Annotated in this window: 56 protein-coding genes and 1 tRNA gene (2 of these 57 running past the window's edge); 14 read left to right on the top strand and 43 right to left on the bottom strand. The window is 66.5% G+C overall.

All coding sequences use genetic code 11. The features are described from left to right. From nuoL to GR303_RS02795, 20 genes are all read right to left on the bottom strand, one after another. On the bottom strand, window positions 1-168 hold the 5' portion of the coding sequence (nuoL, locus tag GR303_RS02890; protein ID WP_161724466.1) for an NADH-quinone oxidoreductase subunit L. The gene continues 1,875 nt to the left of window position 1, outside the view; the window shows 168 of its 2,043 coding nt (coding positions 1-168); the start codon lies at window positions 166-168; its stop codon lies off the left edge, out of view. Window positions 169-198: 30 nt separating this feature from the next. Next, entirely contained in the window at window positions 199-507 is a 309-nt protein-coding gene (nuoK, locus tag GR303_RS02885) for an NADH-quinone oxidoreductase subunit NuoK (protein ID WP_036353841.1), read from the bottom strand. An 11-nt stretch (window positions 508-518) separates the two neighbouring features. Beyond that, complete coding sequence (locus tag GR303_RS02880; protein ID WP_161724463.1) at window positions 519-1,133, bottom strand: NADH-quinone oxidoreductase subunit J; 615 nt, start codon at window positions 1,131-1,133, stop codon at window positions 519-521. Between the two features lie 137 nt (window positions 1,134-1,270). Next, window positions 1,271-1,759, bottom strand: a complete 489-nt coding sequence (gene nuoI / locus GR303_RS02875) for an NADH-quinone oxidoreductase subunit NuoI (protein ID WP_161724460.1) — start codon at window positions 1,757-1,759, stop codon at window positions 1,271-1,273. Between the two features lie 14 nt (window positions 1,760-1,773). Then, window positions 1,774-2,799 carry an NADH-quinone oxidoreductase subunit NuoH gene (gene nuoH, locus GR303_RS02870; protein ID WP_161724458.1) on the bottom strand — a complete coding sequence of 342 codons (1,026 nt, stop codon included), beginning with the start codon at window positions 2,797-2,799 and terminating at the stop codon, window positions 1,774-1,776. Between the two features lie 12 nt (window positions 2,800-2,811). Beyond that, a complete protein-coding gene (nuoG, locus tag GR303_RS02865) occupies window positions 2,812-4,890 on the bottom strand; it encodes an NADH-quinone oxidoreductase subunit NuoG (protein ID WP_161724455.1) in 2,079 nt (692 codons plus the stop codon). Between the two features lie 8 nt (window positions 4,891-4,898). Beyond that, a complete protein-coding gene (gene nuoF, locus GR303_RS02860) occupies window positions 4,899-6,200 on the bottom strand; it encodes an NADH-quinone oxidoreductase subunit NuoF (protein ID WP_161724453.1) in 1,302 nt (433 codons plus the stop codon). A 14-nt stretch (window positions 6,201-6,214) separates the two neighbouring features. Continuing rightward, complete coding sequence (gene nuoE, locus GR303_RS02855; RefSeq protein WP_161724451.1) at window positions 6,215-7,273, bottom strand: NADH-quinone oxidoreductase subunit NuoE; 1,059 nt, start codon at window positions 7,271-7,273, stop codon at window positions 6,215-6,217. A gap of 117 nt (window positions 7,274-7,390) precedes the next feature. After that, window positions 7,391-8,581: an NADH-quinone oxidoreductase subunit D gene (locus GR303_RS02850; protein WP_161724449.1), complete on the bottom strand. Its 1,191-nt coding sequence runs from the start codon at window positions 8,579-8,581 to the stop codon at window positions 7,391-7,393. A 20-nt stretch (window positions 8,582-8,601) separates the two neighbouring features. Then, complete coding sequence (locus GR303_RS02845; RefSeq protein ID WP_161724447.1) at window positions 8,602-9,204, bottom strand: NADH-quinone oxidoreductase subunit C; 603 nt, start codon at window positions 9,202-9,204, stop codon at window positions 8,602-8,604. A gap of 14 nt (window positions 9,205-9,218) precedes the next feature. After that, window positions 9,219-9,803, bottom strand: a complete 585-nt coding sequence (locus tag GR303_RS02840; RefSeq protein WP_116529811.1) for a NuoB/complex I 20 kDa subunit family protein — start codon at window positions 9,801-9,803, stop codon at window positions 9,219-9,221. Next, window positions 9,794-10,159 (bottom strand): NADH-quinone oxidoreductase subunit A, encoded by a 366-nt coding sequence (locus GR303_RS02835; RefSeq protein ID WP_161724445.1) that lies wholly within the window; start codon window positions 10,157-10,159, stop codon window positions 9,794-9,796. Before GR303_RS02835 ends, GR303_RS02840 begins: the two co-directional genes overlap by 10 nt. Before the next feature lie 173 nt (window positions 10,160-10,332). After that, window positions 10,333-10,761, bottom strand: a complete 429-nt coding sequence (locus tag GR303_RS02830) for a low affinity iron permease family protein (protein ID WP_161724443.1) — start codon at window positions 10,759-10,761, stop codon at window positions 10,333-10,335. A 182-nt stretch (window positions 10,762-10,943) separates the two neighbouring features. Beyond that, a tRNA-Asp gene (locus GR303_RS02825) sits at window positions 10,944-11,020 on the bottom strand. Between the two features lie 155 nt (window positions 11,021-11,175). Continuing rightward, entirely contained in the window at window positions 11,176-11,676 is a 501-nt protein-coding gene (locus GR303_RS02820) for a MerR family transcriptional regulator (protein WP_161724628.1), read from the bottom strand. A 23-nt stretch (window positions 11,677-11,699) separates the two neighbouring features. Further along, window positions 11,700-12,011 (bottom strand): integration host factor subunit alpha, encoded by a 312-nt coding sequence (locus GR303_RS02815; protein WP_027316584.1) that lies wholly within the window; start codon window positions 12,009-12,011, stop codon window positions 11,700-11,702. A gap of 126 nt (window positions 12,012-12,137) precedes the next feature. Then, window positions 12,138-13,115 (bottom strand): beta-ketoacyl-ACP synthase III, encoded by a 978-nt coding sequence (locus GR303_RS02810; protein WP_161724441.1) that lies wholly within the window; start codon window positions 13,113-13,115, stop codon window positions 12,138-12,140. 12 nt (window positions 13,116-13,127) lie between these two features. Next, window positions 13,128-14,162 (bottom strand): phosphate acyltransferase PlsX, encoded by a 1,035-nt coding sequence (gene plsX, locus GR303_RS02805; RefSeq protein ID WP_161724440.1) that lies wholly within the window; start codon window positions 14,160-14,162, stop codon window positions 13,128-13,130. A 126-nt stretch (window positions 14,163-14,288) separates the two neighbouring features. Beyond that, window positions 14,289-14,804, bottom strand: coding sequence for a YceD family protein (locus GR303_RS02800; protein WP_161724439.1), 516 nt, complete (start codon window positions 14,802-14,804; stop codon window positions 14,289-14,291). Next, a complete protein-coding gene (locus tag GR303_RS02795) occupies window positions 14,801-15,346 on the bottom strand; it encodes a ubiquinol-cytochrome C chaperone family protein (RefSeq protein ID WP_161724438.1) in 546 nt (181 codons plus the stop codon). The genes GR303_RS02800 and GR303_RS02795 overlap by 4 nt, the downstream gene beginning before the upstream one ends. Before the next feature lie 102 nt (window positions 15,347-15,448). On the opposite strand from GR303_RS02795, the gene GR303_RS02790 reads away from it, so the two are divergent. Beyond that, window positions 15,449-15,901, top strand: a complete 453-nt coding sequence (locus GR303_RS02790) for an outer membrane protein assembly factor BamE (RefSeq protein ID WP_161724437.1) — start codon at window positions 15,449-15,451, stop codon at window positions 15,899-15,901. A 119-nt stretch (window positions 15,902-16,020) separates the two neighbouring features. On the opposite strand, the gene GR303_RS02785 is transcribed toward GR303_RS02790, so the two are convergent. From GR303_RS02785 to GR303_RS02720, 14 genes are all read right to left on the bottom strand, one after another. Continuing rightward, window positions 16,021-18,147, bottom strand: coding sequence for a sodium-translocating pyrophosphatase (locus tag GR303_RS02785; RefSeq protein WP_161724436.1), 2,127 nt, complete (start codon window positions 18,145-18,147; stop codon window positions 16,021-16,023). A gap of 156 nt (window positions 18,148-18,303) precedes the next feature. Beyond that, window positions 18,304-19,539, bottom strand: a complete 1,236-nt coding sequence (locus tag GR303_RS02780; RefSeq protein WP_161724435.1) for an MFS transporter — start codon at window positions 19,537-19,539, stop codon at window positions 18,304-18,306. Next, complete coding sequence (gene thiL, locus GR303_RS02775; RefSeq protein WP_161724433.1) at window positions 19,514-20,503, bottom strand: thiamine-phosphate kinase; 990 nt, start codon at window positions 20,501-20,503, stop codon at window positions 19,514-19,516. The genes GR303_RS02780 and thiL overlap by 26 nt, the downstream gene beginning before the upstream one ends. Before the next feature lie 28 nt (window positions 20,504-20,531). After that, complete coding sequence (nusB, locus tag GR303_RS02770) at window positions 20,532-21,014, bottom strand: transcription antitermination factor NusB (RefSeq protein WP_161724431.1); 483 nt, start codon at window positions 21,012-21,014, stop codon at window positions 20,532-20,534. A gap of 2 nt (window positions 21,015-21,016) precedes the next feature. Next, window positions 21,017-21,505 carry a 6,7-dimethyl-8-ribityllumazine synthase gene (ribH, locus tag GR303_RS02765; RefSeq protein WP_161724429.1) on the bottom strand — a complete coding sequence of 163 codons (489 nt, stop codon included), beginning with the start codon at window positions 21,503-21,505 and terminating at the stop codon, window positions 21,017-21,019. Window positions 21,506-21,673: 168 nt separating this feature from the next. Next, window positions 21,674-22,309, bottom strand: coding sequence for a riboflavin synthase (locus tag GR303_RS02760; RefSeq protein WP_161724427.1), 636 nt, complete (start codon window positions 22,307-22,309; stop codon window positions 21,674-21,676). Beyond that, the gene (gene ribD, locus GR303_RS02755) at window positions 22,309-23,454 is read right to left on the bottom strand and encodes a bifunctional diaminohydroxyphosphoribosylaminopyrimidine deaminase/5-amino-6-(5-phosphoribosylamino)uracil reductase RibD (RefSeq protein WP_161724425.1); all 1,146 of its coding nucleotides are present in this window, start codon (window positions 23,452-23,454) and stop codon (window positions 22,309-22,311) included. Before ribD ends, GR303_RS02760 begins: the two co-directional genes overlap by 1 nt. After that, window positions 23,451-23,960, bottom strand: a complete 510-nt coding sequence (nrdR, locus tag GR303_RS02750) for a transcriptional regulator NrdR (RefSeq protein WP_161724423.1) — start codon at window positions 23,958-23,960, stop codon at window positions 23,451-23,453. The genes ribD and nrdR overlap by 4 nt, the downstream gene beginning before the upstream one ends. Then, entirely contained in the window at window positions 23,960-24,439 is a 480-nt protein-coding gene (locus GR303_RS02745; protein ID WP_161724422.1) for a hypothetical protein, read from the bottom strand. Before GR303_RS02745 ends, nrdR begins: the two co-directional genes overlap by 1 nt. Window positions 24,440-24,458: 19 nt before the next feature. Continuing rightward, window positions 24,459-25,763, bottom strand: a complete 1,305-nt coding sequence (gene glyA, locus GR303_RS02740; RefSeq protein WP_161724420.1) for a serine hydroxymethyltransferase — start codon at window positions 25,761-25,763, stop codon at window positions 24,459-24,461. 180 nt (window positions 25,764-25,943) lie between these two features. Next, a complete protein-coding gene (locus tag GR303_RS02735) occupies window positions 25,944-27,215 on the bottom strand; it encodes a L,D-transpeptidase family protein (protein ID WP_161724625.1) in 1,272 nt (423 codons plus the stop codon). Window positions 27,216-27,509: 294 nt separating this feature from the next. Beyond that, window positions 27,510-28,994, bottom strand: coding sequence for an adenine nucleotide alpha hydrolase family protein (locus GR303_RS02730; protein WP_161724418.1), 1,485 nt, complete (start codon window positions 28,992-28,994; stop codon window positions 27,510-27,512). Between the two features lie 228 nt (window positions 28,995-29,222). Continuing rightward, the gene (locus GR303_RS02725; RefSeq protein ID WP_161724416.1) at window positions 29,223-29,681 is read right to left on the bottom strand and encodes a DUF6163 family protein; all 459 of its coding nucleotides are present in this window, start codon (window positions 29,679-29,681) and stop codon (window positions 29,223-29,225) included. Next, entirely contained in the window at window positions 29,681-30,733 is a 1,053-nt protein-coding gene (locus GR303_RS02720; RefSeq protein ID WP_161724414.1) for an enoyl-CoA hydratase/isomerase family protein, read from the bottom strand. Before GR303_RS02720 ends, GR303_RS02725 begins: the two co-directional genes overlap by 1 nt. A gap of 263 nt (window positions 30,734-30,996) precedes the next feature. Between GR303_RS02720 and hemB the strand changes: the two genes are divergently transcribed. From hemB to GR303_RS02695, 5 genes are all read left to right on the top strand, one after another. Then, entirely contained in the window at window positions 30,997-32,037 is a 1,041-nt protein-coding gene (hemB, locus tag GR303_RS02715) for a porphobilinogen synthase (RefSeq protein ID WP_161724412.1), read from the top strand. A 259-nt stretch (window positions 32,038-32,296) separates the two neighbouring features. Beyond that, window positions 32,297-33,646 (top strand): branched-chain amino acid ABC transporter permease, encoded by a 1,350-nt coding sequence (locus GR303_RS02710; protein WP_161724410.1) that lies wholly within the window; start codon window positions 32,297-32,299, stop codon window positions 33,644-33,646. Window positions 33,647-33,672: 26 nt separating this feature from the next. Continuing rightward, complete coding sequence (locus tag GR303_RS02705; RefSeq protein ID WP_161724623.1) at window positions 33,673-34,917, top strand: threonine ammonia-lyase; 1,245 nt, start codon at window positions 33,673-33,675, stop codon at window positions 34,915-34,917. Between the two features lie 10 nt (window positions 34,918-34,927). Beyond that, window positions 34,928-35,407 (top strand): RDD family protein, encoded by a 480-nt coding sequence (locus GR303_RS02700; RefSeq protein WP_161724408.1) that lies wholly within the window; start codon window positions 34,928-34,930, stop codon window positions 35,405-35,407. Between the two features lie 203 nt (window positions 35,408-35,610). Further along, a complete protein-coding gene (locus GR303_RS02695) occupies window positions 35,611-36,357 on the top strand; it encodes an arginyltransferase (RefSeq protein WP_161724406.1) in 747 nt (248 codons plus the stop codon). 311 nt (window positions 36,358-36,668) lie between these two features. Here GR303_RS02695 and parC read toward each other — a convergent pair whose 3' ends face one another. The 3 genes from parC to GR303_RS02680 form a co-directional block, all read right to left on the bottom strand. Further along, complete coding sequence (gene parC / locus GR303_RS02690; RefSeq protein WP_161724404.1) at window positions 36,669-38,915, bottom strand: DNA topoisomerase IV subunit A; 2,247 nt, start codon at window positions 38,913-38,915, stop codon at window positions 36,669-36,671. A 66-nt stretch (window positions 38,916-38,981) separates the two neighbouring features. Next, window positions 38,982-39,713 carry a DNA repair protein RecO gene (recO, locus tag GR303_RS02685; RefSeq protein ID WP_161724403.1) on the bottom strand — a complete coding sequence of 244 codons (732 nt, stop codon included), beginning with the start codon at window positions 39,711-39,713 and terminating at the stop codon, window positions 38,982-38,984. Then, the gene (locus tag GR303_RS02680) at window positions 39,700-39,909 is read right to left on the bottom strand and encodes a hypothetical protein (RefSeq protein ID WP_161724401.1); all 210 of its coding nucleotides are present in this window, start codon (window positions 39,907-39,909) and stop codon (window positions 39,700-39,702) included. Before GR303_RS02680 ends, recO begins: the two co-directional genes overlap by 14 nt. Here GR303_RS02680 and GR303_RS24540 point away from each other — a divergent pair. Beyond that, entirely contained in the window at window positions 39,908-41,863 is a 1,956-nt protein-coding gene (locus GR303_RS24540; RefSeq protein WP_246726414.1) for an OmpA family protein, read from the top strand. The genes GR303_RS02680 and GR303_RS24540 overlap by 2 nt on opposite strands. Before the next feature lie 54 nt (window positions 41,864-41,917). Here the strand turns inward: GR303_RS24540 and GR303_RS02670 are convergent, their stop codons facing one another. Next, complete coding sequence (locus GR303_RS02670; RefSeq protein ID WP_161721852.1) at window positions 41,918-43,687, bottom strand: adenylate/guanylate cyclase domain-containing protein; 1,770 nt, start codon at window positions 43,685-43,687, stop codon at window positions 41,918-41,920. A gap of 310 nt (window positions 43,688-43,997) precedes the next feature. Between GR303_RS02670 and GR303_RS02665 the strand changes: the two genes are divergently transcribed. Next, window positions 43,998-45,746 (top strand): methyl-accepting chemotaxis protein, encoded by a 1,749-nt coding sequence (locus GR303_RS02665; RefSeq protein WP_161721851.1) that lies wholly within the window; start codon window positions 43,998-44,000, stop codon window positions 45,744-45,746. Here GR303_RS02665 and era read toward each other — a convergent pair. The 5 genes from era to GR303_RS02640 form a co-directional block, all read right to left on the bottom strand. Then, window positions 45,743-46,657 carry a GTPase Era gene (gene era / locus GR303_RS02660; protein ID WP_161721850.1) on the bottom strand — a complete coding sequence of 305 codons (915 nt, stop codon included), beginning with the start codon at window positions 46,655-46,657 and terminating at the stop codon, window positions 45,743-45,745. The two genes, GR303_RS02665 and era, sit on opposite strands and share 4 nt — an antisense overlap. Continuing rightward, window positions 46,644-47,354, bottom strand: coding sequence for a ribonuclease III (gene rnc, locus GR303_RS02655; protein ID WP_161721849.1), 711 nt, complete (start codon window positions 47,352-47,354; stop codon window positions 46,644-46,646). The genes era and rnc overlap by 14 nt, the downstream gene beginning before the upstream one ends. A gap of 3 nt (window positions 47,355-47,357) precedes the next feature. After that, window positions 47,358-48,134 (bottom strand): signal peptidase I, encoded by a 777-nt coding sequence (gene lepB, locus GR303_RS02650; RefSeq protein WP_161721848.1) that lies wholly within the window; start codon window positions 48,132-48,134, stop codon window positions 47,358-47,360. Window positions 48,135-48,310: 176 nt separating this feature from the next. Continuing rightward, on the bottom strand, window positions 48,311-48,709 hold the full coding sequence (acpS, locus tag GR303_RS02645; RefSeq protein ID WP_161721847.1) for a holo-ACP synthase: 399 nt from the start codon (window positions 48,707-48,709) through the stop codon (window positions 48,311-48,313). Further along, window positions 48,706-49,464, bottom strand: a complete 759-nt coding sequence (locus GR303_RS02640) for a pyridoxine 5'-phosphate synthase (protein WP_161721846.1) — start codon at window positions 49,462-49,464, stop codon at window positions 48,706-48,708. The genes acpS and GR303_RS02640 overlap by 4 nt, the downstream gene beginning before the upstream one ends. Before the next feature lie 756 nt (window positions 49,465-50,220). On the opposite strand from GR303_RS02640, the gene rpsF reads away from it, so the two are divergent. The 6 genes from rpsF to alr all read left to right on the top strand — a co-directional run. Beyond that, window positions 50,221-50,619: a 30S ribosomal protein S6 gene (gene rpsF, locus GR303_RS02635; RefSeq protein ID WP_161721845.1), complete on the top strand. Its 399-nt coding sequence runs from the start codon at window positions 50,221-50,223 to the stop codon at window positions 50,617-50,619. Window positions 50,620-50,621: 2 nt separating this feature from the next. Further along, window positions 50,622-50,882 carry a 30S ribosomal protein S18 gene (gene rpsR / locus GR303_RS02630; RefSeq protein WP_036353512.1) on the top strand — a complete coding sequence of 87 codons (261 nt, stop codon included), beginning with the start codon at window positions 50,622-50,624 and terminating at the stop codon, window positions 50,880-50,882. 263 nt (window positions 50,883-51,145) lie between these two features. Further along, on the top strand, window positions 51,146-52,108 hold the full coding sequence (locus GR303_RS02625; protein ID WP_161721844.1) for a DUF2232 domain-containing protein: 963 nt from the start codon (window positions 51,146-51,148) through the stop codon (window positions 52,106-52,108). Window positions 52,109-52,131: 23 nt separating this feature from the next. Next, a complete protein-coding gene (rplI, locus tag GR303_RS02620) occupies window positions 52,132-52,698 on the top strand; it encodes a 50S ribosomal protein L9 (protein WP_161721843.1) in 567 nt (188 codons plus the stop codon). Window positions 52,699-53,101: 403 nt separating this feature from the next. Continuing rightward, a complete protein-coding gene (locus GR303_RS02615; RefSeq protein WP_161721842.1) occupies window positions 53,102-54,595 on the top strand; it encodes a replicative DNA helicase in 1,494 nt (497 codons plus the stop codon). Further along, on the top strand, window positions 54,592-55,732 hold the 5' portion of the coding sequence (alr, locus tag GR303_RS02610; RefSeq protein ID WP_161721841.1) for an alanine racemase. It continues 26 nt past the right edge of the window; the window shows 1,141 of its 1,167 coding nt (coding positions 1-1,141); the start codon lies at window positions 54,592-54,594; its stop codon lies beyond the right edge, outside the window. Before GR303_RS02615 ends, alr begins: the two co-directional genes overlap by 4 nt.

Raw genomic sequence — 55,732 nt, 5'->3', positions numbered from 1 at the left:
GGCGCCGTCTCCGAAGCCGACCTGGATGAAGGACACCCAGGAAAGGACCGCCGCCACGAAGAGGAGCGCCGTGGTGACGATCTCGCTCGGACGGGCGCCGAGCACGCGGCCGAAGAGGCCTGCGATGAGGAAGCCGACGAGCGGCAGGAAGACGATTGCGTGATACATTGTCGTTTACTTCGCCAATCCGTTCGGGCGTTAGCCCCTCATCATGTTGACGTCCTCAACCGCGATGGAGCCGCGGTTGCGGAAGAAGACCACCAGAATGGCCAGGCCGATGGCCGCCTCCGCCGCTGCGACCGTGAGGATCAGCATGGCGAAGACCTGGCCGACGATGTCGTTCAGGTGGGTGGAGAAAGCCACCATGTTGATGTTCACGGCGAGCAGGATCAGCTCGATCGACATCAGGATGACGATGACGTTCTTCCGGTTGATGAAGATACCGAACACGCCGAGCGTGAAGAGCACGGCGGCGACGGTGAGATAGTGACCCAGTCCGATGACCATGGCGTGCCTCCTTAGATGCCCTGACGGAAGGGAACCTTCCGGACCTCGACGGCCGTGTCCTGCGTCCGGGCGTTCTGCTTGGAAATATCCTGGCGGCGCACGCCGACCCGCTCGCGCAGGGTCAGAATGATGGCCCCGATCATGGCGACCAGGAGGATCAGGCCGGCGGCCTGGAAGAAGTAGAAGTAGCGGGTGTAGAGCACCTGGCCGAGCGCCTCGGTGTTGGTCATCACGTCGGCTGCCGGGATCGGAACGGAGGGAGCGCGGACCAGACCCGGGTCGATGGCATAGGCGCCGACCACCAGGATCAGTTCCAGCAGGAAGATCACACCGATCAGGCCGCCGACCGGCAGGTAATGCAGGAAGCCCTGGCGGAGCGCGGCGAAGTCCACGTCGAGCATCATCACCACGAAGAGGAAGAGCACCGCGACCGCGCCCACATAGACGATGACCAGGATCATCGCCAGGAACTCGGCCCCCATCATCAGGAACAGGCCCGCCGCGTTGACGAAGGCCAGGATGAGGAACAGCACCGACTGCACCGGATTGCGGGAGGCAATCACCATGAAGCCGGACGCAACCGTGATGGTGGCGAACAGATAGAAGAAGGCGGCGGTAACCGTCATGCTCAGCTCAAGCCGCTCGAGGCGACCCCTTCCGACGTGACCCCGGGGAATCCGGCGGCCTGTCTATAAATTCCGAATCCGGCGGGAACAACCCGCCGGAACTTCTTGCCCCCTGCCCTTTCCGGGCGGGCAGGCTCCTAGCGATAGGGTGCGTTCTTCGCGATGTTTCTCGCGATCTCGCGCTCCCAGCGCTCCCCGTTCTCGAGGAGCTTGGCCTTGTCGTAGTAGAGCTCCTCGCGGGTCTCCACGGAGAACTCGAAGTTCGGCCCCTCCACGATGGCGTCCACCGGGCAGGCCTCCTGGCACATGCCGCAATAGATGCATTTCACCATGTCGATGTCGTAGCGCGTCGTGCGGCGGGTGCCGTCGTTGCGGCGCGGACCGGCCTCGATGGTGATGGCCTGGGCCGGGCAGATGGCCTCGCACAGCTTGCAGGCGATGCAGCGCTCCTCCCCGTTGGGATAGCGCCGCAGGGCGTGCTCGCCGCGGAACCGGGGTCCGCGATGGCCCATTTCGAAGGGGTAGTTGATCGTCTTCTTCGGCTTGAAGAAGTATTTTACGGTCAGAATGAACCCGGCCACAAACTCCTTCAGGAGCAGGGACTGGGCGATGCGATCGAGCTGCATGGGGCCGATCTCCTTTAGCGGACGCCCGGCGCGTTGCCGGTTGCCATCAGCACGGCCGCCACGATGACGACCATGGCGAGCGACAGCGGCAGAAACACCTTCCAGCCGAGACGCATGAGCTGATCGTAGCGGTAGCGGGGCACCAGGGCCTTCACCATGGCGATGAGGATGAAGAGGAAGCTGGCCTTCAGCACGAACCAGATCACGCCGGGCACCCAGGTGAAGGGCGCAAACGGGATCGGCGAGAGCCAGCCGCCGAGGAACAGGATCGTGCCCAGGGCGCACATGGTCATGATGGCCACGTACTCGCCGAGCATGAAGAGCAGGTACGGCGTGGAGGAATATTCCACCATGTAGCCGGCCACGAGCTCCGATTCCGCCTCCGGCAGGTCGAAGGGCGGGCGGTTCGTCTCGGCCATGGCCGAGATGAAGAACACCACGAACATCGGGAAGAGCGGCAGCCAGTACCAGCCGAGGATGCCCAGCCGCGTGTTCTGCGACTCCACGATGGCCGACAGGTTCAGGGTGCCGGCGCACATGAGCACCGTCACGATCACGAACCCGATGGAGACCTCGTAGGACACCATCTGGGCCGCCGAACGGAGCGCACCGAGGAACGGGTACTTCGAGTTCGAGGCCCAGCCGCCCATGATCACGCCGTAGACGCCGAGCGACGAGATCGCGAAGATATAGAGGATGCCCACATTGATGTCGGCGATGGCCCATCCGGCATTGAGCGGAATCACCGCCCAGGCCGCAAGCGACAGGGTGCACATCACCAGCGGCGCCAGCAGGAACATGCCCTTGTTGGCCGGGGCCGGGATCACCGGCTCCTTGAGCACGAACTTGAGCAGGTCGGCGAAGGACTGGAGCAGGCCCCAGGGACCGACCACGTTCGGGCCGCGACGGAGCTGAACCGCCGCCCAGACCTTCCGGTCCGCATAGAGTGCGTAGGCGATGAACACGAGGAGAGCCACGAGCAGGAGCAGGCTCTTGCCCAGCATGATCGCGACTGCGAGGAGGATGTCTCCAAATTCCATGATCCGGTCCTCTTACTCGGCCGCCTCGAGCTTCAGCTCACGGGCGAGCGCGGAGCACTCGGCCATGACGCCGGAGGCGCGGGCAATCGGGTTCGTCAGGTAGAAGTCCTTGATCGGGCTCGCGAAGGGTTCGCGTCCCAGAGTGCCGCCGATGCCGGCAAGCGTCTGGACGGCCGCGAAACCGTCGGCCGGCTGGACCGTCTCGATCGCCGCCAGGTGAGGGTAGCTGGCATAGAGCTTCGCCCGCAGGGCGTTGAGCGAGTCGAACGGCAGGCGGTGGCCGAGCACGTCGGAGAGCGCGCGCAGGATCGCCCAGTCCTCACGGGCCTCGCCCGGGGCGAACGCCGCGCGATTGGCGAGCTGCACCCGGCCTTCCGTGTTCACATAGGTGCCGGACTTCTCCGTGTAGGTCGCCGCCGGCAGGATCACGTCGGCCCGGTGGGCGCCGCGGTCGCCATGGGTGCCCTGGTAGATCACGAAGGCTCCGGGCGCGATCTCGATCTCGTCGGCGCCGAGGTTGAACAGGACGTCGACGCCGCCCTGCGCCATCGAGCGGGCGTCGAGACCCCAATCGCCCGGCACCAGGCCGAGGTCGAGGGCACCGACGCGGGAGGCCGCCGTGTGCAGGACCGAAAAGCCGTTCCAGCCGTCCTTCACCGCACCCACGTCGCGGGCGAGCTGGGCTACGGTGGACAGAACCGCCAGGCCGTCAGGGCGGGACAGAGCGCCCTGCCCCACGATGATCAGCGGACGCTCGGCGCCGCGCAGCTTCTCGATGAAGCTGTGGCGGCCGGCGGCGAGATCGGCCAGGGTCTCCGGACCGGCCCCGAGATAGTCGTAGGGATAGGTGAGGTCCGCATTCTCGCCGATCAGGGCGATCGGCGGCGGGGCCATGCGCCAGCGCTTGCGGATGCGCACGTTGACGAGCGAGGCCTCGATGCGCGGGTTGGAGCCCACGATCAGGATCGCATCCGCATCCTCGATGCCGGAGATGGTGGTGTTGAAGAGGTAGGAGCCGCGGCCATAGGCGGGCGACAGCACCGTGCCGTCCTGGCGGGCATCGATATTGGTGACGCCGAGGCTCTCCATGAGGAGCTTCAGGGCGTACATCTCCTCGACCGCGGCAAGATCGCCGACGATGGCGCCGATGCGCTTCGGATCGGTGCCCTTCATCCGGGCGGCGATGGCTGCGAAGGCTTCCTGCCAGGATGCCGGGCGAAGGCGGCCGTTCTCGCGCACGAAGGGGCGGTCGAGGCGCTGCAGGCGCAGACCGTCCACGATCTGGCGGGTCTTGTCGGTGATCCACTCCTCGTTCACCGCCTCGTTCACGCGCGGCAGGATGCGCATGACCTCGCGGCCGCGGGAATCGACGCGGATCGAGGAGCCGACCGCATCCATCACATCGACGGAATCGGTCTTGGTGAGCTCCCAGGGACGGTAGTGATAGGCTTCCGGCTTGTGGGTGAGAGCGCCGACGGGGCACAGATCCGCCACGTTGGCCTGCAGTTCCGAGCCGAGCGCCTTCTCGAGATAGCTCGTGATCTCCATGTCCTCGCCGCGCCAGAGGGCGCCGAGATCCGGCACGCCGGCCACCTCGGCGGTGAAGCGCACGCAGCGGGTGCAGTGGATGCACCGGTTCATGGAGGTGCGCACCAGCGGGCCGAGATACTTGTCGGTGACCGCGCGCTTGTTCTCGTGGAAGCGGCTGGTGTCGACGCCGTAGGCCATGGCCTGGTCCTGCAGGTCGCACTGGCCGCCCTGGTCGCAGATCGGGCAGTCGAGCGGGTGATTGATGAGGAGGAACTCCATCACCCCTTCCCGCGCCTTCTTCACCGTCGGCGACTTGGTGGAGATCTCCGGCGGCTCGCCGTTGGGGCCCGGGCGGCAGTCGCGCACGCCCCAGGCGCAGGAGGCCACCGGCTTCGGGGCGCCCTTCACCTCGACGAGGCACATGCGGCAATTGCCGGCAATCGAGAGCCGCTCGTGGTAGCAGAAGCGCGGAATTTCCGCTCCGGCCGCTTCGGCGGCCTGGAGCAGGGTGTATTCGGCGGGGACGTCGACCTCGACGCCGTCAACGATGATTTTCGCCATCTTCAATCTCACTCCGCCGCGATCATGACGGATTCGGAATGCGGGTTCGCCGCGTAATCGTCGATCCGCTTCTCGATCTCATGACGGAAGTGGCGGATCAGACCCTGGACCGGCCAAGCCGCCGCGTCGCCGAGCGCGCAGATGGTGTGGCCTTCGATCTGGGTCGAGACTTCGAGGAGCATGTCGATCTCGCGCTTCTGGGCGCGGCCCTCGGCCATGCGGTTGAGCACGCGCCACATCCAGCCCGTGCCTTCGCGGCAAGGCGTGCACTGGCCGCAGCTCTCGTGCTTGTAGAAGTACGAGATGCGGGCGATGGCGCGGACGATATCGGTGGACTTGTCCATCACGATCACGGCGGCGGTGCCGAGACCCGACTTGAGATTCCGCAGGGTGTCGAAATCCATGTGGGCGTCGATGATCTGCTCGGCAGGAACGATCGGCACCGAGGAACCGCCGGGAATGACGCCGAGCAGGTTGTCCCAGCCGCCGCGGATGCCGCCGCAATGGCGGTCGATCAACTCGCGGAAGGTGAGGCCCATGGCCTCCTCCACGTTGCAGGGCTTGTTCACGTGGCCCGAGACGCAGAAGAGCTTGGTGCCCACATTGTTCGGGCGCCCGATCCCGGAGAACCAGGAGGCGCCGCGGCGCAGGATCGTGCCGGCAACCGCGATGGACTCGACATTGTTCACGGTGGTCGGGCAGCCGTAGAGGCCCATATTGGCCGGGAACGGCGGCTTCAGGCGCGGCATGCCCTTCTTGCCTTCCATGCTCTCGATGAGCGCCGTCTCCTCGCCGCAGATATAGGCGCCTGCGCCGTGGTGGACGTAGAGGTCGAAGGGGTAGCCGTGGATGTTGTCCTTGCCGATGAGCTTGGCCTCATAGGCCTCGTCCACGGCCCGCTGGAGCGCATGGCGCTCGGCCACGTACTCGCCGCGGATGTAGATGTAGGCGGCATGAGCGCCCATGGCGAAGGAGGCGATGAGGCAGCCCTCGACGAGAAGATGCGGATCGTTCCGCATGATCTCGCGGTCCTTGCAGGTGCCGGGCTCGGACTCGTCGGCGTTCACAACCAGGTAGTGCGGACGGCCGTCCGACTGCTTGGGCATGAAGGACCATTTCAGGCCCGTCGGGAAGCCTGCGCCGCCGCGGCCGCGCAGGCCCGACGCCTTCATCTCGTTGATGATCCAGTCGCGACCCTGCTCCAGGAGGAACTTGGTTCCGTCCCAGGCGCCGCGCATCATCGCGGCCTTGAGGTCCGGCGAGTGGAAGCCGTAGAGGTTGGTGAAGATGCGATCTCTGTCCTGAAGCATTCCCGATCACTCCATCAGGACGTCTTGTTGTCTTTGTCGACGACCACGCCCGGCTTGCTCTCGCTGCCGTCGCGGCGGGTTTCGGCCTGGGCCGGAGGCGTTCCAGCGACCGGCGTGGTCGGACTGGACGGCACCGCCTCGCCGTCTTTGGTCGGCGATGCCACATAGGACTTGCTGCTTTGCGGCGCAGGCCTCGGCTCGGCTTCCGTATGCGAGGGACCCTTGGTTGCCGTCGAAGGATCGGCAGCCTCCTTGCGGTCGACCGGATTGATGGGCGTCTCGCCTTCCTTGGCCCGTTTCGCGGGCGTATCGGCAGCTTCGCTCTCGATGGCTCGGCCTGCGCCGGGCTTTGCAGCCCTCGCCTCCTGCGGAACGCTGGCCATGGCGGCCGCGGTCTCACCGGTTTCGGCAACCTTCGCCTGCTCGTCGAAGCGCTTGCGCCAGGCGCCCACCAGCGACCCGTCATAGAGCGCCGGGTCCTGCAAGGTGTTCACGGCTTCGAACGGCTCGGAGCGGTTGCGGCCGATCTGGGAGCCCTTCTTCACAGGACGCCCCGCGGCGAGGTCGTCGAGAAGCTTCTCGAAGTTCTCGGTGGTGAGATCCTCGTAATAATCGTCGTTGATCTGCACCATGGGCGCGTTGGAGCAGGCCCCGAGGCACTCCACCTCCAGCCAGGAGAACAGGCCGTCCGGGGTGATATGGTTCTGGTCGCCGATGCGGCGCTCCAGCACCTTCTTGATGTCGCCGGCGCCGCGCAGAACGCAGGGCGTCGTGCCGCAGAACTGGATGAAGTACTTTCCGACGGGTTCCAGGTTGAACATCGTGTAGAAGGTCGCCACCTCCATGACACGGATGACCGGCATGTCGAGCTTGGCGGCCACGGCCTCGATCGCCTTGCGCGGCAGCCAGCCGCCGGCCTGCTCCTGGGCCTTGCCCAGAAGAGCGATGACCGCCGATGCCTGGCGGCCCGGCGGATACTTGGCGATTTCCTTGTCCGCAAAAGCTTCCGTCTCCGGGGAGAGCACGAAGCTCTGGGGCTGCAATTCCTCAGGCGCGAGCTTACGAACGGCCATACACTCTTCTCCTCATCGCCATGGCCGGGCATGGAGCCCGGCCATTCACGACTTGAACTTGTCCAGCACGCCTCAAAGAGCGTGGAACCGGGCTCGAAGGCGAGTCCGGTTTGTTACTTAGCGGTCGACCTCGCCGAACACGATGTCGAGCGAACCCAGAACGCCGGCCACGTCGGCCAGCATGTGGCCGCGGCACATGAAATCCATGCCCTGAAGGTGGGCGAAGCCCGGGGCGCGGATCCTGCAGCGATAGGCCTTGTTGGTGCCGTCGGAGACCAGATAGACGCCGAACTCGCCTTTCGGAGCTTCCACCGCGGCATAGACCTCGCCCGCCGGGACGTGGAAGCCTTCCGTGTAGAGCTTGAAATGATGGATCAGCGCTTCCATGGAGCGCTTCATGTCCTTGCGCGAGGGCGGCGACACCTTGCCGTCCAGCGTCGTCACGGGGCCCTGCCCGTCCGGAGCCCGCAGCTTGTCGATGCACTGGCGCATGATGCGCACGCTCTGGCGCATCTCCTCCATGCGGATGACCTGGCGGTCGTAGTTGTCGCCGTTCCTGCCCACGGGGATGTCGAATTCCATCTCCTCGTAGCACTCGTAGGGCTGCGCCTTGCGCAGGTCCCAGGCGACGCCGCAGCTGCGGATGATCGGTCCGGAGAAGCCCCAGCGGAAGCAGTCGTCCAGGGTGATCGTGCCGATATCGACGTTGCGCTGCTTGAAGATGCGGTTGCCGATCACAAGGGTGTCGAGATCGTCCAGCACCTGCAGGAACGGGTCGCAGAAGGCCTCGATGTCGTCGATGAGCTCCGGCTGGATGTCCATGTTCACGCCGCCGGGGCGGAAGTAGTTGGCGTGCATCCGCGAGCCGGAAACGCGCTCGTAGAAGATCATCAGCTTCTCGCGCTCTTCGAATCCCCAGAGGGGCGGCGTGAGCGCGCCGACGTCCATGGCCTGCGTGGTCACGTTGAGCAGATGCGAGAGCAGGCGCCCGATCTCGGAGAAGAGGACGCGGATCAGCTGGGCGCGCCGGGGCACCTCGATGCCGAGGAGCTTCTCGATGGCCAGGCAGTAGGCATGCTCCTGGTTCATGGGCGCGACGTAGTCGAGCCGGTCGAAATAGGGATTGGCCTGAACGTAGGTCTTGTACTCGATCAGCTTCTCGGTGCCGCGGTGGAGCAGGCCGATATGCGGATCGACGCGCTCGACCACCTCGCCGTCGAGTTCCAGGACAAGGCGCAGCACGCCGTGCGCCGCCGGGTGCTGGGGACCGAAATTGATGGTGAAGTTGCGGATGTTATGCTCGCCCATGGGTCGCCCTCTCCGCTCCTTTATGCCTTGGCCTTCTCGTCGCCGGGCAGCACGTAGTCCGTGCCCTCCCATGGCGAGAGGAAGTCGAAGTTGCGGAACTCCTGGCTCAGCTTGACGGGCTCGTAGACCACGCGGCCCTGGCCGTCGTCGTAGCGGACCTCGACATAGCCCGTGAGCGGGAAGTCCTTGCGCAGGGGATGCCCCTCGAAGCCGTAATCGGTGAGTATGCGGCGCAGGTCGGGGTGGCCGGAGAACAGGATCCCGTAGAGGTCGTAGGCCTCGCGCTCGTACCAGTTCGCCGCCGGGAAGAGCTCCACGAGCGACGGAACCGGAGTGGCCTCGTCCGTGCGGACCTTCACGCGGATGCGGCGGTTATGGTGCGGCGCCAGGAAGTGGTAGACCACATCGAAACGCTCCTCGCGGGCCGGGTAGTCCGCTCCGCAGATATCGACGAAACAGACGAACCGGCACTGGGGATCGTCGCGCAGGAACGTCGCCACCCGCACGATGTCCTCGCGGCGGGCGACGATCGTCAACTCGCCATAGGCGATGGCCCGGTCCTCGATTGCCTCGCCGAGGGACGAGGCGATGTGGTCGCTCAGGGCTTGGAGCTCAGCACTCATGCAATGACCTTTGCTCAGCGCTCGATGGTACCGGTGCGGCGGATCTTCTTCTGCAGAAGGAGCACCCCGTACAGGAGCGCCTCAGCCGTGGGCGGGCAGCCCGGCACGTAGATGTCGACCGGCACGATGCGGTCGCAGCCACGAACCACGGAGTAGGAATAGTGATAGTAGCCGCCGCCGTTGGCGCAGGAGCCCATGGAGATGACGTAGCGCGGCTCGGGCATCTGGTCGTAGACCTTGCGGAGAGCGGGCGCCATCTTGTTGGTGAGGGTTCCGGCGACGATCATCACGTCCGACTGGCGCGGCGAGGCGCGCGGCGCGAACCCGAAGCGCTCGGCGTCGTAGCGGGGCATGGACATCTGCATCATCTCGACGGCGCAGCAGGCCAAGCCGAAGGTCATCCACATGAGCGAGCCGGTGCGCGCCCAGGTGATGAGGTCCTCGGTCGAGGTGACGAGGAAGCCCTTGTCGGAGAGCTCCTCGTTGATGGAGACGAAATACGGGTCCGTCGAGCCGACCGGCTTGCCCGTGTTCGGGTCGATGATGCCGCGGGGGGCAGGAGCGACCAGGGTCGACTGGTTATCGGAGATCAATCCCATTCAAGGGCCCCCTTCTTCCACTCGTAGATGAAGCCGACCGTCAGGACTCCAAGGAAGATCATCATGGAGAAGAAGCCGAACCAGCCGAGATTCCCGAAGGTAATGGCCCAGGGGAACAGGAACGCCACCTCGAGGTCGAAGATGATGAAAAGGATGGCGACGAGGTAGAACCGCACGTCGAACTTCATGCGGGCGTCGTCGAAGGCGTTGAAGCCGCACTCATAGGCGGACAGCTTTTCCTGGTCCGGGCGGCTGTAGGCGACGATGAAGGGCGCCACGAGCAGGGCCACCCCGATCAGGAGCGACACGCCGATGAAGATGACAAGAGGCAGGTAGTCGGCGAGGAGATTCGTCATACGACACCTAGAAGGAACGGAGTCCGGCTCGAAGCCGGCAATCTGGAACGCATTTAAGCCTCAGAACGGCCTAATAAAGCCCCCTGCGGCAACACGCTGATTGCGCGGGAGGCTTAGCCGAGTTCCCCTTCCCTGACAAGTGTTTGCACTGCCGCAAAAAGAACCATTCCAAACTAGGATGTGGCCTTTTCCGCCGCTTTCGCCGCCTTGCGGTTGGCGGCGGCCTCGGCCTGGCTGGCAGCCGCCTCCGCCTTGGCTTTGGCCTCGCACTTGGCCCGAATCTCGTCCAGCTCCTCCTGGGTCAGGTGTTCGATGCCGATGAACACGTTTTGGGCGGCGCTGGCCCTGATCAGCTCGTCAAGCTTGGCCTGAATGGCCGCACCGTCCCGGTTCTGCGTGTTTTGGATCAGGAACACCATCAGGAAGGTCACGATGGTGGTGCCGGTGTTCACGACGAGCTGCCAGGTGTCGGAAAACCCGAACACCGGGCCTGAGAGCGCCCATAGGACAATGACCAGCAGGCAGATTCCGAAGCTGATCGGCCTGCCGGTGACCTGGGCCACCCAGTTGGAGAAGTTCGTGAACAATCTGGATGTCGACATGGACATTGCGCCTCGGACGTTCTCCCCTGACAACGCCCAGCTTCGATAAAGGATTCAAACCGGGGAAAGGAACGCTCTCGAGCGCAAGGCGCCGACGGCCGATGCAACTCTACAACCCGCGACGGGACGCTTGAGCGCGTGGCTCGGCTTTGCGGGGTCATTGGCGATTTCAAGGGAGGAAGTGGCGCGGGCGACGGGGCTCGAACCCGCGACCTCCGGCGTGACAGGCCGGCACTCTAACCGACTGAGCTACGCCCGCGCATTGGACCGCCGAAGCGGTGTGGGTGCGGTTTAAGAGCCCCCCAGGTCCCTGTCAAGGGTCCGGAACGTTCATTTTTGAAGGCTCTTGAAAAACCGGGATGTTCAGGCGGGTGTGGTGGCCGAGGGCACGCTGAACCGGGTTCTCCGCAACCCTCAGTCGCCCGGCGCCTGGTCCGGCATGTCCCTCAGGGACCGGAGCACCCGATCGCATTCGTAGAGATCTTCAAGGGCGGCGCGCAGCTCCCGTCGCGCGTCCGGCGCCAGAGCCTGACCTGGAGAGGAAGCCGGAGGATCCGCCGCCTCCGCATCGGCTGAGCTGCCTGCGGATCCGCCCTCGTCCACTTCATGAGCCGGCTCGGCATGGGGCGGCAATACGCTCTGCTCCCCACGGCCGATTCCCTGGACGAAGCGAACGCCCTCCTCCTTCAGGATCCTCTGGACGCCTTTGATCGTATAGCCCTCTCCATAGAGGAGATGGCGGATCCCCTTGAGCAGGTCGACGTCGTCGGGGCGGTAGTAGCGGCGCCCCCCGCCCCGCTTGAGCGGCTTGATATGGTTGAAGCGGGTTTCCCAGAAGCGCAGCACATGCTGGGGAACGTCGAGCTCCTCGGCGACCTCGCTGATCGTCCGGAATGCGTCGGGGCTCTTGTCCATGGCGCCGCTCGCCATCGGGGTTGTCAATCCTCGCCTTCGAAGGTCTCACCGTTGATGTGCGCCTTCAAGACATTCGACGGCTTGAAGACCATGACCCTGCGGGGGTCGATCGGCACCTCCACCCCGGTCTTCGGGTTGCGGCCGATGCGTTCGCCCTTGCTGCGGACGATGAAAGATCCGAAGGAAGACAGCTTCACGGTTTCGCCGGCAGCCAGGCTGTCGCAGATTTCTGCCAGAACCCGCTCCACCAGCTCGGCCGATTCGGTCCGCGAGAGACCGACCTTCTGATAGACCGCCTCGCTCAGATCCGCTCTCGTTATCGTTTTGCCAGCCATTGAGCTCCCCAGCGCATTCGAGTTCGTCGGTTCAATGTTAAGGTGATGACGCTATGCAGATGACCTACCAGGGTCAACCGCCAAGGTGCGGATGCCGGATTCTCCAAGAGTTCTATTGCCTTGCCGCTACCAGCGGATCAAGGCGCTGCCCCAGGTGAAGCCGCCGCCGATCGCCTCGATCATCACGAGATCACCGTCCTTGATCCGGCCGTCCTTGCGGGCCGCATCCAGGGCCAGCGGGATCGAGGCGGCCGAGGTGTTGCCGTGCTTGTTGACGGTGATGACCACCTTCTCCTGGGCGATGCCGAGCTTGTCCGCGCTCGCCGTGATGATGCGCCTGTTGGCCTGATGGGGCACGAACCAGTCGAGTTCCTCGGCGCTCGTTCCCGTGGCCTTGAAGGCATCCTGCACCACGTCCGCGACCATGCCGACGGCGAACTTGAAGACCTCCTTGCCCTCCATCTTGAGGACGCCCGTGGTCTTGGTCGAGCCGGGGCCCCCGTCGACGTAGAGCTTGTCGCGGTAGCGTCCGTCGGAACGGAGGTGGGAGGTCAGGACCCCACGGTCGGCGGAGGTTCCCTCCCCCTCCTGGGCTTCGAGCACCAGGGCCCCGGCGCCGTCGCCGAAGAGCACGCAGGTGGTGCGGTCGTTCCAGTCGAGGATGCGCGAGAATGTCTCGGCTCCCACCACCAGGGCGCGCTTGTGCGAGCCGGACCGGAGGAACTTGTCCGCGGTGGCAACCGCATAGACGAAGCCCGTGCAGACCGCCTGCAGGTCGAAGGCGGCGCCATGCGTCATGCCGATGCCGGTCTGGATCATCGTGGCGGTCGACGGGAAGGTGTAGTCCGGGGTCGAGGTGGCGCAGATGACGAGATCGATGTCATCGGCCCGCAGCCCGGCATCGGCAAGAGCCGCCTCCGCCGCCTTGATGCCGAGGATCGACGTGGTCTCGCTGTCGTCGGCGATGTAGCGCTCCTCGATGCCGGTCCGCTGCACGATCCACTCGTGCGAGGTATCCACCAGCTTCTCGAGGTCCTGGTTCGTCAGCTTGCGCTTCGGCAGGTAGGAGCCGATGCCGCGTACGATGGAACGGGTACGTTTCAAGATGTGCCTTCCTCAGGCTGTCTGCCCGACCGGATCATGCTCGAGCATGCTCCGGATTGTGTTCATCAGTTCGAAATGCGCCATGTCGTAGGCCACGTCGATGGCGCTGGCGAAGCCGAGGTCGTCGGTGCCGCCGTGGCTCTTCACGACCACCCCCTCGAGCCCGAGAAAGACGCCGCCGTTCACCTTGCGCGGGTCCATCTTGTCCTTGAGGGCGTTAAAAGCCTGTTTCGCAAACAGGTAGCCGATCTTTGCCATGAGGGTGCGGCTCATGGCCGAACGCAGATACTGGCCGATCTGCTTGGCCGTTCCCTCGGCGGTCTTCAGGGCGATGTTGCCCGTAAAGCCCTCGGTCACCACCACGTCGACGGTTCCCTTGCCGATATCGTCGCCCTCGACGAAGCCGCGGTAGTCGATGTTCGGCAGGTTCGATTCCTTCAGGATCCGCCCGGCCTCCTTGACCGCTTCGATCCCCTTGATCTCCTCCGTGCCCACGTTCAGGAGCCCGACCGTGGGCCGCTCCAGGTCGAAGACGATCCGGGCCATGGCAGCGCCCATGATAGCCATGTCGACCAGGTGGCCGGCATCGGCGCCGATGGTCGCACCCACGTCGAGAACGATGCTCTCTCCCCGCGTGGTCGGCCACATGGCGGCAATGGCCGGCCGCTCGATATGGGCCATGGTCTTCAGGCAGACCTTGGCGGTGGCCATGAGGGCTCCGGTGTTGCCGGCGGACACCGCGGCATCCGCCTCCCCGTCCCTGACCGCCTGAACGGCCCGCCACATGGAGGATTTGCCCCGCCCCATCCGGATGGCCTGGCTGGGCTTCTCGTCCATGGCGATGGCCATATCCGTGTGGCGCAGCTCGGTGGCTTCCTTCAGCTTCGGATGGGCGTTCAGCAGGGGTGCCACGATCGCTTCGTTGCCGAACATCAGGAAGCGCAGATCGGGGTGGCGTTCCAGGGCCAAGGCTGCGCCCGGGATAACGATGGACGGACCATGGTCGCCCCCCATCGCATCAAGCGAAATACGCACCGGCTTCGGCATGAAAGATCGTTCTTTCTTATAAGTCGTTCGACAGGGGGCGGAAAATAGCGGTTTGCGGTCACGCCGCAACTGAATTCTGTGCTCCGCCCGGGCGTGCCCGCGGCAGGGTTGCCGGCTTCGAGCGTCCTATTTTTCGCCCTTCAGCTTGTTCAAGGCAGCGAAGGGGGAATCCTTCTCGTCGGCGGGATCCCGATAGCTGAACTCGACCCCCGGCTTGCGCGGGTACGGATCGAGGCCCAAGGCGAGGAACTCCGCCGTGAGCGCCCCCAGGTCGATCTGCCCGTTCACGATCTCGTCCGGCGGCTCGTACTCGTTGATGTCGGTGGGAGGCTCCGCCGGCATGCCGGAGGACTCGGCGAAGTCGACCTCGACCTCCTCCTCGATCACGGAGTCGAAATGGTCGAGGGTCATCACGCAGACCTGGGTGATCGACGCCTTGACCACTCCGGTCACATGGATGCCCTTGGCGGAGGAATGCAGCTTGTAATCGCCCGAGAGGGAACGGATTGCGGGCAGGCCGAAGTCCCGGGCAAGGGCGGAACATTCCTCGGCTGTAGCCTCCACGTGAACCTCCTGCCCCCGCGGAGGGATCTTCATGACGTCGATCAGTCGCGACAGGGGACCTATGGTGTCCGGCGTCATCGGCTGCCTCCTGAGGCAAAAGCTCCGGGATCCGGGAAAACCGGCCCCTTCTCCAGAAGCGTGCTGAGGTCCACGGACTTGAACCCCTGGTCTGCGGCAAGGGCATAACGCGCAAGGGGCGTGGCCGGTGCCTCGGTGCCGTAGGCGTTCCGGGCCAGTGCGAGGGCAAGCGCCCCTTCGTCGGCATCGTTGAGCGGCGCATCGTAGGCCTGGGCACGCCCGTAGAAGGATTCCGCGATCTTCTTCATGCGCTTGGGCACCACCGTGTCGCCGACGCCCATCTCCCTCAGGGAGGCATCCATGTCCCGAAAGAAGGCATCCGTCAGGTCCTTGGCCACCTCGTCGGCGGGGGGCGGCAGCTCGCGCAGGGCACGCAGGCCCAGGATCATGTGCAGGGAGAGCGCCTCGAACCGCCCCTCCAGGGTGTCGGGGATGCCGAGGCCGGCATAGAGGCCGGGTGCGCGCGAGGCCGTCGCGACCCGCTCGTAAAGGGCCGCGATGGTGGTGCGGCGGGGATCCCTGCGGAAGAGACCGAAGATCACAGCTCTACCCTTCCAAGCTTGTCAAAATCATAGCCTCGGGTTACGCCATCCTCATCCACAGGCGCAAGCTCACCCGCGCCGCATTTCTGGAAGAACTGTACGATGCGTCGATATCATACTCTTTTGGTGCGCCTGGCTACCGCAACCTTTCTCGCCTCGTCCCTCGCCGCCTGCACCGTGGGCGAGGAGTTCCACCGCGGCTATCTCGTGGATGAGCGCGCCCTCTCCCAGGTCAAGAAGGGCATGAGCGCCGAGCAGGTTCTCCAGACCCTCGGCACGCCCTCGACAGTCTCCACGGTCGGCAACCGCAACTGGTACTATATCAGCCAGAAGTCCCGCCGCCCGCTTCAGTTCATGGGCGAGCAGGTGGTGGATCAGCAGGTCACCGCCGTCTATTTCGACAAGGGCCTCCGGGTGGAGCGCGTCGCCCTCTACGGCATCCAGGACGGCAGGGTCTTCGACTTCATCAGCCGCACCACCCCCGCCGGCGGCGAGGAGGCGAGCTTCCTCGGCCAGATCTTCCGCGGCGTGACGAGCTTCAACCCGTTCGGCTGATCCGGACGGCATCGCCGTTCCGAAGGGCCGGGCCTCGTCCCGGCCATTTTCATGGGCGGCATCATGGAAAAAGCCCGCGGCTCTCGCCGCGGGCTTTGTTGTTCAGCCTGTCTCTGCCCTTACGAATGCGCCAAGACGGCGAGGAGGAGCAGGGCGATGATGTTGGTAATCTTGATCGCCGGGTTCACCGCAGGGCCTGCCGTGTCCTTGTAGGGATCGCCGACGGTGTCGCCGGTCACGGACGCCTTGTGGGCCTCCGAACCCTTGTGGTGGGTGGTGCCCGAAGCGTCCGTGAAGCCGTCCTCGAAGGACTTCTTCGCGTTGTCCCAGGCGCCGCCGCCGGAGGTCATCGAGATCGCCACGAAGAGACCGGTGACGATCACGCCGAGGAGCATGGCGCCCACGGCCGAGAAGGCCTGGGACTTGCCGGCGATCCAGTAGACCACAAAGTAGGTGACGATCGGGGCCAGCACGGGCAGGAGCGAGGGCACGATCATTTCCTTGATCGCGGCACGGGTGAGCATGTCCACCGCGCGGCCGTAGTCGGGCCGGTCGGTCCCGGCCATGATGCCCGGCTTCTCCCGGAACTGGCGGCGCACCTCCTCGACCACCGCGCCGGCCGCCCGGCCCACCGCCGTCATGGCAATGCCGCCGAACAGGAACGGGATCAGGCCACCGAACAGCAGGCCCACCACCACGTAAGGATTGGCGAGCGAGAAGTCCGGCGTCACCCCCTGGAAGTAGGGATAGCGGGCCGCGTTCTGGGTGAAGTAGTTGAGGTCCGAGGTATAGGCCGCGAACAGCACCAGGGCGCCGAGGCCCGCGGAGCCGATGGCATAGCCCTTCGTCACCGCCTTGGTGGTGTTGCCGACCGCGTCGAGAGCGTCCGTGGACTTGCGGACCTCCTTCGGCAGGCCCGCCATCTCGGCGATGCCGCCCGCATTGTCCGTCACCGGGCCGAAGGCGTCGAGGGCCACGATCATGCCGGCGAGCGCCAGCATGGCCGTCACTGCGATGGCGATGCCGAACAGGCCCGCCAGCTTGAACGCGACGATGATGCCCGCAATGATGACGATGGTCGGAAGCGCCGTGGATTCCAGCGAGACCGCGAGACCCTGGATCACGTTCGTGCCGTGGCCGGTCACGGAGGACTGCGCGATGGAACGCACCGGCCGGAAGCCGACGCCCGTATAGTACTCGGTGATGACCACGATCAGAGCAGTGACCGCAAGGCCGATGATGGCGCACCAGAACAGGGCCTGCCCGGTATAGTTGGTGCCGGGGATCGTGCCGAAGCCGAGCATCTGCCAGGTGACCGCCGCGATGGCGATGGCCGAGAGAACGCCCGTCACGATCAGCCCCTTGTAGAGGGCTCCCATGATCGATTCGTTCTGCCCGAGCTTCACGAAGAAGGTGCCGATGATCGAGGTGACGATGCAGGCCGCGCCGATGGCGAGCGGGTACATCAGCATGGTGTCGAGAACCGCCTGGCCTGCGAAGAAGATCGCCGCGAGAACCATCGTGGCGACCACGGTCACCGCATAGGTCTCGAACAGGTCGGCCGCCATGCCGGCGCAGTCGCCGACATTGTCGCCTACGTTGTCGGCGATGGTCGCCGGGTTGCGCGGATCGTCCTCGGGAATGCCGGCTTCGACCTTGCCCACGAGATCGCCGCCCACGTCGGCGCCCTTGGTGAAGATGCCGCCGCCGAGACGGGCGAAGATGGAGATCAGCGAGGCGCCGAAACCGAGGGCGACGAGGCTGTCGATGACCACGCGGTCAGACGGGGCCAAGCCGTCGATCCGGGTGAGATAGCCGTAATAGAGCGCCACACCGAGCAGGGCGAGACCGGCCACGAGCATGCCCGTGACGGCACCCGCCTTGAAGGCCACGTCGAGACCGCCGCCGAGGGACTGGGTCGCCGCCTGGGCCGTGCGGACGTTGGCGCGGACGGAGACGTTCATGCCGATGAAGCCGGCGACGCCCGAGAGGATGGCGCCGATGGCGAAACCGATGGCGACCCGGATGCCGAGGAAATAGGCTATCACCACGAACAGGACCACGCCGACGATCGCAATGGTGACGTATTGCCTGCGGAGATAGGCCTTCGCGCCCTCCGCAATGGCGCCGGCGATTTCCTGCATGCGCTGAGAACCGGCGTCCCTCTTCATCACGTCGCTGATGGCCCAGAAGCCATACGCGATCGAGAGAAGGCCGCCCAAGATAATAAGGGTAAGTGCCATCATGCCATCCTTGTTATGGGAAAGCAGAAAGCCGCTCCTCAAGGCCTGTTCACTGGCCTTGACCGGCCCCTACCCCCAGCGAAGTTCATATTTGGTGGCAAAAAACTAGGCACTTCGCAACAATCCTGCCGGTGGAACCCACAGGAAGAGTTTAATACTTTAAGCGGGTGCGCCCGCCTTCGTTCTCTGCTGCCAGGCAAGAAGAAATAGCGCGATGGCGACGGGCGGGAAGACCAGCCAATTGACGGTCTCCCAGCCTCCGGCGCTGAGGAGCTTCCCCGACGAGAACGAAGCCAGGGCCACCGAGCCGAAGATGAGGAAGTCGTTGGCGGCCTGGACCTTGGCGCGCTCCTGCGGCCGGTAGCAGTCGGTCACCAGGGCGGTGGCTCCGATGAAGCCGAAGTTCCAGCCGACCCCGAGCAGGATCAGGGTGATCCAGAAATGGGCTATGGTGATGCCCGACAGCCCGATGATCGCCGACAGGGCAATGAGCACGAGACCCGCGGCCGTCACCCGGCCCTTGCCGAAGCGTGAGATGAGGCGGCCGGTGAAGAAGCTCGGACCGAACATGGCGAGGATGTGCCACTGGATGCCCAGCGCCGCCGCCCCGACCGAATGCCCGCAGCCGATCATCGCCAGGGGCGCAGCCGTCATCATGAAGGTCATGAGGCTATAGGACACGAGCCCGGTAACCGCGGCCACGACGAAGCGGGGCTGACGCACGATTTCGAGCAGGGGCCTGCCGCCTCCCGCTTCCGTCGAGGCAATGCTCACCGGCGCGGGCCGCAGGAGGAAGACGATCATCATCGAGAGGAGAGCCAGAGCCGCCTGACCCAGGAAGGCTCCGGCGAATGGCGCGGCCGGCACTGCATCCCGGGTCCAGATCACCGTCTGGGGGCCGATCACACCGGCGATCAGCCCGCCGGTCATCACCCAGGAGATGGCTTTGGGCTTGAAGGCGTCTGAGGCCGCGTCCGTCGCTGCGAAGCGGTAGCTCTGGTTGAAGGAGCCGTAGCTGCCGATGACCAGGGTGCCGAGGCAGAAGAGCACGAAGCTGTAGGAGGCGATGCCGAAGGCGGCGAGGCAGCCGCCCGCGAGACCGATTCCGGCTCCCACGATGTAGCCGATGCGGCGCCCGGCCCTGCGCATGAGCATGGCGGCCGGGATCGTGCCGAGGGCGAGGCCGAGATTGAGCAGGCTCACGGGCAGCGTCGCCAGCTCCTTGTTCTCGGCCAGCGCCTGGCCCACCAGGCCGCCGAGCGACACCACGATGGCCGGGCTCGACCCGCCCAGCGCCATGGCGGCGGCCAGCACAACCGCATTGTGCTTGGCAACGGCGTCGCTGGTGGGAGGAGGCCGGAAGGAGGTGTCAGAAATGCTGGTAGGAGCCGACATCGTAGCGTCTTTCGAGACCGTTCATCCGAAAGACCGGCCGGTCGTGACCCTCGACGACGCGGCCGATGACGGACAGGGTGATGCCGACCCTATCGGCTTCTTTTCGCAGGCTGTCGAGCTTCTTTTCCGGAACGGTGCAGAGAATCTCGTAGTCGTCGCCCCCGGTGAGGGCCAGGTCCAGGAGTTCCGGAGAGGATCCCACCGCCGTGCGTCCCGCGGGGGACAGGGGCACCCGATCGGCATCGACCAGGGCCGAGAGGCCGCTGGCCCGCATCATCTTGGCGAGGTCGCCGGCGAGGCCGTCCGAGACGTCCATGGCGGCGCTCGCATGGTCGCGCAGGGCGGCGGCGAGGCGGTGGCGGGGCTGGGGGTGGAGGTAGCGGTCGGCAAGATGCGCCCGCTCGCCCGGGGACAGGGCCTCCGCCCAGGCCGGACCGGCCCGCAGCCTCAGGCCGAGGGCCGCATCGCCGATGGTGCCGGTGACGCAGACGAGATCGCCGGCCTGCGCCGTCGTCCGACGGACCATCCGCCCCGAGGGTACCTGGCCGACGGCGGTGACGGAGAGGGTGAGAGGCCCCCTCGCCTTCACCGTGTCGCCGCCCAGAAGCGGGCAGCCGAAATCGCGGGAGGCTTCCCCGAGCCCGGCCGCGAAACCGGCGAGCCATGCCTCGGTCCAGTCGTCCGGCAGGGCGAGGCTCAGCAGGAAGCCTGCCGGCTCCGCTCCCTTGGCGGCGAGATCGGAGACGTTCACGCCGAGGGCCTTGCGGGCAATGGAGCCCGGCGCATCCTCGGGCAGGAAATGGACACGCTCCACCAGGGCGTCGGCGGTGAGGACGAGATCGTGGCCCGGCTTCGGGGCGAGGCAGGCAGCGTCGTCCTTGAGCCCGAGGGCTCCCTTGCCGGCAATGGGGGCGAAGAAGCGGGCGATGAGGCCGTCCTCGCCGGGGCGCTCCTGCGCGATCATCGGCTGGCGGTCCCTGCCTGCATCGCGATCAGCGCTTGCCCTGGCCCGCGGCCTTCTTCTCCAGCTCGCCCGGGCGCACCTCGCGGGCCACCTTGTCGAGAACGGCATTGACGAGGCCGGGCTCGTCTTCGCCGTAGAAGCCGTGGGCTACGTCCACATATTCGGTGATCACCACCCGGGCCGGCACGTCCCTGCGGAACATCAGCTCGTAGCCGCCCGCGCGCAGGATGGCGCGCAGCACCGCCTCGACGCGCTTGAGCGGCCAGTCGGAGGCGAGCGCCTGGTCGACGCGAACGTCGATCTCGCGCTGATTCTGGACCACGCCGGAGAGGATGTTGCGGAAGAACTCGGTGTCGGAGGGCTGGAAGGTGATGCCCTCGACCTCCCGGCCGATCCAGAACGCCTCGAATTCGGCCAGGGCATCGATCACGCTCTTGCCGGAAACGTCCATCTGGTAGAGGGCCTGGACGGCAGCGAGGCGAGCGGCCGAGCGCTCTGCTGGCTTCGTCATGATCAGGCCTCCAGTTTCTTCTTGATGCGCAGGACGGCCAAGGCCGCCTCGACCGCCCCGCCGCCCTTATTCAATTCATTCACGCTCGCCCGGGTCCAGGCCTGCTGCTCATTCTCGACGGTGAGGATGCCGTTGGCGAGCGGAATGCGGCGCGCGACCGAGAGATCCATGAGGGCGCGGGCGCTCTCGCCGGCCACGATGTCGTAATGCCCCGTCTCGCCGCGGATCACGCAGCCCAGCGCCACGACCGCGTCGTAGGGCCGGCCGGCCTTCTCGGCGGCGTCGAGCGCGATGGCGACGGTGGCCGGAATCTCGAGCGCGCCGTCGAGGGTCAGCACGTCCATGCTGGCCTGCGCCGCCTCCACCGCCCCCTGCGCGCCGCGCAGAAGCTCGTCGGCGATGTCGTCGTAGAACCGGGCCTCGACGACGAGGATGCGGGCGCCGGGAACCGGCGGGCGGGGGCTTTTCGGCTTGTCGGAATGGGCGACCATGAGAAACCGTTCTGAATTCTGAGGCTGTCTCCGTCCTCTTCCTGAGGAGCAGACGAAGTCTGCGTCACGAAGGAGGTTCCAGAGAGCACTGGAAACGCCCTGATCCTTCGAGACGGCCTGCCGGCCTCCTCAGGATGAGGGCTATGTCGGGGAAATCCAGGCGTTCCCCTACCCCGCCCGGCGCGCGTCCGCAAGCCGCGCGGCGTAGCGGGCCATGAGGTCGACCTCCAGGTTGAGCCTGTCGCCCACCTGCCGCTCGCCCCAGGTGGTGACGGCCAGCGTATGCGGGATGATGAGCACCGAGAACAGGTTGTCGCTGACGGAGTTCACGGTGAGCGACGTGCCGTCGAGGCAGACGGAGCCCTTCTCGGCGATGAAGGGAGAGAGGGCATGGGGCGCCTTGACGACGAAGCGCGCCGTAGGACCCCAAGGGTCGTCCCCGGCGGTGATCGCCTCCCTGGCCACGATGGCGGCCACGCCGTCCACGTGCCCGGTGACGATATGGCCCCCAAGCTCGTCGCCGATCTTCAGGGAGCGCTCCAGGTTCACCTTCGTGCCCACCCGCCACTCGCCGACGGTGGTGCGCTCGAGGGTCTCGGCGGCGGCGTCCACGTCGAACCAGCAGCCGCCCTCGCGCGGCCCGAAGGCCACCACCGTGAGGCAGGGGCCGCCGCAGGCGATGGAGGCGCCAAGCGCGATCGTGGCGGGGTCGTAGGACGCATGGATCCGCAGGCGCTTGAGGGTGCTCTGAGACCCCTCGACTGCCGCGACTTCACCGACGTCGGTGACGATACCCGTAAACATCAGGGTCTCTCCCAGTACATGAAAAGGTCGGAGCCGGCCTGCTCCTCGGCCCAGAGATCGAGGCTGTCCATCCGGTCCTGCAGGGACGGGCCGAGGGCCGGCACGTCGCCCTGCCCCCGGGCGGAGCGGCCGGTGATGAGAACGAGGTCGTCGATGAGATCGGCTTTCGCCAGCGCATCCGCCAGTCCAGGCCCGCCCTCGCAGAAGACACGGGTGAGCCCGCGGGCACCCAGAAGCCGCAAGGCCTCCGCAAGGTTCACGTGGCCGTCCCCATCGGCGGAAACCCGCATCACCTCCACCCCTTGAGCCGCCAGCGCCCGCTCCGCCTCGACCGGCGCGCCCACGCTGGTGAGGATCCAGGTGGGGATCTCCCGCGCGCCGGCAGCCACGCGGGCGCCTGGCGGCGTGCGCAGGTTCGAATCGACCACGACCCGCACGGGCGAGCGGGCTTCGAGGCCCGGCAGGCGCACGTTCAGGAGCGGATCGTCCGCCAGCACGGTCCCGACCCCGACCATGATCGCATCCGCATGGGCGCGCATGAGATGGACCTTGCCGTTGGCCACCTCGCCCGTAAGCATGAGGCGCGGGCCGAGGCGCGAGCCTGCGAACCCTTCGGTGCTGCGGGCGAGCTTCACGGTGACGGCGGGGCGGCCCTTCACGATGCGGGTGATGTGACCGCGATGGAGCCTCCGGCCCTCCCCGGCGAGGCAGCCCACGGCCAAAGGGATGCCGAGACGGCCGAAGCGTTCGGGCCCCTGCCCGGCGGCGAAAGGGCTCGGATCGGGAACGCTCACCACCAGCCGCCCGATTCCGGCGGCGGCGATGAGGTCGGTGCAGGAAGGGCCGTGCTCGGGGCTGCTGCGGGCGGCGCAGGGCTCGAGGGTCACGTAGAGGGCTGCTCCCCGGGCGCGCGCTCCGGCGGCCTCCAGCGCCACGCGCTCCGCATGGGGCCGTCCGCCCGGCTGGGTCGCGCCCTGCGCGACGATGACCGGAACCTCGCCGCTCTCATCGACCACCACCGCCCCCACGGACGGGTTCGGCCAGGTGAGGCCGAGATGGCGCGCGCCCAGGGCGAGGGCGAGGCGCATGAAGCGCTCGTCCCGGCTCGCCCGGTCAGGCAGCCTCTCCGCGCCGGAACCGGTCATGACTCGCTCGCGGCGCGCTTCTTCTTCGGCGGAGGCGGCAGGTCGTCCTCCGGCTCCCCCTCGGCCAGCTTGCCAAGAATCTCCTCGAAGTCCTTGGCTTCGCGGAAGTTCTTGTACACGGAGGCGAAGCGCACATAGGCCACGTCGTCGAGGCCCTTCAGGCCTTCCATGACGAGCTCGCCCACCTGCTCGCTCGACACCTCGCCGTCGCTCATGCTCTCGAGCTGGCGAACGATGCCGTTGATCATGCGCTCGACGCGCTCGGGCTCCACCGGCCGCTTGCGCAGGGCCACCTCCACCGATTGCTGCAGCTTGTCCCGGTCGAAGGGCACGCGCCGGCCCGAGCGCTTCACCACCGTCAGCTCGCGCAGTTGCACCCGCTCGAAGGTCGTGAAGCGTCCGCCGCAATCCGGGCAGATGCGGCGGCGGCGGATGGACGACGAGTCGTCGGTGGGGCGGGAATCCTTCACCTGGGTGTCCAGGCTCCCGCAATAGGGACAGCGCATTATGAAGCTACCGAATGAGTATGATCAGGACATGGCCGGATGACATAGGCCCAGAAGGCCAGCCCACCGGCAACGCCCGAAGCAATAGCCAAGCCCCAGTGCTGAAGCATTGCAACGGGAATGTTTGGGAGCGAGCGCTCCCAAGGATGAACCGCTGCCAGGTACCACAGCGTGGAGCTTGTCATGATCAAGGACGGTGCCCAGCCCAGGATGCCGCTCGCGAGAACGATGTTCAGCAGGGTCAGCCGATCGCGCCGACGGATCACCAGATAGGTTGGGACGCCGAGGAGGATTGTGGAGCCGGCTGCGAAGATCAGAGCAATGACAAACATAGTCGCCGTCCCCGCAATGACTCCCTTGCTACCGACGATAGTGCCGATGGCAGCCAAGATGCCGGCATAGGCTAGGGCTCCGGCAACAGGCGCGATCAGGAAGCCGAAAAACACCCGGTAGGGGTTGGGCCGGTACGGGGTGTTCATCGCGGATGAGATTCTGTTCTCAGCCATAGATCGGGAAGCGGCGGGTCAGCTCGTGAACGCGCGCCTTCACCGATTCCTCGACCGGGGCATTGCCCTCGTCGCCGTTCTTCGCCAAGCCGTCCAGGGTTTCGACGATCAGCTCGCCCACCTTCTTGAACTCGGCGACGCCGAAGCCGCGGGAGGTGGCGGCGGGCGTGCCGAGGCGGATGCCGGAGGTGACCATCGGCTTCTCCGGATCGAAGGGCACGCCGTTCTTGTTGCAGGTGATGTGCGCACGGCCGAGAGCCGCCTCGGCGGCCTTGCCGGTGAGCTTCTTCGGGCGCAGGTCCACCAGCATCAGGTGGTTGTCCGTGCCGCCGGCCACGATGGCATAGCCGTTCGCCAGCATGGTGTCGGCGAGCACCTTGGCGTTCTCGACGACGGCGCGGGCATAGAGCTTGAACTCGGGGCGCAGGGCCTCGCCGAAGGCCACGGCCTTGGCGGCGATCACGTGCATGAGCGGTCCGCCCTGCAGGCCCGGGAAGATCGCGGAATTGACCTTCTTGGCGATGTCCTCGTCGTTGGTGAGGATCATGCCGCCGCGAGGGCCGCGCAGGGTCTTGTGGGTGGTGGTGGTGACCACATGCGCATGGGGGAACGGGGACGGGTGCGCGCCGCCGGCCACAAGCCCGGCAAAGTGGGCGATGTCGACCATGAAGAAGGCGCCGACCTCGTCCGCGATCTCGCGGAAGCGGGCGAAATCCCAGAAGCGGGAATAGGCCGAGCCGCCGGCCACAATCACCTTCGGCTTGTGCTCGCGGGCCAGCTGCGCGACCTCGTCCATGTCGATGATCTGATCGCTCTCGCGCACCTTGTAGCTCACCACGTTGAACCACTTGCCGGACATGTTGACCGGGGAGCCGTGGGTCAGGTGGCCGCCGCAGGCGAGGTCGAGGCCCATGAAGGTGTCGCCCGGCTTCATCAGAGCCATGAACACGGCCTGGTTGGCCTGGGAGCCGGAATTGGGCTGGACGTTGGCGAAGCGGCAGTCGAAGAGGCGCTTGGCGCGGTCGATGGCGAGCTCCTCGGCCATGTCCACGAACTGGCAGCCGCCGTAGTAGCGGCGGCCCGGATAGCCCTCCGCGTACTTGTTGGTCATCACCGAGCCCTGGGCCTCCAGGACGGCGCGGGAGACGATGTTTTCGGAGGCGATCAGCTCGATCTCATCGCGCTGGCGGCCGAGCTCCAGCCCGATGGCGCGGGCGATCTCGGGATCGCTGTCGGCGAGGCTTGCCGAGAAAAAGCTGTTGGAGAGATGGTTGTGGGCCGCTTCACTCGCGCTCATGGGTTCACCCTTGCCTTCCTGTGAGCCCGGCATGGAACGGGCCGCTCTGTCCGAATTGCCCAGGCCTTTATCATGGCTGGCCAGAGAGAGCCAACCCGCCCGCAGGACATGCCTACCCGGCTTATGAAAAGCAACAGCCCGCCGGAGGGCGGGCTGTGAAAGCTTGCTGAGAAAAGAACCTCAGTTCTGCAGGAACATCTCTTCGTCCGGCTCGGTCGGCACGCGGCTCGCGACCGGGATGGCGTTGCCGAGGCCGTCCTTGTTGTAGATGTCGTCGCGGAACTGCACGAGGCCGTCCGGGGTCGCCCAGGCGGTGACGTAGACCCAGTAGATCGGCACCGGCTGCGCCAGGCGGGCGTCGATGCGCTCGCCGGACTTGAAGGTGGCGTCGATCTGCTCGCGGGTCCAGCCGGGGGTGTCCTTCAGGAGCCACTCGATGTAGTCGCGCACGTTCTGCACGCGGATGCAGCCCGAGGAGACGAAGCGGAAATCGTCGCCGAAGATGCCCTTGGAAGGCGTGTCGTGCATGTAGACGCCGTGCTGATTCGGGATGTTGATGCGCACGAAGCCCATGGAGTTGAGATCGCCGCCCGGATCCTGACGGAAGCGATAGCGGGTGGCCTCGTCCGAGAACCAGTTGATCTGGCTGGAGGGCACCTCCTGGCCGGCCGCGTTGAAGATGCGGATCCGGTTCTCCGCCAGGTAGTTCGGCTCCTTCTGCATCTTGGGGATCAGGTCCTTCTTCACCACCGAGGCGGGAGCCGTCCAGAACGGGTTGAAGTTGACCTCGACCACCTTCGAGTTCAGCAGCGGCGACTGGCGGTCGATCTTGCCGACGCCGGCCGCATGGCGGGTATGGACGACGCCGCCCTCCACCGTCTCGACGAGAGCGGCGGGAATGTTGGCGACCACGTAACGGTTGGGCAGCCCTCCGCCCACCAGGCTGCGCAGGCGCGCGACGTTGATCTCGAGCTGGCGGATGCGCATCTCGACCGGCACGTTCATGGCCACGACCGTCGGGCCGGTCATGGTGCCGGTGGAGCTGATGCCGTGGCGGGCCTGGAAGCGGCGCACGGCGGCCTCGACATAGGAGTCGAAGATCGGCGATTCGCCGGCCGCCGGGTCGAGATCCCCGGTCACGATCAGGCGCTGGCGCAGGGCGACGACCGCCGGGCTCTTCGAGCCCACCCGCAGGCCCTGGACGCCCTGGACGGGCTGCCAGCCGCCGCGGGCGGCGATGGCGCGGTAGTACTCGATCATCTGCTCGGTGGCGGCGAGCGAATCCGCGGAGATCATCGGGGTCGAGGTCCGCTGCACGCGGGTGCGGGAGACCGCCTCGTAGTTCTGCGACCACTCGGCCTGGGTCTGGGCGAACTGCTGGGCCAGGGCTCCGGTCGCCGGCGTGAAGACGAGGGCGAGCGATCCAGTCAGGAGGGTACGGCGAGACAACATGAGCGCAAGCTCTTCCCGGTTGGTGTGGTCGAACTGGAGAGCGGCAGACAAGCGCCCGATCCGCCCCCGCTTCCGGCGATAAGTGCCGGGATTGGATTAAGGAACGGTATCGAAAACAGGGAACATCGGGGCCGTTTTATGGCAAACCGGCCGTCAGGTCCGCCCCGGGGTCTCGGAACCGCTCTGCAGGGCTATGTAACTTTGAACTGTGCTCTTGGGGATACACTTCTGCGTGAGCAGCTTGGCCTTCTACGCCGTCATGCCACGGAGATTCCTGCTCCTCGCCTCCCAGGGTCATGCGGGGGCCGGAACAGGCCAATCCTTCGGATTGATGGGAATGTCCATCAGGCGCGGATCGACCATGTCGATCATGCGGTGGAAAGCGGTCGCATTCACGCGGTCCTCATACGGCACTCCCAGGAGGACTTCCCAGATCGCACGGGCATTGAACGGGATGAAGGCTTGCGCGTAGAAGTCGCGCTCCAGCATGGCAACGCCATGCCATGCGGCCATCCGGTGCTCCCAGTAAAACTGGTCGAAAGGATCCAGAATGCCACGAGCGGCATTGAAGTTGCTGGTGGTCAAAAGGTCCTTGAAGGCCTCATCTGCCACCCTGCTCCAGCCCGGATAAGCCTTGGCAGCTTCCTTTCCCGAGGTCGGCATGGAGCGCAGGTGGAGGGCGCGCATGGCCCAGGGAGATACCGGCGGGGCGGGATTTCCTCTCATTGCGTAGAGTGCCCTGCCGATCTTCCCGAGATTCAACGAATCGAGGCGGATCGTCGGAGCCGGCCTTTTCATCTTTGCATAGAACGTCCTGCCGATCTCCAGCAGGTTGGCCGTTACCGCAACGGTGTTGCTGTCGCCGATCCATTTCGCGAGCGGTTGCACGGCCTGGTAGTGGTGACAGGCATAAGTTGCATGCTCGAGCCGCGCCAGCATCTCGCCATGGGGCGCCGTAACGGGAATGGTGGAGTGCCGCACCCCCATCGTCCGCGCCAAATCCGAGGCAACGGCAATGTCTCGTGCGGTGCTTTTGCCCCCGCCATAAGTGTATGTCTCGAATGGCACCCCGCTCCTGAGCAGAACGGCCAGCATGACCCTGCTGTCGAGCCCAGCCGTCAATGCCAATCGAATCGGATGTGCCTCGGCGACTTTCCGCACCGCTCTCGTGGTCCAATCCAAGACCATGCCTGCGGCTTCTTCCGGTGTACGTGGGACGAGTTTCGTGCGAGGCCAGAAGCGACGAACCTTCGGTTTGGAAGGCGGCAGCCCCAACCGACGGCGTGTTTCAGCGACCGGCAGTTCGATCAGCGTGTTTGGGGTCAGCAGTTTGACGCTCGGGAAAGGCGTCCCGTTTCCCGGAAAGCCATAGCGAAACGGAACGTCGCTGGTGCGCTCGTTAGCGACGAGCCGGGCATGGGACGCGACAACCTCGAAATCCCTGCGGTAGAAGATGGCTCGCATTCCGGTTGCGTCCGAGACGATGCGCAGCCCCTGTGGATCTTTGACGAACACCGCAAAGCGTCCGCACAGAAGATCCAGGGCCTCGTAGAAGGTGCCTTGCTCCAGAGCGCTGAGGAGCCATTGAGCAGGGTCAGCGATATCGGGTTCGATCCCGACACAAAGACCGAGGATCGTTACGGAACGATCGGCGTCAGATGCTGCCGAGACAGCAAGATCCTTGCAGACAAAAAGGTTTTCCAAAGGCCCTGCAACATAACCCTCAGGAGGAGACAAGGAGCCTCGACTCCATACAAATCCGCGGGGAAACTGCTGCATTATGCCATCCTAGCAGGGACTATCGGGCTTCTTGCGAAAGCTTCGCTATACATAGGAACAGGCCTCCTCCGTCAAACAGAGCTCCACGACTGTCTGGGAAGCAAGACCGAAATCTCGTTCCTTTGAAGGGGATGCCTTTTTCTGGCTGGCGGCAACCTACCACCATACCATCAACAAAAAGGCTCTTGCGCAGTCCTGGACCATCTCGGCTGTGTTATGGGACTTCGATCAGATTTCCCGCGCCGCGAGCCAGGCGACGGCGAGGTAGACTGCCATGAGGGTCAGGAAGAACGCTACCGTCAGCACCCCACCGGAGACGATGCCTGGGAAGAAGGCGGCCAGGATGAGGTGGCTCATGACGGCCAGGAGCCACATGATCCCGCCCCAGGTGCTCGCCATCCAGAGACCCACCGCCGCGATCAGGTCGATGAGGGCGAAGTAGATGACGGTGGCCTGGTAGCCCGTGGATCGGGCCTCGAACTGGCCGATGGGGGTCCAGATCCCGAGAATCACGGCCCAGGCGCTCAGGCCCTTCATGATCCACAGGACGGCGACCACCCGCATGAACCAGGTGAGGACGAAGCTCCAGCGCATGATGCCCTGGGCGGCGGGCCGCTCCTCGATCCGGTCGGAGGGGTATGCCCGCGCAGCCGGCGCGGAAGCGCCCTGATTGCCGCTCCGGGCCATCAGGCGGCCTCCAGCTCGTTCCCGCCGAGATCCGCGAAGTGGCGCTCCACCACGGCGGGATCCAGCGCCTCGATGGTCTCGGGCTGCCAGCGGGGACGGTTGTCCTTGTCGATGATGACGGCCCTGACCCCCTCGTAGAAGTCGTGTCCGTCGCCGATGCGGGAGACGATGCGGAACTCGACCTTCATCGCCTCCTCGAAACCGAGGGAGGCGCCCCGGCGCACCTGCTCGAAGGCGATGCCCATGCTCGTCGGCGACTTGGTGCGCATGCCCGCGGCGGTCCTGGCGGCAAAGTCCGAGCCCCCCGCGGCGGCCTCGTCGAGACGCTGCAGGATGGCCGCGACGCTGCTGGCCGAGAAGCAGGAATCGATGAGCGCCCTCTCCGCCTCCAGCGGGGCCGGACCAGTCTCGGCGGCGAAGCGCCCGAGCGCAGTATCCACCGGCTCGCCCGCGACCAGCGCCTCGCGCAGCGCGGGGATGTCGGCGCTCGCCACGGAATGGGTCGCAAGCCCGAGCATGCAGGCATCGTCGCGCTTCACCCGTTCGCCCGTGAGCGCGAGGTACATGCCGAACTGCCCCGGCAGGCGCGGCAGGGCGTAGGTGGCGCCCACATCGGGGAAGAAGCCGATGCCCACCTCGGGCATGGCGAAGAGGTAGCGATCGCCCGCCACCCGGTGCGAGCCGTGCAGGGACACCCCCACGCCGCCGCCCATGACGATGCCGTCGATCAGGGCCACATAGGGCTTGGAATAGCGCTTGATCCGGACGTTGAGCTGGTACTCCTCGCGCCAGAAGGCGAGCGCCTCCTCCCGTCGTCCGGCCTTGAGGTCCTCGGTGAGCTGCCGGATGTCGCCGCCGGCGCAGAACGCCTTTTCGCCCGCGCCCTGCACCACGATCCGCGTCACGGCGGGATCCGTCTCCCAAGCGTCGAGCGCCCGGCGCATCTCGCGCACCATGCCGAGGGTGAGCGCATTGAGGGCCTTGGGGCGGTTGAGCGTGATGAGACCCGCCTCACCCTGCCTTTCGCAGACGACTTCGACGCTCGCGTCCATGGGCCACTCCTTCGTTGCAGGGGGCTTAAAACAAGGCCGGGGCCGGTCGTCAATGCGCTCGTTCGTTCAGGGCCGGCGCGTCCAGAAGGGGAGAACTCCGTCCCCGCACCCGGCACCTGGCCCGTCTCCCCCGCTTCGCTCGGCCCGAGGATGACACCAAACCGACCGAAACGGCGACCTCAGGCCTTTTTTAGACTAATTTAAATGTGCTAACCCTCTCGCCATTCGCCGGCGCATCGCAGGCCGGTCCTGGATCGAGAATCATGTCGAAACCCTTGCCGTTCGCCCGTCCCGCGTCGGAAGAGGCCCGAGCCTCTTCCTTGAGCCTCTCCCACCGGCCGCGGCGCAACCGCAAGGCCGAATGGGCGCGGCGTCTGGTGCGCGAGAACGTGCTGACGGCCAACGACCTGATCTGGCCGATCTTCATCGTCGAGGGCGAGAGCGGCCGCACCCCCGTCGCCTCCATGCCGGGCGTCGAGCGGCTGACCATCGGCGAGGCCGTACGGGAGGCCGAACGGGCCGCGTCCCTCGACATCCCGGCCATCGCGCTCTTTCCCTATACCGACCCAGGCTTGCGCGACCCGACCGGATCCGAGTCGCTCAACAGCCGCAACCTCGTCTGCCGGGCCGCGCGCGCGATCAAGAAGGCGGTGCCCGATATCGGGATCATCTGCGACGTCGCCCTCGACCCCTATACCAGCCACGGCCATGACGGCCTGCTGGAGGGCGAGCGCATCATCAACGACGAGACGGTGGCCCTCCTCGCCCGCCAGGCCGTGATCCAGGCCGAGGCCGGCGCCGACGTGATCGCCCCCTCCGACATGATGGACGGCCGCGTCGGCGCGATCCGCACCGCCCTGGACGAGGCAGGCTTCCAGGACGTGCAGATCATGGCCTATGCGGCCAAGTACGCCTCGGCCTTCTACGGTCCGTTCCGGGACGCCATCGGCACCAACGCCACCCTCGTGGGCGACAAGCGCACCTACCAGATGGACCCGGCCAATTCCGACGAGGCCCTGCGCGAGATCGCCCTCGACATCGAAGAGGGCGCGGACATGATCATGGTGAAGCCCGGCATGCCCTATCTCGACATCGTGCGCCGGGCGAAGGACACCTTCGCGGTTCCGACCTTCGCCTATCAGGTCTCCGGCGAGTATGCGATGATCCAGGCCGCGGCCGCGAATGGCTGGATCGACGGAGAACGGGCGATGATGGAGAGCCTCCTGGCCTTCAAGCGAGCCGGCGCGGACGGCATCCTCACCTATTTCGCTCCCAGGGTCGCGGAGAAGTTGAAGCAGGGCTGAGCACCGACAACGACCCAGGCCCGAACGTGTCAGGCTCACCGGTTTTCGGAGGCTGGCTCCCAAAGAGCGTCGCACGTGCATCCCTCCCCCTTGCGGGGAGGGATGAAGGGTGGGGATCGGAAGGTCGGAGCGCCGTGCTCGATCCAGAGGGCATGAAGGCGGCTACAGCACCTGACCTGTTTCAACGCTCACCCGGTTGCACCACCCCCACCCCTGCCCCTCCCCGCAAGGGGGAGGGAAAATGCGGCGCATATCTTTCATGAGCCGGTCTCTGAGGATCGCTTGGTTCGCATCCCTCCTGCTGGGCATCGGTCTCCTCGCCGCCTGCGGTATCGCCATCGATGCGGAGCAGACGCGGGTCTGCCGCTCGGCGCTGCCGGCCCTCAACCCGGGGGCGGTCATCGCGGTGGAACGGGTGCGGGAGGGTCCGGCCGCGCGCAGCCTGAGGATCGACTACACCGCGCGGCATCCCGACCGCCCCGTCCTCGAACGGTTCGCCATCTGCCAGTTCGCCGCGGAGGGCCTCTCGCCCAACAAGGCGGAGCTGACGGGCCTCGGCACGGAGGAAGGTCCGCTTTCCGGTGCCAGCCTCTACATGCTCAAGCGCTATTACCTCGACACTCCCGAGGGCGCGGCCGGCGATCCGGGCAGCCGCCCCGATGCCGATGTCGCGGAGATTCCGATGGCCGCCGCCTATTGGCTGCAGCAGATCCTCGTCAGCCTGCCGCGAACCGCCATCTACGCCCTGCTCTCGGTCGCCTTCGCGCTGGTCTTCGGCCTGAGCGGCCGGATCAACCTGGCCTTCGGCGAGCTTGCGGCCATCGGCTCGGCGGCCACCATCGCCGGGGCGTCCATCGTTCTGGCCTCGGGTGCCAGCGCCCCGGTGCTCGGTCTCGCGGCCGGCCTGGCAGCCTCTCTTTTTGCGGGCGCCATCCACAGTGCGGTCGGCGGGACTTTCACCATCGGCCGGATCACCGCCGAGAGCCCGCAGCCGAGCCTGATCGCGACGGTGGGCCTTTCCCTGTTCCTCATGGAATACCTGCGGCTCGTCCAGAGTCCCGTGACCGTCTGGCTGCCGCCGATCTGGTCGGAGGCCTGGCCCCTCGCCCGTGCACAGGATTTTCTCGTCAGCCTCACGCCGATCACGATCATCACCAGCGGCATCGGCCTGGCCGCCGCCTTGAGCCTGCTCTGGCTCGTCCAGGCGACCTCCTTCGGACGGGCCTGGCGGGCCTATGCGGACGATGCGAAGGCGGCGGCGCTCATGGGGGTGAACGGCCCGCGCCTCCTCGTCCAGACCTTGGCCCTCGCCGGCGCCATGGCGGGGCTTTCGGGCATGCTGATCGTGGCGCAGTATGGCGGCCTGGGATTTGCGGGAGGCTTCCAGTACGGGCTCAAGGCGCTGATCGCCGCCATCATCGGCGGGATTGGCTCCATCCCCGGCGCGATGTTAGGAGGTTTCGCCGTGGGCTTGTTCGAGACCCTGTGGTCGGCGTATCTGCCCATCGAGATCCGCGACATGGCGCTCTATGCGGCGCTGGTCGTGTTCCTCATCTTCCGGCCCGGCGGCCTGCTGGGTTTCAAGGATCCGACACCAAGACCCGTCTAAGGGCCTATAACAACTCTCCGGAGGAGATCGTGGCCGATTACGCCATCACCATCGACGACGTGAAACGGGCGGCGCAGACCATCCAGGGGCAGGTCCTGCGGACACCCCTCGTCCCCGCGCCGCGCCTGTCGCAGCTCACCGGCGCCACGGTCTGCGTGAAGCACGAGAACATGCAGCCCACCGGCTCCTTCAAGGAGCGCGGCGCGGTGACGAAGCTGGAGAGCCTGACATCCGGCGAGCGCTCCCGCGGCGTCATCGCCATGTCGGCCGGCAACCATGCCCAGGCGGTGGCCTACCACGCGCGGCGCCTCGGCATCCCGGCCACCATCGTCATGCCGGAAGGCACGCCCCTGGTGAAGGCTGAGAACACCCGCTCCTACGGCGCCAGGGTGATCCTGTTCGGCGAGACGCTCTATGAGGCGGCGGCCCGCGCCCGCGAGATCGCGGAGGCAGAGGGCCTCGTCTTCGTGCACCCTTATGACGACCCCAAGGTCATGGCCGGCCAGGGCACCATCGGCCTGGAGATGCTGGCCGACGCCCCCGACCTCGACCAGATCGTCGTGCCGATCGGCGGCGGCGGACTGATCTCGGGCATCACGGTCGCGGTCAAGGCGATCAAGCCTTCCATCGAGATCATCGGCGTGGAGGCGGCCCTCTACCCGTCCTTCAGCAACGCCATCCGGGGCGAGGACCGGCCCATCGGCGGCGCGACGCTCGCCGAGGGCATCGCGGTCAAGACCGTGGGGCAGCTGCCGCTCCCGATCGTGCGCGATCTCGTCTCCGACATCATCGCCGTCGAGGAGCCGGTGATCGAGCGGGCGGTCAACGCCTATGCCACCCTGCAGCGGACCATGGCGGAAGGCGCGGGCGCGGCGGGCCTCGCCGCCATGATGGCGCAGCCCGAGCGGTTCCAGGGCAAGCGGGTCGGCCTCGTGCTCTGCGGCGGCAATATCGACGCCCGGATCCTCGCCTCCGTGATGGTGCGCGATCTGGAGCGCGACGACCGCATCACCTCCTTCCGCATCACCTCCAACGACCGGCCCGGCCTGCTCGGGCGCGTGGCGAGCCTGCTCGGCCAGCTCGGCGCCAACATCCTGGAGGTGTCCCACGGGCGCCTGTTCCTGGACGTGCCCGCCAAGGGGGTATCCATCGATATCACTATCGAAACCCGCGACAGACAGCATACATTGGAGGTGTTCGAGGCCCTGGCGGCGGAGGGACTGGCTCCCCAGCGGATCGTCTCCCGCAGCCTGCCCGAGACCACCTTCTGAGGAGAGCCCCATGGTCAACCGCCCCTACCCGCCGACCCTGAACTATCCCTCCTACGAGGTCGACCGGGTGACGGAGGGCGTCATCGCCCGCCGCTTCTGGGCCTACCTGATCGACCTCGTCGTGATCGCGCTGTGGGTCGTGCTGATCTCCATCGGCATCTTCTTCCTGGGACTCATCACGCTGGGCCTCGGCTGGGGGCTGTTCTTCGCGCTGCCGCTCACGGCGCTGATCTTCATCGTCTACAATGCGGTGACGATCGGCGGCGCGTCCCAGGCGACGGTGGGCATGCGCTACATGGGCCTGCGGGTGATCGATCCGCGCACCGGCCGGGGGCCGTCTCCGCTGTCGGCCGCCGTGCACGCGCTGTTCTTCTACGTGGCGATCTCGACCTTCCTGCTCTGGGCCTGCGACGTGTTCGTCGGCTTCGTCCGCGACGACCGACGCTTCATCCGCGACCTGCTCACCGGGATGATGGTGGTGCGCGCTTGAGGCGTTGCCAAAAAAACGTGCGCTGTTTCCCTCCCCCTTGCGGGGAGGGAATCACGTACGCTCGTCCTCGACGCGAGCATCCCCGAAAAGCGTCTGAACACACCCCTGTGACAAACGCCCACTTTTCCTGGACGGGCGGGACACCAATGTTATCCTTCAAGCGTTGACGTAGCGCTCAAGGTTTCTCCACAAGGCCTCCCCGATTGACGAGCCAGCCCCGCGACGCACCGCAGTTCTACCTCACCTCCCCGTCCGCATGCCCCTATCTGCCGGGCAAGGAGGAGCGGAAGGTCTTTACGCATATCGTGGGGCGGCGTGGCCGGGAGCTGAACGAGATTCTCACCCAGGGCGGCTTCCGCCGGTCGCAGACCATCGCCTACCGGCCCGCCTGCGACGCCTGCCGGGCCTGCGTCTCCGTGCGGGTGCTCGTGGACGCATTCGAGCCGTCGGGCAATCTGAGGCGCGTGCTGAAGGACAATGCGGATCTCATCGGCAACGCGCTCCCCAACCGCCCGACCTCGGAGCAGTACTCCCTCTTCCGGCGCTACGTGGACACGCGCCACGCGGATGGCGGCATGGCCGACATGACGGTGCTCGACTACTCCATGATGGTCGAGGACAGCCACGTGGACACGAAGCTCATCGAGTACCGCAGGCGCGGCATCGACAGCGGCATCACGGGCAGGGGATCGGGGGATCTCATCGCCGTCTGCCTCACGGACGAGATGAGCGACGGCCTTTCCATGGTCTATTCGTTCTACGAGCCGGAGCTGCACCACCGCAGCCTCGGCACCTTCATGATCCTGGACCACATCCGGCGCGCGAAGGCGATGGGCCTGCCCTACCTCTATCTCGGCTATTGGGTCGAGGGCTCGAAGAAGATGGGCTACAAGGCCCGCTTCAAGCCGCAGGAGCGGCTTCTCGCCCATGGCTGGGTGAGGGTGGAGTAAAAGAGCAGAATAGCTCTCTACAGCAATCCAACTCTCTCCACGTCATCGCCGGGCTTGTGCCGGTGATCCACGTCTTGACGGTTTCCAACTCACAGACCTCATCCTGAGGAGCCGCTGCAAGCGGCGTCTCGAAGGAGCTTCCAGGGGACACTGGATCCTCCTTCGAGACGGATTGCTGGCACAATCCCTCCTCAGGATGAGGTGAGTGTTTCCTAAAACGTGGATGGCCGGGACAAGCCCGGCCATGACGTGGAGAGTTCTGACAGCGATCCCGGATCGGCTTGCGCCGTCCGGGATGACTGCTTCTTGATTTACTCCCCGAACCTGTTGGACTTCGGGAAGCCCTTGGGCGGCAGGCGGCCGGCTTCGGTGCGGTCGCCCATCCAGTCGCGCAGGTCCTCCTTGGCCACCGTCCAGGTGCGGCCGGAGGTGTCCTTCCAGGTGAGGCCTTCCTTCAGCTTGAAGACCTTGGCGTCGGAGACGCCGCCGTCCTTGTAGCGCTGGAGGCGCACGCCCTTGCCGCGGGTCATCTCCGGCACCTGCTTCAACGGGAAGATCAGCAGCTTGCGGTTCTCGCCGATGATGGCGACGTGGTCGCCCTCCGCCTCGGTGCAGACCACCATCCTGGCGGGCGCGTCGAGGTTGAGGATCTGCTTGCCCTTGCGGGTGTTGGCCGTGATCTCGTCGGTGGGCACCGTGAAGCCGCGCCCGTCCGAGGCGACCACCAGCAGCTTCGTTCCGGCCTTGTAGGGGAAGGCCGCGATGAAGTCGGCGCCCTCCTCCAGGTCCACCATGAGGCGGATCGGATCGCCGAAGCCGCGCCCGCCGGGGAGCTTGGAAGCGTCCAGGGTGAAGAAGCGCCCGTTATCCGCCGCCACGACGATCTTCGACGTGGTCTCGGCGAAGAAGGCGGTCTTCAGCCTGTCGTCGCCCTTGAACTGCACGCCGGATATATCCTCCTGGTGCCCCTTCATGGCGCGGATCCAGCCCTTCTCGGACACGATGACCGTGATCGGCTCGCGCTCGATCATGGCTTCCGCGAAGTCGATGTCGGAGGTGTCCGGCGCCTCGGCGAAGGTGGTGCGGCGCTTGCCCAGGGGCGTGTCGGGCCCGAAGGTCTTGCGGACCTCCTTGATCTCCCACGCAACGGTCTTCCACTGCACCTTCTCGGACCCGAGCAGGTTCTCGATCGAGGCCTTCTCCTCCTGCAGGGTCTTCTGCTCGCGCTTGAGCTCCATCTCCTCGAGCTTGCGCAGGGAGCGCAGGCGCGTGTCGAGGATGGCGTTGGCCTGGACCTCGGTGAGCTTGAAGACGCGCATCAGCTCCTGCTTCGGCTCGTCCTCCTCGCGGATGATTTTGATCACCCGGTCGAGGTCGAGATAGACGATGAGCAGGCCGCCCAGGATCTCCAGCCGCCGGTCGATGGCGGCGAGCCGGAACCTGGAGCGGCGGATCAGCACCTCGCGGCGATGGTCGAGCCATTCGCGCAGGCACTCCGCAAGCCCCAGCACCTTCGGCACCTTGCCCCCGGCGAGCACGTTCACGTTCATGGGGATGCGGCTCTCGAGCTCCGTGAGCTTGAAGAGAGACTCCATGAGAATGATCGGGTCCACCGTCTTGGCGCGGGGCTCGAGCACCACGCGGATGTCCTCGGCGGATTCGTCGCGCACGTCGGCCAGCAGCGGCAGCTTCTTTTCCTGCAGCAGCTCGGCGATCTTCTCGATCAGGCGCGACTTCGGCACCGCATAGGGGATCTCGGTGACGACGATCTGCCAGTTGCCGCGCCCCAGGTCCTCCTTCGTCCACCGGGCGCGCACGCGGAACGAGCCGCGGCCCGTGCGGTAGGTCTCCGCCATGGCGGACGGGGTGTCGACGATGATGCCGCCGGTGGGCAGGTCGGGCCCCGGCACGAACTGCATGAGCTCTTCGGAGGTGGCCTTCGGCTTGGCGATCAGGTGCAGGGCCGCATCGCACAGCTCGGCGGCGTTGTGCGGCGGGATCGAGGTCGCCATGCCGACCGCGATGCCCTGCGAGCCGTTGGCCAGCAGGTTCGGGAAGGCGGCCGGCAGCACCACCGGCTCCTCGTTGGCCTGATCGTAGGTCTCGCGGAAATCGACCGAGTCCTCGTCGATGCCCTCCAGCAGCAGGCGCGCCACCTCGGTCATGCGCGCCTCGGTGTAGCGCATGGCCGCGGCGCCGTCGCCGTCGATGTTGCCGAAATTGCCCTGCCCGTCCGCCAGCGGGTAGCGCTGGGCGAAGTCCTGCGCCATCCGCACGAGCGCCTCGTAGATCGACTGGTCGCCGTGCGGGTGGAACTGGCCCATTACGTCGCCGACGATGCGGGCGCATTTCTTCGGCGCCGACTTCGGGTCGAGCCTGAGCAGCCGCATGGCGTGCAGGATGCGGCGGTGGACGGGCTTCAGCCCGTCCCGCGCGTCCGGCAGCGCCCGGTGCATGATGGTGGAGAGCGCATAGGCGAGATAGCGCTCCTCCAGGGCATCCTTAAGATTGATGTTCTCGATCTCGCCCCCCGACGGCGGATTGACCGGCTTACCCATACTTCGAAACCCTCAACTGCGAATCGCTCTTTATCATCCGAAATGAGAACATAACAGAAACATACGTCATTCGTCCCCAGCCGTGGCCAGTGCGACGAAACGCGCCCGCTCCTCCGGCGCCCGGTGCCCCTGTGGCCCGTAGACGTTCTGATGCAGGAAGAAGTCGGTCAGCGCAAATCCGGCCCGGATGTCCTCCTCCCGGGGCCGGTTGGCCCTGGTCTGGCCGATGAGGAAGCCGGGCAGCTTGAGCAGCCTGTCCTTGTAGGCCTCCCCGGCCTCGGCCGAGACGGCGCGCCCGCTCCGGGGCGAGACATAGGTCAGGTCCCGCTCGGTGCCCGTGGCGGCGCAGCTCGTCAGATCGAGGCCGAAGCCGAGCTCGGCGAGCATGGCGAGCTCGAAGCGCACGAACAGTGCCGGGGCGAGGTCGGGGTCGTCCAGATTGTCGACCAGAACGGTCAGGGTCTCGTAGAGGGCGAAATGCGGGTCCCGCTCCGGGAAGTAGCGCAGCATATGGGAAAGCGTCGCCAGGCCGTAGAGCGCCATGGAGGAGCCCATGAGGCGGGCGGCCCGCAGGTTCAGCCCCTCCACCTGATAGGTGCCCAGATGCTCGTCGAGCCGCGCCCGCCAGGTCGCCTGCACCGTGTTGCCCGGCTGGAGCACGGCCTGAAGGGTCTTGGAGCGGCCGCCATGGACGAGGCCGAGGTGGCGGCCGTGCTCGCGCGTCATCAGTTCGAGGATGACGCTCGTCTCTCCATGCTTGCGGACGCCGAGAACGACGCCTTCGTCAGTCCAGTGCATCGGTTCCGGCTGCCTTCGGCACGTGGGTTTGCCAAGTCTCGATATAGTGATCCGGCAGGCATTCTTCCATGTTTTCCAAGCATATCCGAAAACTTCTAATATTCTGTTTCACAAGGGATTTCGCCCTCAGGCGGAACCATTCCGGCACCGTGTCATTGTCGATGACCTTAGTGTGCAAACGACGTTTGAGGACCATGAAACTCTCCAGCCTGCTTCTTGCGAGTACCGCCCTCCCCCTGATGCTGCTGCCGGCGAACGTCTCGGCATTGCAGACCGAACCCGCAGCGCCCCTGGTGATCGCTCAGGCCGGTCCGCCGGCCGACGAGGACCAGCCCCCCGGCCTGCGCCGGAGACAAGGCCAGCAGGGTGAGGAGGCGCCGCGCCGCGGCGGCCCCGGCCAGGAGCGCCGGCAGGGCGGCCAGGAAGGCGGAGGTCCCGGCGCCGTCGAGGAGCGTGGACCGCGACCGCCCCGCGGGGCAGGTCCTGCCGAGCGCGGCGTGAGCCCGGACGCTCCGGCACCTCGCGCGCCCCGTGCCACCTCCCAGGAGGACTCCCCCGAAGCCCCGCGCCCGCGCCGCGACCAGGCCCAGCCCACTGAACGCCCGACTCCGCCTTCGGGCACGACGCCCGCCGCTCCGGCCCGTCCCGCACAGCAGATTCCTGCCGAGCGGGCTCAGCCTCCGGCCGATGCTCCCGCCCGGCAGCAGCGTCCGGCCGCCCAGGAACGCGAGCGCGAGCGGGACCGCAACCGGCCCGCAGAGCGCGCCCAACCCCAGGCTCCGGCTGGCGAGACCCGTCCGACTACCCCTCCGCCCGCGGCCCAGCCTGCAACCCCGCCCGCGCCTGCGCAGCAGCGGCCGGGCCAGGCTACCCCAGGTCAGACCGCTCCCGACCAGGCCGCGCCCCGGCCGCGGGATGCCGAGCGCCCGGCGCGGGCGGGCGACCCCGAACGCCCGGATCGGCCGCGCGGCCAGCGCCCGGGACAGGATCAGCCCGCCACCCCGGCGACGCCTCCGGCCCCGGCACCAACCCAGGCCCAGCCCGCTCCGGCAACCCCCACTGCTCCAGCTCCGGCTCCGGCAGCGCCCGCGACCCAGACGCAGCCCGCTCCCACGGCGCCTGCCCCGACCGCACCGGCGACCCGCGCCCAACCTACGGCTCCCGCCGCTCCGGCACCGGCCGCTCCCCAGCAGGCCGCCCCTGCCACGACGCAGCCCCTCGATCCCGCGCGGGTGCGCATCGAGGATCTGCGCCGCGAACGCCGGGAGCGCCGCGAAGGCAACCGCGTCATCATCGAGGAGCCCGGCAACCGCACGATCATCCGAGAGGGCAACGAGGTCATCATCCGCCACGACGAGACCGAACGGTTGCGCCGGACCTATCGGGATGCCGACATCCGGGTGGAGCGCCGTGGCGCGGGCGAGGAGGTCACCATCGTGCGCCGTCCGGACGGCAGCGAGATCGTCACGGTGCGGGACGAATACGGCAATCTCGTCCGCCGCGTGCGGCGCGAGCCTGCGGGACGTGAGGTCATTCTCATCGAGAACCGGCGTGGCGACCGCCGTCCGACGACGTACGGGTATATCGAGGAGGAGGTCGTCCGTCTGCCGCCCCCGCGGGTGACGATTCCCCGCGAGCGCTACATCGTCGAGACGGAACGGGCGTCCGAGGCCGACATCGTCGAAGCCTTCACGGCGCCCCCGGTGGAGCGCATCGAGCGGGCCTACACCCTCGACGAGATCCGCCGCAGCCAGCCCCTGCGCCAGCGCATGCCGCGGGTCGACCTCGACACCATCACCTTCGAGTTCGGCTCCTGGGAGCTGCCGCCGGATCAGATCGAGAAGCTGCGGGTCATCGCCGATGGCCTGCGTCAGGCGATCTCCCGGAATCCGAACGAGATCTTCCTGGTGGAAGGCCATACCGACGCGGTCGGCCCGGACGAGGACAACCTGACCCTCTCCGACCGTCGTGCGGAGACGATCGCCACCATCCTGACGGAGCGCTTCCAGATCCCTGCCGAGAACCTCACCACGCAGGGCTATGGCGAGCAGTACCTGAAGGTGGCCTCGCAGGGGCCGGAGCGGGAGAACCGCCGCGTGACCCTGCGCCGGATCACCCCGCTGCTGCAAGGCCAGAACCAGCAGCAGTAAACCCGAAGAACCGGGAGGACCTCCATCCTCCCGGTTTTCTCTTGTGCGGCGGTTCTACTTGAGACCTGCCTGCTGCAGGCCCTCCACGAAGCGGCCCATAACCTCCTTGCTGAAGGCCAAGGCCTGCAGAATGTCCGAGATCCGAATCCCTGGATATTCCTTCACCAATTCCTCGACGCTCGCCCGCGCTTTGCCGATCTCTCCCGCGTGAGCATAGCTCGGCGCCAACGTTCGATGGATCCATACCGCACTCGGCTTGGCGGCCAGCGCCTTTTCCTGCCACTGCGTGGCCAGGTCGTAGCGTTTCGCGATGAAGTGAGCGCAGCCGATCCCCATCTCGCAGTTGAAGGCCATGGGGTCGAACGGGCTGAGGCGCAGGGAGCGCTCGAAATGCTCGATGGCGACCTCGGGATCGTCCCGGTAGTTGTGGAGCCAGCCGCTGCGGTTCCAGGCCCATGCGGAATTCGGGTCGAGGGACAATGCCCGGTCCAGCATGGAGGCGGCGCGCTGGTATTCCCGGGTGATGGTGAGCGCCGCGCCCAGCACCGTCAGGATGAAGGGATCGTCGTGAGCCAGGGAGGCTGCGGTCTGCGCCTGGCGCAGGGTCTCGCTCTTGTCGCGCTGGACGTCGCCCGACCAGTTGTAGACGATCCGCTGCCCGCGGCACCACGCGGCCAGGGAGAGGGCGAGCGGATAGTTCGGATCGAGGCGGAGCGCCCTCTCGAGAAGCCCCGTCGCCTCGTCGTTGGCCTCCCGCTCGAGGGACCAGACGTGCGGGAGGGCCCGCATCACGAGATCGTAGGCATCGAGGTTCTCGGGACGCTTGCGCCTGGCGCGCTCGATCTCGGCCGCGCGTATGGAGGGCTGGATCGCTCCGACCACGTTGGCGGTGATCTGATCCTGGAGGTCGAACACGTCCTCGATCACGCCATCGTAATGCTCGGCCCAGAGGTGCATGCCCGTGCCGGCATCGACAAGCTGCGCGGTGATGCGGATCCTTTTCCCCGAGCGCCTGATGCTGCCCTCCAGCACGTAGCGAACCCCCAGCTCGCGCCCGATCTGCTGCAAGCTGACGCTGCGGCCCTTGTAGGCAAAGCTTGAATTCCTCGCGATGACGAAGAAGGACCTGAAGCGGGACAGCGCCGCGATGATGTCCTCGACGATGCCGTCGGCGAAGTAGTCCTGCTCGGGGTCCTGGCTGATGTTCACGAAGGGCAGCACGGCGATGGACGGCTTGTCCCGGAAGATCGCCACCGACCGGAGACCCGCTGTCGCTCCCGGGTCCATTCCCTCCAGGAGGCAGAACACCCGCACGGGACGGCCGATGTTCTTGACCTGATGCTCTCCCCGGTCCTCGAACTGGTAGGGCAGCTTGTCCCTCACCTCCTCATAGACCTTGCCGGAGAGGCAGATGCCGCCGGGCAGCGCGAGCTTCTGCAGCCGGGAGGCAATGTTCACCCCGTCCCCGAAGATGTCGCCGTCGTCCTCGATGATGATGTCGCCCAGATTGATCCCGATCCGCAGCTGGAGCGGTCCGGCGCCGGAAGCCTCGCCCTCGCCCATCACGCCCTCCTGGAGATCGACGGCGCAGCGCACCGCATCGACGGGGCTCGAGAACTCGACGAGGAATCCGTCTCCGACGGTTTTCACCAGCCTGCCGTGATGAAGAAGGATCTTGGGCTCGATCACCTGCCGCCGGAGCCGCCTCAGGCGCGCCAGCGTGCCCTCCTCGTCCTGCGACATGAGCGTGGAATAGCCTACAACGTCGGCGGAAAGGATTGCCGCAAGGCGTCTTTGGGCCGTCTGGTCAGAAGGGCTGCTCATGGCCTCTCCAGGACGTCGACGCTGAAACGGACGCGCTACTCCAGGAAGGCACCGCGGGAGACAATCCGGCTTCCCATCACCTTTGCATGATAAAGCCTCACATCAGCTCTGGTTGCCTTCGGAAGCCGCGAATATCCTGCAAATCCGGCATCTGCAGGGCCATCCGGCTCCGAACCGGCCTTCATTTGCTCTCGATGGGAGAAACTTTCCGTGTCAGCGTCCGGAATCCTGCCGGAAAGCGTCCGGGCATTTGCCCTTCATTAATCTTTAAAGGTGACGCTAGGTTAAACACAAATAACGAGAACCGGCGATGTTCAGTATCCTGCGGCGCTCTCCTCAAGCAGTTCTGCCGGACGGCGAGGCTCAGCTCCCTGCGGAGGAAACACCTGTCCACATCGGCCGCGAGCCCCGCCTCGAGACCGAGGTGGTCGATTCCCTCGAGGCCGACATTCTCAAGGCGATCCAGGGCGTCACGCAGGCCATCGCCGTTGCCGCAGCCGACGTAGCCGCCGTCGAGAAGGATCTGGCCGACATCAGGTCCCACGCGGCGGAACTCGCCACGGCGGGGCGGACCGCTTCCGAGGAAACCCTCTCCCTCGCATCCTCTACGGAGGAGCTGGCCGTTACCTCCGGCGAGATCGCCCGTGCGATGGATCACGCCGGAAGCCGGATCGAGAGCGCCGTCCAGGCGGCCCAGAAAGCCAGCGCGCTGATCATGCAGCTCTCGGCCGCCACCTCGGAGATCGTCGGAATCGTCGACACGATCTCCGCCGTGGCGCGGCAGACGAACCTGCTCGCGCTCAACGCCACCATCGAAGCTGCCCGCGCCGGCGAGGCCGGCAAGGGCTTCGCGGTGGTGGCCGGCGAGGTCAAGACGCTCTCCACGCAGACGGCCAAGGCCGCCGACGATATCCGCCAGCGGATCGATCACCTGCGCGAGACCGCTCAGGCCTCCACCGGCGCCGTGACCGAGGTGGTCGAGGCGGTGGAGGGCGTGCGTCCCGTCTTCGACACGGTGCGCCATGCCGTCAAGGAGCAGAACACGGCCATCGGCGAGGCATCGCGCCTGGCGGAGGTCACCTCATCGAGCGTCGGCGGCGTGAGCGCGCGGGCCGGCGAGGTCGATGCCGTGTCGCGCAACGCGAGCGAGCGAGCGCACCAGGCCGACCGGGCGACGAAGACCGCCGACGGGCTGGCGAAGGCCCTCGGCCAGCGCTTCGTCACCGTGATGCGCCAGAGCGAGATCGGCGACAGGCGCCGGGCGGACCGGCTGCCCGTCGACCGTCCGGCGACGTTCTGGATCTCCGAGCGCAGCGCTCCCTCGCGGCTGATCGACGTGAGCGCCGGCGGCGTCCTTCTCGCATCGATCCCGAACATGCACCTGGTGCCGGGGCTGCGGGGCGAGATCGACATCCAGGGCGTCGGCCGCTTCGGCGCGCGCATCGTCGGGATGAGCGCCATGGGCCTCCACTGTGCCTTCGACGGGCTCACCGGAGAGGCTCAGGCCCGCATCGACGGCTTCATCGCCGACGTCGAGACCACCTACAGGCCGCGGATCCTTCTCGCCCAGGAGACCGCCCGCCAGGTGGAGTTCCTGATCGAGCAGGCGGTCGCGGACGGGCGCCTGCCGCGGGAGTCGGTGTTCGATACGGACTACCGCCTCCTCCCCGGCACCGATCCGGTTCAGTATGCCACCAGCTACCTGCCGGTGTTCGAGCGGCTCCTGCCGCCCATCCTGGAAAAGGTCCTGGCGTCCGATTCCGCAATGGCCTTCTGCCTTGCGATCGACCGGAACGGCTACATCCCGGTCCACAACCGCGTCTACTCGCAGCCCCAGCGGCCGGGCGACCCGGTCTGGAACGCCGCCAATTCCCGCAACAAGCGGATCTTCGACGACCGGGCCGGCATCACGGCCGCCCGCTCCACGCGGCCGTTCACCGTGCAGGCCTATGCCCGCGACATGGGCGGCGGCAAGGTCGTGATGATGCAGGAGGTGGATGCGCCCATCCGCGTTCTCGGCCGCCACTGGGGCGGCCTGAGAACGGCGTATCGCGCCTAGCCTTTGGGGAACTCCAGCCCCATCTCGCGGTAGCGCTCCGGATCGTCGCTCCAGTTCTCGCGCACCTTCACGAAGATGAAGAGGTGGACGGGAGCCTCGGCGATCTCGGCGATTTCCTTGCGGGCCAGTTGACCGATGGCCTTGATGGTCTGACCGCCTTTGCCGAGCACGATCTTGCGCTGGCTGTCGCGCTCCACGAACACGGTCTGCTCGATGCGCACCGAGCCGTCGGGGCGCACCTGCCACTGGTCCGTCTCGACGGTGGACTGGTAGGGCAGCTCCTCGTGCAGGCGCTCGTAGATCTTCTCGCGGGTGATCTCCGCCGCGAGCATGCGCAGCGGCGCGTCTGAGATCTGATCCTCCGGATAGAGCCAGGGGCCCTCCGGCATCATCCCGGCCAGCTGGCGCCTCAGGGTCTCGATCCCGTCGCCGTTCAGCGCCGAGATCATGAAGGTATGTGCGAAGGGCACCTTCTCGTTGAGCCTCGCGGCAAGCTCCAGAAGCCGCGAGCGCTCGATCAGGTCGATCTTGTTCAGGATCAGCACCTTCGGCTGCTTCAGCTCCGGCAGCTTGGCGAGGATCGCCTCGGCCTCCTCGTCGACGCCCCGGCGCACGTCGAGCAGGAGCGCCACCACGTCCGCATCGCCCGCACCGCCCCAGGCCGAGGTGACCATGGCGCGGTCGAGCCGGCGCTTGGGCTTGAAGATGCCGGGGGTGTCCACGAACACGATCTGCGCCTCGCCCTCCACGGCGATGCCGCGCACCAGGGCCCGGGTCGTCTGCACCTTGCGCGAGACGATGGAGACCTTGGAGCCGACGAGCGCATTCAGGAGCGTGGACTTGCCCGCATTGGGCGCGCCGATCAGAGCGACGAACCCGGCCTTCGTTTGGTGTTTCTCAGGCTGTTCCATGCTCATCCTCCGTCCAGACACCCTCCCTCAAGAGAAGGCTGCGCGCGGCTGCCTGTTCCGCGATGCGCTTCGATGCTCCGACCCCGAACTCGTCGCCGGTGCCTTCGACCCTCACCACGACCCGGAACTTCGGAGCGTGGTCCGGCCCCGTCTGCTCGACGACCCCGTAGGTCGGCGGCGGCAGGCCCCGTCCTTGCGCCCATTCCTGCAGGGCGCTCTTCGGGTCGCGGAGCGGGCGCCGGGGCGCCTCCAGCAGGCCCTGGAACGCGCGCCAGACGAGATCGCGCGCCGCCTCGTAGCCGCCGTCCAGGAAGACGGCGCCGATGATCGCCTCGCACACGTCCGCCAGAATGGTCTGGTTGCGCCGCTCGCCCGAATGCGCCTCGCCGGCGCCGAGCTTGAGATAGGGCCCCACGTCCCAGGCGATGGCGACCTCGGCGCAGCTTTCGCGCCGCACGAGTTCCGCCAGGCGGCGCGAGAGCTCGCCCTCCGGCGCGCCGGGGAAGGTCCGGAAGAGCAGCTCCGCGATGGCGAGCCCGAGCACGCGATCGCCGAGGAACTCCAGGCGCTGGTAGCTCTGGCCGGACGCCTGCGGCGCGCTCACATGGGTCAGCGCCTCGTCCAGGAGGGCAGGATTTTCAAAGCAGTAGCCGATCTTGTTGAGAAGATCGTCGAGGTTAGGCTTGCGACGGGCCACGGGTCAGCGGATTCCCTCGAACAGACGGTTCCAGCGGATCTTCTGCGGCCACTCCCACGGGCGCCACAGGGATGCGCTCTCGTCGATCGAGAAGAAGATGATCTCGGCGCGGCCGACGAGGTTCTCGAACGGCACCTGTCCGACGCTCGCCTCGTCGCGCGAGTCGGTGGAGTTGTCCCGGTTGTCGCCCATCATGAAGTAATGGCCGGGCTGGACCGTGTAGACGTTGGTGTTGTCCCAATAGCCGCGATCCGCATCGCGCTCGATGACGTTGTAGGACACGCCGCCGGGCAGCGTCTCCTTGAACTGGGGCACGCTCACGGTGCGGCCGTAGAGGTCCGTGGTCTTGTAGTCCTCGACCCGCTCGCGCTGCACCGGCTGACCATTGATGTGGAGCACGCCGCCGATCACCTGGATCCGATCGCCGGGCAGGCCGATCACGCGCTTGATGTAGTCGGTCGAGTTGTCCTTCGGCAGCTTGAACACGGCGATCTCGCCCCGCTTCGGCTCGGAGCCGAAGATGCGGCCCGAGAAGATGCCGGGGCTGAACGGGATCGAGTGCTTCGAATAGCCGTAGGAATACTTGGAGACGAACAGGTAGTCGCCGATCAGCAGGGTCGGGATCAGGGAGCCCGAGGGGATGTTGAAGGGCTGGAAGAGCACGGTACGGACGACGACCGCGATCAGCAGGGCCTGGATGATGACCTTGATCGTCTCCCAGAGGCCGCCTTCCTCATTCTTCACGCTGCTACCCACGTACTTGCCGGTTTTGTCGCTCACGTCACTCAGCCTATGCTCATTGGAACGGGACGGCGGATGCCGTCCTTCTCGCTTGCGGCCGTCGGGAGGGATTTGCACTCAGCCCCGAGTGCAAACCGCTTCCGACGCGGCGCCAGCCGCTTCGTCGGGCCATGCTCTAACCTAAGGCGCGGCCTGCCGCAACGCAGGCCCCCGCCTCACGCGGGAACCGCCTCGATGATCACGAAGGCTTGAGCCATGGGCGGATCGTCCGTCAGCGAGACATGGACGATGGCCCTGTGCCCCGGCGGCGTCATGGCCTCGAGCCGAGCCAGCGCACCGCCCGTCAGGCGCATGGTGGGGCGGCCGCTCGGAAGATTGACCACCTCCATGTCGCGCCAGAACACCCCCTGGCTCAGGCCGGTGCCCAGGGCCTTGGCGCAGGCCTCCTTGGCGGCGAAGCGGCGGGCATAGGACGGGGCTCGGGCAGCGCGGCGGTCGCTCCGCGCCCGCTCGCCCTGCGTGTAGATGCGGTGGGTGAAGCGGTCGCCGAAGCGCTCGATGGACCGCTCGATCCGCCGGATGTCGCAGAGATCGGATCCGATGCCCAGAATCATGCCGGCACCTGTGCCCGGCCCTCGTCCATGGCGGCGCGCATGGCCCGCACCGCCTCGTCCAGGCCGAGGAAGATGGCCTCGCCGATGAGGAAGTGGCCGATATTGAGCTCGACAATCTCGGGAATGGCCGCCACCGGCCGCACCGAGGCGAGATCGAGCCCGTGGCCGGCATGGATCTCGAGCCCGATCTTCGCCCCGTGCGCCGCGGCCCGGCGCAGGCGCTCCAGCTCGTGGGCGATCCGTTCCTCGTCGCCCTCGGCGACGGCCTCGCAATAGGTGCCGGTATGGAGTTCGACGACCGGCGCTCCCAGCTCGCAGGCCGCATTCATGACCTCGATCTCCGGTTCGACGAACAGGGACACCCGGATGCCCTCGCCTTTCAGCTCCTGGATCGCAGGCCGCAGATGGGCATGGGCGCCGATGATGTCGAGGCCCCCTTCCGTGGTGCGCTCCTCGCGCTTCTCCGGCACGAGGCAGGCCGCATGGGGGTGCAGGCGGGTAGCGATGCCGATCATCTCGGAGGTGGCCGCCATCTCGAAGTTCAGCGGCACGAAGAGCTGGCGTTTGAGCCGCTCCATGTCCTGGTCCCGGATATGCCGCCGGTCCTCGCGCAGGTGCGCCGTGATCCCGTCGGCGCCGGCCAGCACAGCCAGGTGGGCGGCCCGGATCGGGTCGGGGTGGATGCCGCCGCGGGCATTCCGGACGGTGGCGACGTGGTCGATGTTCACGCCGAGGCGCAGGGGACGAGCATTCATAAGGGTGTTTGTAGCGCACCCATATTTGATTCCAAAGCTTCAAACCTTGACTGCATAGGTTGCATTGTATCTTAATGCCACCTGTAGGTGCAGAGACCTACAACAGCGGGGGGATCATGCGTTTCATAATAATGGTGGCGGCAAGCCTTACATTTGTTTCGTTCAGTCCGCTCGAGGCGAAGCAGATCGAACCAGATTTCTCTGGACGTGGGATGGTATCCAGCGACAAGCAGACCTCGCGGACCCAGAGCCTTATCCAAGAGGCCTGCCGCGGCTGCGGTTGTCGCGGAGGAGCAGGCTATCGGCTCGCCAACGGCAAGTGCGCTCCTCGAAGGAGACGTTAGACGAAGTCCTTTATCAGCCTGCCTTGATGGCTCGCGGCCGGAAGTAGCACTGCCTTGTCATGGCCGGGCTTGTCCCGGCCATCCCGATCAGGAGAAGCGTCATGCCTTACCGATCGGGATCACCGGCACAAGGCCGGTGATGACGAAGGGAGCGGGTGACAAGACGTGCCTTGCCTTCCCGGCCCAAATCCACTATAGCCCCCGCTTCGCGTTCGCTCCGGCCGGGGGCTGAACGGACGGTATGGCTTGGCCATACAGGGGTTTCGGCCCCGTCGTCCCGTGTCTCCGCCTTCGACAACCGCTCGGGCCTTGCAGGCTCGAAGGGCTTGGCGCCGATCGGACGCGCGAAACGGCCGAAACACTCGTCAAAACAGTGCAAGGCTTGATCCTCAAACCCTGAGAAAGGCCCACTATGCCTCTCTACGAGCATATCTTCATGGCTCGCCAGGATGTCACCCCGCAGCAGGTCGAGGCTATGGTCGACCAGTACAAGGGCGTCATCGAGCAGAATGGCGGCAGCGTCGAGAAGACCGAGATGTGGGGCGTGAAGTCCCTCGCCTACCGCATCAAGAAGAACCGCAAGGCGCATTTCACGCTGTTCAACCTCAACGCCCCCGCTGCCGCGGTGGCCGAGATGGAGCGTCAGATGCGCATCAACGAAGACATCCTTCGCTTCATGACCATCAAGGTGGAAGAGCTCGAGACCGAGCCGTCCGTGATGATGCAGAAGCGCGACCGTGACGAGCGCAAGGACCGCGAGCGCCGCGAGCGCGACGGCGGCTTCGACGGCACTGAAGGCGAGGAGGCTTAATCATGGCATTTGGTGCAACCGGTGGCGCCGCTGGCGGCGGCCGTCGTCCGTTCTTCCGCCGTCGCAAGACCTGCCCGTTCTCAGGTCCCAACGCGCCGAAGATCGACTACAAGGACACGAAGCTCCTGTCCCGCTACATCTCCGAGCGCGGCAAGATCGTTCCGTCCCGCATCACGGCCGTGTCGGCCAAGAAGCAGCGCGAGCTCGCCCAGGCGATCAAGCGCGCCCGCTTCCTGGGCCTCCTGCCCTACGTGATCCGCTAAGACATCCGGGCTGCCCGTTCTTCGGATCGGGCAGCCTCTCGGATAGCCATCCTCATCCTGAGGAGCCGCCAAGGGCGGCGTCTCGAAGGGTCAGGATGGCGGTTCCAGTGCTCTCTGAAGCCTCCTTCGAGACGGTCGCTTAAGCGACCTCCTCAGGATGAGGTCCAGAGTTTCAAATACAGATCGCCCAGCGGTGAAACCCCGCCGGGTCAGCTGGGGCGGGAGCCCCTAACCCTGCCGATGAGCAGCGGGACAGCGAGACGATGAATTTTGTTGCGACAGGCATAGGCGCGGGCCTCGTATCGGCCCTTCTGACCGCGGTGATCGTGAAGGCGACGCCGCTTGCCGCCATGCTGTATCTGCTCGCGCCCATCCCCGTCCTGATCGTGTCCCTCGGCTGGGACCACCGCTCCGGCCTCGTGGCGGCCCTCGTCGGCGGCCTTGCGATCGCGCTGTTCCTCTCGCCCCTGAGCGGCCTCGGCTTCGCCGTCATCACGGCCCTGCCCGCCTGGTGGCTCGCCTATCTCGCCCTGCTCGGGCGCCCCGGCGCGGACGGCACCATGGAGTGGTACCCGGTCGGGCGCCTCCTCGCCTGGTCGGCGGGAACGGCCGCGCTGACGATCATCGCGGCCGGGCTGATCTCCACCGGCGGCGACTATGCCGCCTTCAACCAGAACGCCCGCGAGGTGTCGGAGGCCTTCGTGAACGCGCAGTTCACGACCACCGGCCCCGGGGCTCTCGATGCCGAGACCCGCGAGCAGCTGGTGGGCATCTTCGCCCGGCTGACGCCCTTCCTCTCGGCGCAGGGCTTCACCACGGTGCTGGCGCTCTACCTCTGGGCCGCCGCCCGGATCGTCCAGGCCTCGAAGCGCCTGCCGCGCCCCTGGCCTCCGGTGCCGGAGCTGGTGATGCCCCGCTCCGCCGCGCTGATCCTCGCGGGTGCGCTGGTGCTGGCCGCCTTCGACGGCTTCCCCGGGGCCCTCGGCATGGCCCTTTCGGGTGCATTCCTGATGGCCTTCTCCCTGCAGGGGCTTGCCGCCATCCACGACCGCACCCGGGGCAAGTCGGGGCGCTCGTTCCTGCTCTCTGCCCTCTATGTGCTCATCTTCGTCACGCAGGGCATCCTGATGGTCGCCCTCGCCCTCTTCGGCATTGCCGATTCCGCCTTCGGGCTGCGTCGCCGCTTCGGCACGCGGCCGAACCCGCCGCCAACCCTTTCCACCTGATCACGAACCTAAAGGAGACAACCATGGAAGTGATCCTTCTCGAGCGCGTCGCAAAGCTCGGCCAGATGGGCGAGACCGTGAAGGTCCGTTCCGGCTATGCCCGCAACTTCCTCCTGCCGCGCGGCAAGGCCCTGCGCGCCACGGAGGCCAACAAGAAGCACTTCGAGGCGCAGCGCGCCCAGCTCGAGGCCCGCAACCTCGAGCGCCGCAAGGAAGCCGAGACCGTGGCCGAGAAGCTGAACGGCCAGAGCTTCGTCATCCTGCGCCAGTCCGGCGAGACCGGCGTGCTCTACGGCTCGGTCTCGACCCGCGACCTCGCCGAAATCATGGGCCAGAACGGCTTCACGGTCGATCGCAACCAGATCGCCATCAACCAGCCGATCAAGACCATCGGCCTGCACACCGTGCCGGTCGTCCTCCATCCGGAGGTCGAGGTTCAGGTGACCATCAACGTCGCCCGCAGCCCCGAGGAAGCCGAGCGCCAGGCCCGCGGCGAGCAAGTCACGACCCGCGAGGAGACCAACCTCGACGATCTCGGTCTCGAGGTCGGCGCCGCCCTGGCGGAAGCCGGCGGCGACGAGGAGGCGTAAGGCCCTTTTGTCGTTCCCGGGTGCCGGGAATGACACCCTCCTCGTCATGGCCGGGCTTGTCCCTGCCATGACGATACGGAGAAGCACAGCGCCTCCTGGCATCGGGATCACCGGCACGAGGCCGGTGATGACCTAAGGAAGACGACAAGCTGCAGCGATTGCTCTAGTTCTTGTTTTGTTCTAAAATCGCGCTCTCCGTCGATTCGACGGGGAGCGTTTTTTCTTGGGTTTTCAGGCTTGGTGAGGAGTCAAGCCGCGACGCCTTCGAAAAGATGAGCGGTGTGGGAATCGAGGACAGCGAGGACAGTTCGAGCGCAGGCGGGCTTCGTGTCCGCCCGGCAACGTTTCGAACACCAATTGCGGTCTAAGAGACTCTGACCCTTTCCTTTTCCCGGAGCGCCAGATGGCCACCGCCAATGCCCTGATCGCCCGCCTCGAAGCCGCCGAGCCGCAGTTTCGGACTCCCCCGAGCAACATCGAAGCCGAACAGGCCCTGCTGGGCGCGATCCTGGTCAACAACGATGCCTATTACCGGGTCTCCGACTTCCTCGAGGCGGGCCATTTCATCGAGGACCTGCACCGGCGCATCTACGAGGTCGCGACCAGCCTGATCAAGGCCGGCAAGGTCGCCACCCCGATCACCATGAAGACCTTTCTGGGCGACCAGGATCTCGGCGGCATCACGGTCTCGCAGTATCTCGCGCGCCTTGCGGCGGAGGCCACCACCGTCATCAACGCCGAGGATTACGGCCGCACCATCTACGACCTCGCGATCCGCCGGAACCTGATCAAGATCGGCGAGGAGATGGTCAACGCCGCCTTCGACGCGCCCGTCGATTCCTCGCCCCGCGACCAGATCGAGGAAGCGGAGCGGCGTCTCTATGCGATCGCCGAAACCGGGCGCTACGACGGCGGCTTCCAGCGCTTCTCCGATGCCCTCACCGCGGCCATCGACATGGCCGCCGCCGCCTACAAGCGCGAGGGCGCGCTCTCGGGCATCTCGACGGGCCTCAAGGATCTCGACAAGGCGCTGGGCGGCCTGCAGCCCTCCGACCTCGTCATCCTCGCCGGCCGCCCGGCCATGGGCAAGACCTCGCTGGTGACGAACATCGCGTTCAACATCGCCAAGGCCTACCGGGCCGAGAAGCAGCAGGACGGGACCCTGAAGACCGTGAACGGCGGCATCGTCGGCTTCTTCTCCCTCGAAATGTCGGCCGAGCAGCTCGCCACCCGCATCATCGCCGAGCAGTCGGGCGTGCCCTCCTACAAGATCCGCCGCGGCGACATGCGGGAGGAGGATTTCTACAAGATCACCGAAGCCGCCCGCGAGATGCAGTCCATCCCCTTCTACATCGACCAGACCGGCGGCATCTCCATCGCCCAGCTCGCCGCCCGCGCCCGGCGCCTCAAGCGCCAGCGCGGCCTCGACGTGCTCATCGTCGACTATCTGCAGCTCCTCTCGGGTTCCGCCAAGAAGGGCGAGAACCGGGTCCAGGAGCTCACCGAGATCACGACCGGCCTCAAGGCGCTCGCCAAGGAGCTGTCGGTGCCGCTCATCGCCCTGTCCCAGCTCTCCCGTCAGGTGGAGGCCCGCGACGACAAGCGGCCGCAGCTCGCGGACCTGCGTGAATCGGGCTCGATCGAGCAGGATGCCGACGTGGTCATGTTCGTCTACCGCGAGGAGTACTATCTGAAGAACAAGGAGCCGAAGCCCGGCACCGAGGAATACTTCAAGTGGCAGGCGGAGATGGATCAGGTCCACGGCAAGGCCGAGGTCATCATCGGCAAGCAGCGTCACGGACCGACCGGCACCGTGCAGCTGGCCTTCCAGGCCGACATCACCCGCTTCACCGACCTTGCGGATGAAGACAAACTCCCCGAACGGATTGGCGATTGACCGAACGTACATCCCAGACCCAGCCCACCGGCGGCATCCCCGAACGGGCCGCCGGCGGCGTTCTCCACATCGACCTCGATGCGCTCGCCAGCAACTGGCGCACCCTGCGCGACCATGCGGGCGGCGCGGAGGCCGCCGCCGTGGTCAAGGCGAACGCCTACGGCACCGGCATCGAGAAGGCCGTCCCCGCCCTCGGCAAGGCCGGCTGCCGCACCTTCTTCGTGGCCCACCTGAGCGAGGCGATCCGCGCCCGCGCCGTGGCGCCGGATGCCGCGATCTACGTGCTGAACGGGCTGTTCGCCGGCACCTGCCCGGCTTACGCCGAGCACGACCTGCGCCCCGTCCTCGGCTCCTTCGAGGAGATCGAGGAGTGGGCCGGGTTCTGCCGCGCTCAAGGCCGGAAGCGCCAGGCTGCGATCCACGTCGACACCGGCATGAACCGTCTCGGCCTCACCGTGCCGCAGGGATTGACCCTCAAGGATCGAGCGGAGCTGAAGGACTTTGAGACGGCGCTCCTCATGAGCCATTTCGTGAGCGCCGAGGAGAGCGACAATCCGCTCAATCGCCGGCAGATCGAGGCCTTCGAGGCCGTCAGGTCGTCGCTGCCCGGCATTCCCGCATCGCTCCCGAACTCGTCCGGAATTTTCCTGCGCGACAAGCCGCATTACGATCTGGTGCGCCCCGGCTACGCCCTCTATGGCGGCAACCCGACGCCGGACCGGGACAACCCCATGCGTCCGGTGATCGGGCTCGAAGGCCGCATCGTGCAGCTGCGCTGGGTCGAGGCGGACGATACCGTGGGCTATAACGGCCGCTGGCTGGCCCTGGAGAAGCGCCGCATCGCCACGATCTCGGTCGGCTATGCGGACGGCTATCCGCGCTCGGGGAGCGCCCGGGGCAGGAGCGGCGACGAGCTGCTCGCCGGAATGGCCATCGTCGCCGGCCGGCGCTGCTCCTTCGCCGGCAACGTCTCCATGGACCTGATCACGGTCGACGTGACCGACGTGCCGGAGGCGCAGGTGCAGCGCGGCGACACCGTCACCCTGATCGGCGGCGATCTCACGATCGACGAGGTCGGCCGCCGCGCCGGCACGATCGGCTACGAGATTCTGACGAACCTGGGGGCGCGCTATGCCC

Source organism: Microvirga arsenatis (assembly GCF_009910705.1).
Lineage (GTDB): Bacteria > Pseudomonadota > Alphaproteobacteria > Rhizobiales > Beijerinckiaceae > Microvirga > Microvirga arsenatis.
Note: the sequence above shows the minus strand (reverse complement) of the source record. Positions and strands in the feature narration are given on the sequence as shown.

What these genes read in the sequence shown, in the direction of transcription:
- GR303_RS02800 (WP_161724439.1), bottom strand. Translation starts at nt 14,804, where the DNA reads ATGACGCCGGACACCATAGGTCCCCTGTCGCGACTGATCGACGTCATG.
- GR303_RS02615 (WP_161721842.1), top strand. Translation starts at nt 53,102, where the DNA reads ATGGCCACCGCCAATGCCCTGATCGCCCGCCTCGAAGCCGCCGAGCCG.
- acpS (WP_161721847.1), bottom strand. Translation starts at nt 48,709, where the DNA reads ATGATTCTGGGCATCGGATCCGATCTCTGCGACATCCGGCGGATCGAG.
- GR303_RS02835 (WP_161724445.1), bottom strand. Translation starts at nt 10,159, where the DNA reads ATGACGAATCTCCTCGCCGACTACCTGCCTCTTGTCATCTTCATCGGC.
- GR303_RS02625 (WP_161721844.1), top strand. Translation starts at nt 51,146, where the DNA reads ATGAATTTTGTTGCGACAGGCATAGGCGCGGGCCTCGTATCGGCCCTT.
- rpsR (WP_036353512.1), top strand. Translation starts at nt 50,622, where the DNA reads ATGGCATTTGGTGCAACCGGTGGCGCCGCTGGCGGCGGCCGTCGTCCG.
- recO (WP_161724403.1), bottom strand. Translation starts at nt 39,713, where the DNA reads ATGCACTGGACTGACGAAGGCGTCGTTCTCGGCGTCCGCAAGCATGGA.
- GR303_RS02670 (WP_161721852.1), bottom strand. Translation starts at nt 43,687, where the DNA reads ATGAGCAGCCCTTCTGACCAGACGGCCCAAAGACGCCTTGCGGCAATC.
- nuoI (WP_161724460.1), bottom strand. Translation starts at nt 1,759, where the DNA reads ATGCAGCTCGATCGCATCGCCCAGTCCCTGCTCCTGAAGGAGTTTGTG.
- parC (WP_161724404.1), bottom strand. Translation starts at nt 38,915, where the DNA reads ATGGGTAAGCCGGTCAATCCGCCGTCGGGGGGCGAGATCGAGAACATC.
- GR303_RS02840 (WP_116529811.1), bottom strand. Translation starts at nt 9,803, where the DNA reads ATGGGATTGATCTCCGATAACCAGTCGACCCTGGTCGCTCCTGCCCCC.
- GR303_RS02850 (WP_161724449.1), bottom strand. Translation starts at nt 8,581, where the DNA reads ATGGGCGAGCATAACATCCGCAACTTCACCATCAATTTCGGTCCCCAG.
- GR303_RS02665 (WP_161721851.1), top strand. Translation starts at nt 43,998, where the DNA reads ATGTTCAGTATCCTGCGGCGCTCTCCTCAAGCAGTTCTGCCGGACGGC.
- nuoK (WP_036353841.1), bottom strand. Translation starts at nt 507, where the DNA reads ATGGTCATCGGACTGGGTCACTATCTCACCGTCGCCGCCGTGCTCTTC.
- GR303_RS02790 (WP_161724437.1), top strand. Translation starts at nt 15,449, where the DNA reads ATGCGTCGATATCATACTCTTTTGGTGCGCCTGGCTACCGCAACCTTT.
- rpsF (WP_161721845.1), top strand. Translation starts at nt 50,221, where the DNA reads ATGCCTCTCTACGAGCATATCTTCATGGCTCGCCAGGATGTCACCCCG.
- glyA (WP_161724420.1), bottom strand. Translation starts at nt 25,763, where the DNA reads ATGAGCGCGAGTGAAGCGGCCCACAACCATCTCTCCAACAGCTTTTTC.
- GR303_RS02720 (WP_161724414.1), bottom strand. Translation starts at nt 30,733, where the DNA reads ATGGACGCGAGCGTCGAAGTCGTCTGCGAAAGGCAGGGTGAGGCGGGT.
- ribH (WP_161724429.1), bottom strand. Translation starts at nt 21,505, where the DNA reads ATGGTCGCCCATTCCGACAAGCCGAAAAGCCCCCGCCCGCCGGTTCCC.
- nusB (WP_161724431.1), bottom strand. Translation starts at nt 21,014, where the DNA reads ATGACGAAGCCAGCAGAGCGCTCGGCCGCTCGCCTCGCTGCCGTCCAG.
- GR303_RS02785 (WP_161724436.1), bottom strand. Translation starts at nt 18,147, where the DNA reads ATGATGGCACTTACCCTTATTATCTTGGGCGGCCTTCTCTCGATCGCG.
- ribD (WP_161724425.1), bottom strand. Translation starts at nt 23,454, where the DNA reads ATGACCGGTTCCGGCGCGGAGAGGCTGCCTGACCGGGCGAGCCGGGAC.
- thiL (WP_161724433.1), bottom strand. Translation starts at nt 20,503, where the DNA reads ATGATCGCGCAGGAGCGCCCCGGCGAGGACGGCCTCATCGCCCGCTTC.
- GR303_RS02780 (WP_161724435.1), bottom strand. Translation starts at nt 19,539, where the DNA reads ATGTCGGCTCCTACCAGCATTTCTGACACCTCCTTCCGGCCTCCTCCC.
- GR303_RS02730 (WP_161724418.1), bottom strand. Translation starts at nt 28,994, where the DNA reads ATGCAGCAGTTTCCCCGCGGATTTGTATGGAGTCGAGGCTCCTTGTCT.
- era (WP_161721850.1), bottom strand. Translation starts at nt 46,657, where the DNA reads ATGGAACAGCCTGAGAAACACCAAACGAAGGCCGGGTTCGTCGCTCTG.
- hemB (WP_161724412.1), top strand. Translation starts at nt 30,997, where the DNA reads ATGTCGAAACCCTTGCCGTTCGCCCGTCCCGCGTCGGAAGAGGCCCGA.
- GR303_RS24540 (WP_246726414.1), top strand. Translation starts at nt 39,908, where the DNA reads ATGAAACTCTCCAGCCTGCTTCTTGCGAGTACCGCCCTCCCCCTGATG.
- GR303_RS02680 (WP_161724401.1), bottom strand. Translation starts at nt 39,909, where the DNA reads ATGGTCCTCAAACGTCGTTTGCACACTAAGGTCATCGACAATGACACG.
- rplI (WP_161721843.1), top strand. Translation starts at nt 52,132, where the DNA reads ATGGAAGTGATCCTTCTCGAGCGCGTCGCAAAGCTCGGCCAGATGGGC.
- GR303_RS02735 (WP_161724625.1), bottom strand. Translation starts at nt 27,215, where the DNA reads ATGTTGTCTCGCCGTACCCTCCTGACTGGATCGCTCGCCCTCGTCTTC.
- nrdR (WP_161724423.1), bottom strand. Translation starts at nt 23,960, where the DNA reads ATGCGCTGTCCCTATTGCGGGAGCCTGGACACCCAGGTGAAGGATTCC.
- GR303_RS02710 (WP_161724410.1), top strand. Translation starts at nt 32,297, where the DNA reads ATGAGCCGGTCTCTGAGGATCGCTTGGTTCGCATCCCTCCTGCTGGGC.
- GR303_RS02640 (WP_161721846.1), bottom strand. Translation starts at nt 49,464, where the DNA reads ATGAATGCTCGTCCCCTGCGCCTCGGCGTGAACATCGACCACGTCGCC.
- GR303_RS02820 (WP_161724628.1), bottom strand. Translation starts at nt 11,676, where the DNA reads ATGGACAAGAGCCCCGACGCATTCCGGACGATCAGCGAGGTCGCCGAG.
- GR303_RS02815 (WP_027316584.1), bottom strand. Translation starts at nt 12,011, where the DNA reads ATGGCTGGCAAAACGATAACGAGAGCGGATCTGAGCGAGGCGGTCTAT.
- GR303_RS02760 (WP_161724427.1), bottom strand. Translation starts at nt 22,309, where the DNA reads ATGTTTACGGGTATCGTCACCGACGTCGGTGAAGTCGCGGCAGTCGAG.
- GR303_RS02830 (WP_161724443.1), bottom strand. Translation starts at nt 10,761, where the DNA reads ATGTCGACATCCAGATTGTTCACGAACTTCTCCAACTGGGTGGCCCAG.
- nuoF (WP_161724453.1), bottom strand. Translation starts at nt 6,200, where the DNA reads ATGCTTCAGGACAGAGATCGCATCTTCACCAACCTCTACGGCTTCCAC.
- nuoG (WP_161724455.1), bottom strand. Translation starts at nt 4,890, where the DNA reads ATGGCGAAAATCATCGTTGACGGCGTCGAGGTCGACGTCCCCGCCGAA.
- plsX (WP_161724440.1), bottom strand. Translation starts at nt 14,162, where the DNA reads ATGCCGAAGCCGGTGCGTATTTCGCTTGATGCGATGGGGGGCGACCAT.
- nuoH (WP_161724458.1), bottom strand. Translation starts at nt 2,799, where the DNA reads ATGGAATTTGGAGACATCCTCCTCGCAGTCGCGATCATGCTGGGCAAG.
- GR303_RS02725 (WP_161724416.1), bottom strand. Translation starts at nt 29,681, where the DNA reads ATGGCCCGGAGCGGCAATCAGGGCGCTTCCGCGCCGGCTGCGCGGGCA.
- GR303_RS02700 (WP_161724408.1), top strand. Translation starts at nt 34,928, where the DNA reads ATGGTCAACCGCCCCTACCCGCCGACCCTGAACTATCCCTCCTACGAG.
- nuoE (WP_161724451.1), bottom strand. Translation starts at nt 7,273, where the DNA reads ATGGCCGTTCGTAAGCTCGCGCCTGAGGAATTGCAGCCCCAGAGCTTC.
- GR303_RS02880 (WP_161724463.1), bottom strand. Translation starts at nt 1,133, where the DNA reads ATGACGGTTACCGCCGCCTTCTTCTATCTGTTCGCCACCATCACGGTT.
- GR303_RS02845 (WP_161724447.1), bottom strand. Translation starts at nt 9,204, where the DNA reads ATGAGTGCTGAGCTCCAAGCCCTGAGCGACCACATCGCCTCGTCCCTC.
- GR303_RS02745 (WP_161724422.1), bottom strand. Translation starts at nt 24,439, where the DNA reads ATGAACACCCCGTACCGGCCCAACCCCTACCGGGTGTTTTTCGGCTTC.